Source organism: Bacillus sp. LK2, assembly GCF_001043575.1.
In the GTDB taxonomy this organism is placed as follows: domain Bacteria; phylum Bacillota; class Bacilli; order Bacillales; family Bacillaceae_G; genus Bacillus_A; species Bacillus_A paramycoides.
Genome location: NZ_LDUK01000003.1, coordinates 1 through 57,671 on the forward strand (window position 1 = coordinate 1; position 57,671 = coordinate 57,671).

Consider the following 57,671-nt stretch of genomic DNA (forward strand, 5'->3'; position numbering starts at 1 on the left):
ATATGCGTTTGTTGCGGTTGATTCGTATACATTTGCTGGGGCTGACTCATATGCGTTTGTTGCGGTTGATTCATAAACGACACTTCAAATGGCTGATAATAATTTTGATTTCCATAATAAGGTTCGAAAGGATACATATTATATCTTAAATATGTATCCTCATTATATTGGTACATATTTTGCTGCGCGTACGGGTTTGCTTGCTGATATACATTAGGTTGTTGAAACATGCATTCTCTCCTCCTTCACATAAGTTTCTACATATAGAATATGTACCTATAAAATAAAATGTGTGAAGGAGTATCTGTCTGTTTTTGTCGGAAGTTTAAATTTTTAAAAAAATTAGAAAGAAAGCCCTTCCATGCTATGATAATAAGGAAGAAGATTCTCATGGGGGAGGAATCAACATGGTATTAGGGGATTTAAAACAAGCGTTTTCTCAAAAAAAGGGGTATTGCACAGAAAATTCGAATGAACTGTTAGACTTTGCAAGACATTGTTATTTAGAAGGAAAAATATGTATATCAGATTATCGAACATTAATACGAGAATTAGAAATAAACGGTGCAACAAAACCTACAACAGTAACAGAGGCATAAAAAAACAAGAGGGTTTTTCCCTCTTGTTACTTACATTGCTCTATGATATTTTGCAAAGTATACGAAATAGCTTGATGAGTTTCAAAGAAACGTTTACCTTTTCCCTTATTTACAAAGCATTGTAGTACATTAGTTTGTAAATTATCGTACACTTGATCAATTTGTTGTACATGTATATACTTAGGTCTTTCTTTCTTGATCCACCTATAAGCTAAGTCTTTCCACAGCTCTAACTCTTCATCTACAGTATCAACAAATGGCTTCATATCCTTATAAAAATCATACTCATCAACTTCTCTTTTTTTCACATTCGCTTCATCATTATACTGCATTAACTTTTCCGAGGACTGGATTAATGCTTCATACTCCATTTTATTCCCACCTTACTATGCACTCACTACGACGTTTTGAAATGTCTTTACCCAACTCCCTTTTTCTTCGTGATGCACTAATTTATTTTCCATATGCTCGATATGCATTTCTGTTATTTCTATCTTATTGCATATTTTTTCACGCTTATCCTTCAACGCATGATTTATTCTAATCCCAATATTCATTTCCAGCAAATCGAGAGAACTTAACATTTGATCCATTTTTTTCATAACATCTTCCTTCTGAACCATCGCCATAAATAAAACGCCCCCTTCTTTGCCTTTCCTTTGTCATGTAATTTCGCCGATTTATCGATCACTCCTGCCCACATGACAAAACTAGTTGATATTCGTCAAAGAAATCATTTTGCATGCCATTTATAGAAATGGTAACAATACAAAAAGGAGGTGTATTACGATGGCAAAAAACAAAAACGAAAAAAAGAAAAATCAAAACAAACAACAAAACAAACCTGAGACTGGTAATCCAAAGCTTGATGGTCCAAATTTCCCTGCTACATAAAGTGACACTTTAATCTGAGTGACTCTTTCAAACAGCTATTTTCCGGCCTAGGCTCAACCTCTTTGCTTTCGCTAAGTTTTGAGGTTAAAGCCGTAATGCCCGCAAATAGCGGAATTAAAAGTAATTTGTTATAGAGCATATTACTTTTAATTAAGAAGTCCCACCTTCCTAAATGAAGGCGGGACTTCTTTTTAATTATATCATGAACTCATCTATTCTTTTGACAAAACTATTTAATATAGAAAGAGTATGTATTTGCTCTCGCTTCTTTCTATACCATTCTGTTATATTAATTTTCCCTTTAGGTTTTTCAAATAAAAATAATGAATTCGTTTCTAGCCCTTCACTAAACCAATCTTTTTCAATTATTTTTTCATGAGTAACAATCGTATACACATCTCTTAGAGCCGGCGTACCTGACTTTCTAGTCCCCTTTAGGTAGCATTCATAATCCATCCTCGATCCTGTATGCCTAGTTTGCAATGTAAATTTATAAAACAAATCCCTATACTTTGGATGATACAATAACCAAGCTAGTTTTTTCCCAAGTTCTATACGTTTTTGTAACGTTTCAAATTGATAAACTGAAAACCCATATATTCTCCCTTCCACCGTTGGAAAAACAACTGCACTAACATGAAATATTTCTTGAAATTTAAACACAGCGGTATCAAATACATGCTTTTGAAAATATGTATTCTCAATTACTGGTTTTTGAATTATATTTTGTTCATTTATAATAAGGGCCGTCATTAGCCTTATTACATCTCTTTTCTCCCAGAAATATATCCATTCTTTTTCCATAAAAATTGATGTGTTGAAAAATTGTAACAAATGGAAAAGAGGTACACATCTCCTTTTACTTTCCTCATATAGTAATAGTTGAGGGAAGGCATCTAAGAAAATAAGCCAATTAGCCTTTTCGTACGTGAGAAATAAATGTTTCTTTACTGTTGGAGATAGAACATTAGAATAGCACTTTCCTTCTAGATCTGTCATGTTCCAGCCTCCATTCCTTGAGACCATACTCGCTAAAAAAGACCATCGAATTTCTTTATTTCTCAAATAATATTCTTGGTAAGATTGTGTACGTAAAATATTATCTACATTAGCTATATCTGTTCTCTCCTTAATATTGTTAACTATAGCTTTTTCATCTTCTGTGCAAAAATAATCATTGCGATTTTGTTTAATTTTTTCGTAATCGTGCCAGCTAAACATGAATAAGTACCATACCTTTCTTGAAAAAGGTCACATCTTTTTTCATTTTTTGATATAATCACCTTTGTAAGTAATTCTTAACAAGTTGGGAGTGGACACAATATGACCATTCGTTATCCAAATGGAAAAAGGTACGATCAAGCTTCACACCCTCATAAAACACCAGTTAAAAAACATACTTATAGTAATAGAGGTATGTCCCTTGAAGAGGAATTGAATGACACAAATCAATATTACTTAACCCATAATATTGCATGCGTACATAAAAAACCTACACCTCTTCAAATTGTAAAAGTAGATTACCCCGCTCGAAGTGCTGCTGTGGTAAAAGAAGCGTATTTCAAACAACCTTCTACAACAGATTACAACGGTGTATACAAAGGGAAATACATCGATTTTGAAGCGAAAGAAACAAAAAATAAAACCAGTTTTCCCCTTCAAAACTTCCACCTTCATCAAATTGAACATATGAAGCAAGTAATCGCTCATAACGGAATTGCATTTGTTATTATTAAATTTACACTTTTTGATGAACTTTATTTATTAGATTCAAAACATATTATTGCATTTTGGAATCGTCAAAATACAGGTGGACGTAAATCGATTACAAAACAAGAAATAGAAGCGCATGGATCTTTATTATCATGCGGTTATCACCCTCGGATTGATTATATCCGTGTACTAGACACGGTTTATTTTTCGTGATAGAGTCATCACTAAGGCTCTTTTTTCGACTTTTGGGGGAGAGAATGAAAGGTAGGAGAAAGTATAATGTCAGATAATTATCGTTCTCGTACAGAACGAAATCATGTAAAAAATCAAACGAAAGAAACAAATAAAGAAGAAAAACCAAAGAAAAAAGGTTCCTTTTTCAAGAAATTCCTTATAGGTTGTCTACTTCTTGGTATCGTCGGTCTCGTAGCTGGCGTTTCGGCTTTCTTTGTTATGGTAAAGGACGCTCCAAAATTAGACAAATCAAAACTTGTCAATCCTTTATCAACAAAGTTTCTTGATAAGGACGGAAATTTCTTCTATGAATACGGTGCGGAAAAACGAACCCACGTTACATACGATCAAATTCCAAAAGTAGTGGAAAATGCATTCCTTGCAACTGAGGATTCACGTTTCTATGAACATAATGGAATTGATTTTAAACGAACTACAAAAGCAGTTATGGAGAATGTCACTGGTGGTTTCGGTTCCCAAGGTGGTAGTACGATTACACAGCAAGTAGTTAAAAACTATTTTCTAACGATGGAAAAAACCGCAAAACGAAAAGTGCAGGAATGGTACTTATCTTATAAATTAGAGCAACAATACTCTAAACATGAGATTTTAGAAATGTACTTAAATAAGATTAATCTAGGTAACCGCTCTTACGGTATTGCATCAGCAGCTCAAAAATATTATCGCAAAGATTTAAAACAATTACAGTTACATGAAGCTGCAATGCTCGCTGGTTTACCCCAAGGTCCTAACATTTATGATCCAACAAAACCGGAAAATGTTGAACGAGCAACAAATCGCCGTAATGTCGTATTATCATTAATGAATCGACATGGTTATATAACAAAAGAAGAAATGAACAACGCAATGAAAATCCCTGTAACTGAGGGTCTTCAAAAATCAGAACTAACTGAAATGAAGTATCAAGCATTTTTAGATGCTGTTGTAAAGGAAGTTGAAAAAGAATATCCTGATGTAAATATCGGTTCAGATGGTTTAACGATCCAAACAACACTTGATCGAAATGCTCAAGATTACGCTGACGAAATTATGGATGGCAATCTTATTAAGTATCCAAACGATCAATTCCAAGGGTCATTTGTATTTATGGATACACAGTCTGGAGAAGTTCGAGCAATTGGGGCTGGGCGAAAAGAAAGTAAGTCTACTTTCAAAGGTCATAATATGGCAGTTGATTTAAAACGCCAAGTTGGTTCAACCATGAAACCTATTTTTGACTATGGTCCAGCTATTGAAAATCTACAATGGTCTACGTACCATCAACTAAATGACTCAGAGTACACATACTCTGATGGTACAAAAATTAAAAATGCTACAAACAGTTATAAAGGAGATGTGTCCCTACGTGACGCACTAAAAAAATCTTTAAATATTCCTGCTTTAAAAACAGCTCAAACGGTCGGGCTTGATAAATCAAAAGAATTCGCCAAAGGTCTAGGCATGACATTTAAAGATGATACTGTTTTTGAATCAACTGCAATCGGTAGTAATGAAAGCTCTCCGTTAGATGTCGCTGGAGCTTATGCAGCATTTGGAAATGACGGTATGTACAATAAGCCTCATTTCGTTAAAGAAGTTATTTTCCCAGATGGGAAAAAGAAAAGCTTTAAACCGAAAGAAAAACGAGCAATGCACGATTATACAGCTTACATGGTTACCGATGTACTTCGTGATGTTGTAAAACCTGGTAGTGGCGGTACTGGGCCAACGGCTTATGTTCCCGGTTTTGACGTTGCTGGTAAAACAGGAACACAAAACTTTGATAAATCTGTTATTGAAAAATATGACATCCCAGCAGATGCAAACAGAGATAGTTGGTTTGCAGGGTATACACCTCAATATACAATGGCTGTATGGACTGGGTACGAAAAAGATAGTAAAGAAAATTACATTGGAGATCGTTCTACTAGAATTGCTCAGCAAATGTTCCAAGTGATGATGAGCAAATTTGCTACAGATAAATCTCGTTTCGAGCGCCCTTCTTCTGTACAAGAATTAAATGAAGAATTATATGTAAAAGGTGCAAAAAAAGATGCAGTTAAAGAAATTAAAGTAGATCCGCCTAGTGGCCTTAATGTCGCTTTCGATGGGTCTAGCACAGTTACACTAAACTGGTCTGGACCATCAGAGGTTGATGCGTATGCCGCAAACTATAAAGCTACTGACGGTACTAGTGGTAGCTTATCAGTAAGTGGTACAACAGCTACCCTCGGAGGCATTAAACCAGGTGTTACTTACAGCTTCTCTGTAGTAGCGAAAAAAGGTACTGGAACAAGCCCTGCAGTCGGTGCATCCTTTACCGCTCCTGGAGGAACTCCAGACGCGAAAAAAGCTGAGGAAGAGGCTAAGAAAAAGGCTGAAGAAGACGCTAAGAAAAAAGCTGAAGAAGACGCCCAGAAAAAGGCCAATGAAGATAAGGTAAAACAAGAAGAAGCTAAGAAAAAGGCTGAAGAAGAACAACGTAAACAACAAGAGCAACAGCAACAACAAGAGCAACAACGCAAACAACAAGAAGAAGCTCAGAAGAAAGCTGAAGAAGAGCAGCGTAAACAACAAGAGGCTCAGAAAAAAGCTGAGGAAGAAGCTAGAAAAAAAGCTGAAGAAGAGCGTAAACAACAGGAACAACAGAATCACCAACAAGAACAACCGCATAGCGGAGGAGATACTACTCCGCACGCAGACGGAAATGTTGTTACAACAGAATCATAATAAAAGAAGTCCATTTCTCCTAACGAGAAATGGACTTCTTTTTTGTTATGATTTTCTTTACATGTAGCTTCTCTATTTCGATATACAACTGTGCTAATTGAATATAAGAATGATAATTACTTGGTTTCTTGATAATAAATGAATATCGCTCCATAAAATTAACAGGTTGTACTTCTAATTTATTCATATTTACTTGCATTTCATTCAAACCATGAACAGGTTGCTCATTTAGCCAATATACAACCGATAGCAAGTGAGCTGCAAAAAGAATCATCGGTCCCTCAGCTTCTTGTTTTTTCCTGTTTCGAAATAGCGTAGCAATTTCGTCTTGTTTCGTTTTCCATGTATTTAACACCGCTGGAATACTTTTTTCAAGTTCATTCCATGGCTCATACTGTTTTTCTATATCAAATATAAAATAAATATTTTGTATTATTTCTTCAAAAGATTGATCAGTATGATACGTAATCGATTTTACATCCTCTTCAAAAAATGGTAAATATCGAAACGTTTTCGGTACTTCTACAACTCTCTCCATCCCTTATTTCCCCTTCATCCGCTTTTTCCCTTCACGGCATACATCTAATAGCGGGCACTTTTCACATTGTGGACGTTGCGCTTTACAATGATAACGTCCAAAGAATATCATACGATGATGCGTCACTCCCCATTCATCCATTGGAATTTTCTTCATCAACGTTTTTTCCACCTCTAAAACTGAATCTTTCCATCTGCAAATCGCTAAGCGCTTACTCACTCTCTCTACATGCGTATCAACAGCAATTGCTGGAATCCCAAACGCAACTGAAACAACTACATTCGCTGTCTTTCTCCCTACACCTGGTAAGTTCGTCAGCTCGTCACGGTCTTCTGGAACTTTTCCGTTATAATCATCAAGTAACATTTGACATAATTTTTGAATGTTTTTTGCCTTGTTTCTATACAATCCAATTGAACGTATATCTTGTTGTAATTCTTCTAAAGACACACTTAAATAATCTTCTGGTGTTTTATATTTTTGAAATAAGTTTTTCGTCACTTTATTTACAAGTACATCTGTGCATTGCGCAGATAATGCCACTGCGATTACAAGTTCAAATGGATTATCATGAATTAATTCACAATGCGCATCTGGATACATATCCGCCATTGTATCTAGACAATAACGAATTTGCGTTTTGTTCAACATATCTTTCCTCCTACATTACTGCTCCAACCAATTATAAAAAGGCACTTTCCCAGTAAATTTCGTCTCTTGTTTTGTCGTTTGTTGTGTGCGTTGTTGATTCGCTCTAAATTTCTGGCCTTGATTTTGCGCTTGATCCACCGTTTTAATTCCATTCTTTTTCCACTCAAATAAGATGCGATCAATATACCTGAAATTAAGTTTACCACTCATAACAGCTTCCCGAAGAGCCGCTTGAATTAAATTCGGATGATGTTGATCTTGATCTTCCCACATTCCCAATGTTTCACATTCAAACGGCGAAAGTGGTCTTCCAAATTCTTTTTCAAATACTGTATATAAATTTACTTGAATTTGTTTTTTTTCTTGTTGCTCTTCTTCTATAGATTCATTCATTAAAAAGTGCAATATTTTTTCCCATAGTGGTTGTAAAGAATAACTTTCACACATCATCGCTTCAGATCTTTGTCCACCTTCTAGTGCTAAAAAACCTTTTTGAATTAATGTCTGAATCACTTCCATACATTTCATTTCTGTTATCGTCATCCGTTCTGAAATCTCTGAAGGAGTCGGGAACGAATTACCTGATTCTAAAAATGTGTGTACATGAAGTACCACCATAAATTCCGTTTCATTTAAACCTAGCTTTTTATAATGCATCATAAGCAATTTAGGAATCGCTATGCTTCCCTGTTCAAACCATTGTAACATCATTTTCTTTTTCATCACCAAACACCTCGCTCTCTAGTATAACACACCTTTAGCTATTTCTTTTTGCCACAATTCGTCAAAAAACCTCCCTATATGTAGGGAGGTTTTTTTGTGTTTAATACAAGGAACAGCCGATTAAGCCTGCACTTTACTTTTCATAAATGTATGAATTCGTTCCAATGCTTTCTCTACTTGCTCAAGAGATGTCGCATACGATAGTCGAACGTTATTTGGTGCACCAAATCCTGTCCCTGGAACAAGAGCCACTTTTTCCTCTTCTAATAATGCCTTTGCCCAGTCATCAACTGTCTCATATCCAGTTAACGCTACAGCTTCTTTTACATTTGGGAATAAGTAAAATGCACCTTGTGGTTTGATGCAAGTGAAACCAGGAATTTGAATTAATTTATCATAAATAATGTTTAATCTTTCTTCAAATGCTTGACGCATCGTTTCTACAGGTTCTTGTGAGCCTGCATATGCAGCAATTGCACCGTATTGAGCAATTGAAGTAGGGTTTGACGTACTATGACTCGCTAAGTTCGTCATCGCTTTAATAAGCTGCTTATTTCCTGCTGCATATCCAATACGCCACCCTGTCATAGAATGAGATTTAGATACACCATTAATAATAAGTGTTTGTTCTTTTAATGCATTAGAAAGCTGGGCAATTGAAGTATATTCTGCATCACCATAAATTAATTTTTCATAAATTTCATCAGAAACGATTAAGATATCATGTTCTAAACATACTTTTCCAAGCTGTTGTAATTCTTCTTTGCTGTAAATCATTCCTGTTGGATTGCTCGGTGAATTAATAATAACTGCTTTCGTTTTCTCTGTAATTGCCTCACGCAGCTGCTTTGCTGTAATTTTGTACTCATTGTCTTCTAGACCTTCTACATAAACTGGCTTACCACCAGCAAGCTTTACTTGCTCAGGATAACTTACCCAATAAGGAGTTGGGATGATAACTTCATCTCCTTCATCAAGTAACACTTGGAATAATGTATATAATGCATGCTTGGCACCATTACATACAATAATTTCAGATGGATCATACGCTATCCCTTGATCGCGAGTAAATTTCTTAACGATTTCTTGTTTTAACGATTGTAATCCACCTGTTGGTGTATATTTCGTATGTCCTTCTAACATCGCTCTATGTGCGGCTTCCATAATATGTTCTGGCGTATTAAAGTCAGGTTCTCCTGCCCCTAATGCAATTACATCATGACCTTCCGCTTTTAATGCTTGTGCCTTTGCTGTAATTTCTAAAGTTGAAGACGGTGTTAAAGCAGCTACTCGCTTTGCTAATTTCATTTGCTGTTCCCCCTACATCTATTTTTCAATGCTATATCGTCGTAAAAACTTGCCATCTTTAAATTCAAGATAGTAGTAACTATAACGATTTTCATCATCAATATATGTAACTTCCCATAATGGTATATTGTTTTCAACGCCTAATTTTGCTTTTAAGATTTCTTTCGGTTTGCTTTTTGATTCTTTACTTCCATCGTCGACCTGTTCAGCCGTTCTTTGTATAGCTTCTTTTTCAGAAATACCTTCGCTCTTTTTTCTTACTATAGTATCTCCTTTTTTCTCAGGCACCCAAACAATGATTTGTTCTCCTTTTTCATCTGTACCTTGTACGACGGTATATGAAGATTTTCCATTAAAATAATCAACAGATTTTACCTTTGTAAGTTTTGCCTTTTCTTTTGCAATTTCTACAACCTTTGATTCTTTTGGAATTTTATTTTCCATCGCTTTATTATAAACATATGCCCCATATATTCCACTAGCAACGATAACGATAATGATTGCAAAGATCCACTTTTTCATTGTATCACTACGTTCTGTAAATCGTAAATACAGCTGTTTCTTTGTCTTTTTCGTCTAATGCTAATCCGAACATGAGGTCTTGCTCTTTTAACGTACGATTCAAGCTATCAACAATTTTATACAAATCAGACGAATATTTAATACGCGTCGTTGATAGTACTTCAATTTTCTTCTCCATGAAAAAACTCCTCCGTTACACAAAAATTTCTAATTATAGAAGAACGCAATGCGGTTACAATAAGAGTACATTCTTTACAACCCCTGCTTCATCACCCATCTATTATAGCAGGACATGTACAGCAAAAAAAGGTTTCAAACCGAAAAGCAATACATTTTGTATACAAGAAGTAAGAAAAATAAAATTCCTCCTACCCACATTTTTTACGCCTGAAGTTTAAATGTACTTCAGGCGTATTTTTCTTCCAATTTTTATTTATTTGGCCGTTCCTCTAATTGCTCTAACAATTCTTCTAACGGTCCTTCATAGAGCGGGACAGTCGGGATTGATTGTAAGAATCGTTTTCCATAGGAAGAGCTTGTCAAGCGACGATCTAACACAAATACCGTTCCTGTATCTGTATTTGTTCTAATAAGACGACCAAATCCTTGTTTGAAACGTAATATCGCTTGCGGGAGCGCTAACTTAGCGAATACGTCTTCTCCTTGATTTTTTAGCCACTCACCTTTTGCTTCCATCATTGGCTGATGAGGAGGTGTGAATGGGAGACGGACAATAACAAGACAACTCAAGGCATCTCCTGGAATATCTATCCCTTCCCAAAAACTGCTTGTTCCTAACAAAATCGATTTGTCAAACTCCTGAAATTTACGGATTAAGCGACTTCGACTTCTATTATTCACACTTTGTGTTAGCAATAAATATCCTTCTAATGCATCATCATTTTTCAAATGCGTATACGCTTCTTTTAACATTTCATACGAAGTGAATAAAACGAGCATTCTACCTTTTGTAGTCTTCGCTATTTTTGCAATATGTTCCGATACGGATTCAATATAGTCCTCATTACTAACTTGCTTAATAAAAGGTACATCCGTTGAAACCATTAATTTCATTTGTTCTTCAAAATGAAACGGCGACGGAACCTTTAATGTATTTGGAGCAAAGTCATGTAAGCCTAGCTCCTCTTTTATATAGTCGAATGTATCGTTAACTGTTAGCGTTGCTGATGTGAAAATAACACTCTTTTTTTGCGTTAAAAATTCATCAGCAAATCTTTCACCAATATGAACAGGCTGCGCATATAAAACTGTTGAATGAATCGTCCCCTTCGTTTCGGTCTCCATCCATGTCACGTATGAATTTTTTTCTAATATGAGTAATTGTAAAGCTTGTGCCATCTTTCTCAACAACTCAATTAGATGCATAAATTCACCTGTAACAACATGCATCTCCCACTCTAATTTACTTTGCAGTATATCAACTTGTTTCTCAAGTGTAGTCACTAATTTTCTTAACTCATATACAAAACGATTTGTTAATTCAGTAATACTATCCCATAACTTACCGTGCTCCACTTCCGTGTTATATCGATAAACGAGCGGCATATTACTCGCTCCTTGTTCTTGCTTTGTTTGTTTAAATATGAAAGCACGTAACATTTGGAATAGTTCATCAGCATCAAACTTCAGTTCCTTCAAACTATGACTCATCATACGAAAAATCGAACGAGAGGCTTGCTCTGATTTTTTCATCATTTTATATACTTTGGACAGCACATCATCTGTTTCTAGCGTACCAAGACGAGATAAAACTAATTGAAAATACATACATGAGAACTGTTCACCTAATGTTCTACTAGCCGCTTCTTCAATATGATGAGCTTCATCAAAAATAATATGTTCATATGAAGCAAACAGTGGTTCTTCACTTGAAAAATCTTGAAATAATAACGCATGATTTGTAATAACAATATCTGCAAATAATGCTTTATTCTTCGCTCGCTGATAAAAACAACGACTAAACCAGTTACTTTGCATTCCGCCTGGACTATATGCATCACTGCAAATACGATTCCACAGCAACTTTCCGCCCTCAGGAATATTTAATTCATCACGATCGCCAGTTTCAGTTTGCAGTAACCACACTAAAATTTTCGCCTTCGTAAGCGCCATATCATAATTTTTCTCTTCCTCTTGCAAAGCATATTCAAATTTATGTAAACAAAGATAGTGCTTTCTTCCTTTCAGAAGAGCCACCTCAAATGAAAATGGCATTATTTTTTGTAATAACGGAATTTCTTTTTCAAGTATTTGCTGTTGCAGTTGTACAGTTTGTGTACTTATAATGACAGGTTCTTCTTTTTTCCTTGCAAAATAAATACTTGGAAGTAAATATGCAAGAGTCTTCCCCGTACCTGTTCCTGCCTCAATAAGTGAAAACCTGGAGTCTCTTAAAGCTGTGTATATTTCCTTCATCATAAGCTGTTGGCTTTCTCTTTTTTCAAACTTTGGCATGTTCAATTCAAGTTTATCCATTGTCTTATGTAAGAAAGCATCAAATTTAGATGAGCATGTTTCACTTAGACTTAAGGAATAATTCCGCTTTCGAAGTGCAATATTTCGATACACTTCATACCCCTCTGCCTCTTCTTTACCATGCATCATTTTCTTTAAAATATTTTCAGAAAGCACATCAGCTATATCACTTTGGAAAACATCACTTAATTCATAAAGCGATTGTAATGTGACAAGTGGTAAATTTTCAATTTCATTTAAAAATTGTAAAAACAACTCCGCTGTTGCAAGAGCATCACTATCCGCACGATGCGGTTGATCGTGCTCTAATTCATGTTTCTTGGCTAAATCACGTAATTTATAACTATCGGCTGTCGGCAAAAGAATTTGCGCCAATTCAACTGTATCGATTTTAGGACAATGTACTTCTGTATATCCAGCCTGCCTTAATTCTTCATTTAAAAAATTCCAATCAAAGTGAACATTATGCGCAACGAAAGCCGCACCTTGTAATAGCTCAACAATCATCGGGGCTACATCTCGGAATAACGGGGCTTGTTTTACTAGATCTTCATCAATCCCTGTTAATTCTGTAATAAATAGGGGAATCTCTCTCTTCGGGTTAACAAAAGATGAGAAAATTTCTAATATCTCTCCATCTTCTACTACAACAGCTGCAATTTGGGTGATTTTATCCTTCCCATCTTTCCAGGAGTTCCCTGTCGTCTCTAAATCAACAACGACATAACGCTTACTCATATATGTAACACCTCAATTTCTTACCTTTCAAACAACAAAATTCATATATTGTTACTATACCACGTTTTATCTTATCTTAATGAAAAGACACAGAAAAAAGCTATCTCCTTAATAGAGATAGCTTTCCTACTTATAATATCGTGCCAGCTTTTTCAGCACCTAACATTTCAATAATTTGATTATGATCGTCTAGTACTGCAATTTTCGGTTCTTGTTTATGAACATTTTCTTCTGCCACTAAACCATAGCAAATAATAATAACTTTATCACCTGGTTGTACAAGCCTTGCAGCTGCACCGTTTAAACAAACAACGCCGCTACCGCGCTCTCCTTTAATAACATATGTCTCTAATCGAGCTCCATTGTTATTATTTACAATTTGTACTTTTTCATTTTCTATAATATTTACCGCATCCATTAAATCTTGATCAATTGTAATACTACCTACATAATTTAAATTTGCTTCCGTTACAGTCGCGCGATGTAACTTCGCTCTCATCATTGTGCGAAACATAGCTGCTCCCCCTATTTCCCCATTAATGTTATATTGTCAATTAATCGTACATTTTCAAACTTAACTGCAATTGCTAAAATAATTCGTCCTTCAATTTTATCTATTGCTGTCAATGAAGGATATGCATATAAGTCAGCATAATCTACAGTGCCCTTCGTATACTTCTCAATATGCTCTCTCACAAGATTCATAATGATTTCTGGATTGTGTTCGCCTGCCTCAATTCGTTCCTTCGCTATACATAGACTGCGGTATAAATGAGGAGCCTCCTCACGTTCTTCTTGTGATAAATACACATTACGAGAACTTTTCGCTAATCCATCCTCTTCCCTTACAATATCAACTGGTACGATCGTAACTGGAATATTAAAATCAGTTACAAACCCTTCAATTACAGCAACTTGCTGTGCATCTTTCATACCGAAATAAGCACGAGTTGGCGTTGTAATATTAAATAATTTCATTAGTACAGTAGCAACACCAGCAAAATGACCAGGTCTTTGTTTGCCGCATAATACGTCCGTACGCTTCACAACCTCTACTGTTGTTGTTTGTTCTGCTGGATACATCTCTTCTACACTCGGATAAAATAAATAGTCAACACCATTTTCTTTCGCTACACTTTCGTCTCTATCAATATCACGAGGGTATCGATCTAAATCTTCATTTGGTCCAAATTGCAATGGATTTACAAATACACTTAAAACTACAATTTCATTTTCTTCTCTTGCCTTACGTAATAAAGTAGCATGCCCTTCATGTAAATACCCCATCGTTGGAACAAAGCCAATACTTTTTCCACTTGCACGAAGTTCGCTCGTAATTTGCTGCATCTCTTGCACTGTAGTTATGATTTTCATTATTGTTTTCCCCCGTATAACGCTAAGCATTCTTCCTCTTTCATTGTGAACGAATGTTTTTCTTCAGGAAATTGCCCTGTTTTTACTTCAGCAACGTATTGCGAAATCCCTCGCACAATCTCCTCTTGAACAGATGTATATTGCTTCACAAATTTCGGAACACGTTTTACGCCATACGAGATAAGATCATGATAAACAAGTACTTGCCCATCTACTTTCCGTCCTGCTCCAATTCCGATTGTAGGAATTGTTAATTGCTCTGAAATAAGTTCTGCTAACTGCATTGGCACACATTCTAACACAAGCGCTATCGCACCAGCTTCCTCACATTTCTTCGCATCTTCTATTAATTTCTTTGCACTTTCAGCATCTTTTCCTTGTACTTTATACCCACCTAGAACTCCTACAGATTGAGGAGTTAAACCTAAATGTGCCACGACAGGGATTCCCGCATTCGTTAAGTAGTGAATAGTCGATATAACTTCTCCAGCACCTTCTACTTTTAATGCATGTGCCCCGCTCTCTTGAACGATGCGGCGTGCATTAATCATCGTATCTTGCAATGATACGTGATAAGACATAAATGGCATATCAGTTACAATAAACGTCTCTTTCGCTCCGCGGTGTACAGCTTTCGTATGATGGATCATATCCTCTACTGTTACTGGAACCGTTGAATCATATCCAAGTACAACCATCCCAAGAGAATCCCCAACTAAAATCATATCAACTCCAGCCTCTTCTGCTAATTTAGCAGATGGATAATCATACGCCGTTAGCATTGTAATCGGCTCACCCTGCTCTTTCATTTTCAAAAAATCTGTTTTTGTTTTCAAAAACTACTCCTCCTTTATGCAGGAGAGAGGAGATGGCCGAAATCATATAAAAAACCCCTCTGGCCATAAAAGGGCAGAAGGGTTGTGTGTTAGTCGGCATTATTCATCCCTCTGTCCCAGTCCGTTATTGGATCAAGGCAGAATCCAAATTATTATTTTTTCATACTGCTTTAAATAATGGTGCAGTTCGCTTTGATACTGCCCATATTCGAACTAATTATAGCAAACTAAGAAAAGGAATTGCTACACTTTTTCGAAAAAATAATTTTCTACTTTCATTACGGTATGTGAAATTTATAAATGTCCGATAAGTAAAAGAAGTTCCAATTTGGAACTTCTTTTACTTAATTTCTATATCAGCAGAATGAATGTGATGCACGTGTCCTTGATGATCCTCAAGTAGCAATACACCATCGTCCGTAATCCCTTTTGCTATCCCAGTAATCGTTTCCTTCATCGTTCGAGCTGTAATTTCTTTTCCGATACTCACTGCATAACTTTCCCAAAGAATTTTAATAACAGAGAAGCCATTTCTTAAATACTCTTCATACAATTTCTCTAGTTGTAAGAAAATTTGTTGCATAAGTTCCGCACGAACAATCGGCTTACCCGACTCAATTGCTAACGAAGTTGCAATTTGCTGAATTTCCTCATCAAAATGTTCTTGTTTCTGATTTGCATTAATACCAATCCCCATAATAACAGCATTAATTTTATCCGGATCAGCTTGCATTTCCGTTAATATACCGACAGCTTTTTTCCCTTGAATTAATATGTCATTTGGCCATTTAATACCTACATTTACACCGGTACATTTTTCAATTGCTTGCGCTACGCTAACAGCTGCTAATAAAGTAAGTTGAGGTGCATGATGAACTGGAATAGATGGACGCAAAATAATACTCATCCAAATCCCTGTGCCTTTTGGAGAATACCATTTTCTACTTAAACGTCCTCTACCTGCTGTTTGTTCTTCTGCAACGACAATTGTTCCCTCTTCTGTTCCTTCATAAGCAAGTCTTGCTGCAATATACTGAGTAGATTCAACTGATTCTTCAAAATAAACTATTCTACCGATACGCTCTGTTTGTAATCCTAATTGAATCTCGTTAGCAGTTACTTTATCTGGTTTACTAGCAATCCGATAACCTAAACGGCGCACAGCTTCCAGTTCATACCCTTCATTACGAAGATCCTCCATATGCTTCCATACAGCGGTTCTCGAACAACCAAGTTTATCACTAAGCGTTTGACCAGATACAAATTCACCATCTGCTTCAGAAAAAACTTGCAATAACTGCTTTCTTATAGTAGATTGCATCTTTGCAGCCACTCCCTTACATTCTCATTCTCGTTAGCTAAGTTTCCTTCTACGATAGCTTCTTCAATTTTCTGAAGCATTTCGGCAACCCAAGGGCCTGGCTTTTTATCTGCCCAAATTAATAAATCATTTCCTGTCACATTCATTTCTTGGCGACTCTTTATAGGTAATGACTCAAATAATGTTTCCACTTGTTTAACAGACGAGCTACCATAACTTTCTATTATCGCTTCATATACTCTCTCCGCCATTACTGCGATGTGAATCCCAGTTTTATAAAGAAAGACCGCATCCCATTCCGCCTTATTTCTAAAACGGATTGCTAATAGAACTGCTACAATATCTTTAATTTTTTTATTTGAAAACTTCCATTGTCGTAAAAAGACAGAAGGATGTTCTTCTCCAATACAATATAAGAAAAATGCCCATGCCTCAATGTCTGTTTCGAAAGAATCCCATTTAAATTGCGTAGCTTTTAAGAGTCGTTCTTCTGACATTTGTAAATATGGGAGATGAGAAAATAACTTCGTTTCTACTAACTCGTGAAGCCCCTTCGCACAATATGTACCAGTCAACAATTTTTCAAATTCTACTGTAATTCTTTCAATTGCAATATGTTCGAGCAAATGCCCATACGTTTCAATTGCTTGTTTCGTCTTTGTTTCCAAAGAGAAACCTAGCGTACTAACGAATCGTATACCACGCATCATTCGCAGTGCATCTTCTTGAAAACGGTCTGCAGCATTTCCAACTGTTGCAATTTCTTTCATACGAATTGCTTCTTGCCCAGCAAATAAATCAATCATTTTGCCTTCTTCTGTCATTGCAATTGCATTCATCGTGAAATCACGTCGTTTTAAATCCTCTTCTAAAGAACGGACAAATTGAACACTACTAGGTCTCCGAAAATCTTCATATTCGCTCTCTGTTCGAAAAGTTGTTACCTCATACGGTTCGCCATCTTCTACAACAATTACAGTTCCATGCTCAAGACCAACCGGAACATGTCTTGGAAAAATAGCCATTACTTCTTCTGGTAAAGCTGATGTTGCAATATCGATATCTCCAATCGGTCTATCGATAATAAGATCGCGTACACTTCCACCAACGAAGTAAGCCTCATGTCCTTGCTGTTTTAATGCCTCAATAATTGAACTAGCTTTTTTAAATCTTTCCATTCTTGTCATCCCTTAGTATGTCATAATAAATCGCCTCGTACTGTGAAACGATTTTTTCTGAACGAAACTGCTCATATACAGATTTCATTGCTCGCTCTCCCATATTATGGTGAAGCTCTTCATTTTCTAGTAGTTGAATTGCTTGCTTAGCTATGCCGTCTGTATCTCCAACTTCACATATGTATCCTGTTTCACCATGTTGAATGACCTCTGGAATACCTCCAACCCGCGTTCCAATACAGGGTACACCACACGCCATTGCTTCTAATAAAACAAGGCCAAAGCTTTCCTTTTCTGATAAAAGTAACATTAAATCGCTCATCGCAAGGAGCTCTGCAACATTATCTTGCTTTCCTAGGAATAAGACACGATCTTCAATCTGTAAATTTTTCACTAGCTGTAAAATCGTACAAAATTCTGGTCCATCCCCAACAAGAAGCAACTTCGCATCCACTTCCTTAACAATTTTAGCGAATGAATGAACAACATCCTGTACTCGCTTAACTTTTCGGAAGTTTGAAATGTGAATTAGTACTTTTTCAGTTTCCTGTATACCATATTCCTTTTTTAACTGATACATATCACGCTTAAAATATACACGTTCATCAATAAAATTGTATACTGTCTGAATCTCTTTATCTGGTTTTACAACCTCATGCGTTTCTTCGATTAGCGAATGCGATACCGCGGTAACAACATCAGATTGTTCAATACCAAATCGAATTAAATTATTTAACGAAGGGTCGGAACCTAACACAGTAATATCTGTTCCGTGTAAGGTTGTAACAATTTTAATACTCTCCCCAATCATTTGTTTTGCTAAATATGCACAAATAGCATGTGGGATTGCATAATGCACATGTAAAATATCAAGATTTTCTCTTTGAGCAACCTCGGCCATTTTACTTGCTAATGCTAAATCGTAAGGTGGATATTGAAATACCGAATATTGATTTACTGTTACTTCATGAAAATAAATGTTTGGATACACTTTATTCAACCGAAATGGTACACCCGATGTAATAAAGTGTATTTCATGCCCACGTTCCGCCAATTGTTTTCCTAATTCCGTTCCAACAACCCCAGAACCACCTACAGAAGGATAACATGTAATACCTATTTTCAATTTCATTTACATCCCCCTATTAAATCAGCATGTAATAAAAGCGGCTTCTTACTCATAAACCCTTCGGCATACTTCACTCCAACTTCTTTCCCAAACATCTTCTCGCGAGCGATTACAGTTTCAACGTATCCATCAGTTAATGGCGTCTTAACACCATCACTCCCTGTTGAAAACTGACTTTCATACGCTTCTAACGCTTCGACCTTATTAGAAAGGTACTCACTTATATCTATACAAAAATTCGGTTTATGAAAACCATTAATCATATAATTATAAAAAGACTCTACACGATGCGGCGGAAGTTCAGGCATATATTTACGAATTCCTGCTGAAAAGATAGCTTCTTCCACAAGTTTCGCGCAATTCGCATGGTCTGGATGACGATCTTCATAATATGGTGCAAAAATTAGCGTTGGCTTATATGTACGAATAACCTTTACAATTTCACGTATATATTCTTCTTTCATATACAGGCCACGGTCTGGCATCGCCAAATTAATTCTCGTGTTTACTCCCATAATACGAGCTGCAGCCTGCGCTTCTTCTTTCCTCAGTTCTACCGTTCCATTTGAAGAAAGGTCAGCTTCTGTTAAATCGCAAATGCCTACTTCATATCCTTGCTTCGTATATTTTGCAATAGTACCTGCCATGCCGATTTCAACATCATCGGCATGAGCACCAAACGCTAATATATGTAATCCACTCATAATTGTTCCCCTCATTTTCTTAACTTTCGGTAATCTAAATCTCCCCGCTCTAATGCATGCATTAGCATTTCAGCACTTGCCATATTCGTTGCTAGTGGAATGGCATATACATCGCATAAACGAAGTAACGCATTGACATCCGGTTCATGTGGCTGCGCTGTTAGTGGATCCCGGAAAAAAATCACCATATCCATATCATTTTTTGCAATCATTGCACCAATTTCTTGATCGCCACCAAGAGGACCAGATTGATATCTTGTTACAACTAAACCAGTTGCCTCCATAATACGAAGTCCTGTCGTTCCTGTTGCAAAAAGTTCATGCTGTTCGAAAATTGGTTTATATGCGTATGCAAACGAAACCATATCATTTTTCTTTTGGTCATGTGCGATTAAGGCAATTTTCATCCGTTGTCTCCCCTTTAGTCGATAATATTTTCTAAACCGTACACAAGATGATCAAGGTTCATTACTGTTTCAATTGATAGTTTTACCCCTGACATAAATGATGCACGATTGAATGAATCATGACGAACTGTTAACATTTGTCCATCTCCGCCAAATAACACTTCTTGATGCGCAATAAGTCCTGGTAAACGTACGCTATGAATATGAATACCATCCACATTTGCACCACGTGCACCTTCTAGTTGTTCGATTTCATTTGGATGACCTTGCTGCTTTGGCTCGCGGGTTTGACGAATTAATTCTACTGTTTTTACAGCAGTACCAGATGGTGCATCTAACTTTTGATCGTGATGCAACTCAATCACTTCCACATCTTGGAAGTACTTCGCTGCCATTTGAGAGAATTTCATCATAAGTACTGCACCAATCGCAAAGTTTGGAGCAATTATCGTTCCTACTTCTTTTTCTTTTGCAGTTTCCGTTAAATGTTTAAGCTCTTCTTCTGTAAATCCTGTCGTACCAATAACAGAACGTAGTCCACGCTCAACTGCAAGTGTAACGTGTTGTTTCCCAACTTCTGGCGTTGTTAAATCTAACAACACATCTGCTTCCACTTCATCTAAACAAGTATGTAAATCTGCGTAAATCGGTGCATCTAACGCAGGCATTCCAGGCAAATCAGAGATTTTCTCTCCGCCATGTTTATAGTCAATTGCTGCTACTAAATTGAAATGTTCTGTTCTTTCCATAAGAAGGACTGCTTCATGTCCCATACGTCCTCTTGGTCCGGCGATAATTACTTTAATTTCTTTCATGCTTCTTTCTCTCCCTCATCAATACGTGTCCAGCGATCTTTATCACGTGTATTAAATTTATCCATTACAATGTTATGCGCTGTTTCTAAATCAATATTTAAACTATTTGCCATACAAATCATAACAAATAATACATCTCCAAGCTCTTCTTCAATACTTCGTTCTTTCTCAGTCGTTTTCTTCGGTTTCTCACCATAATAATGATTAACCTCTCTTGCAAGCTCTCCCATTTCTTCAGTTAAACGGGCCACCATTGCAAGCGGACTAAAATAACCTTCTTTAAATTGACCAATATATGCATCTACTTCTTTCTGCATATCTTTCATTGTTTTTGCTTCCATACTATTCACCTCTAATCCTTCCTCTTTCATGTTAGCCAATTCATAGCGATTTGACAAATATTATTCTCTCATATCACTATTTGCGACCCTTTTTTGGTTAGACTATAATAAAGTGAAACTTTCTTTTGCATGCTTTTTCGCAAAAGATTAGCCTGAACCAATCAGTCTCTTACGACGTTTACTATTTTTACTAGCAGCTAGAAATAACTTATTATTATGTTTTACCGTTTAAGCGGAGCAATGCAAATCAATACATAATTAGGGGGATTTCTATATGACAGCAAACTTGAAGATTCGAAACATCATTTTCATTTTAATCGGTTCCGCTATTTTTTCTTTCGGTATTGTGAATATCAATATTGAAAACCACCTTGCAGAGGGTGGATTTACCGGCATTACGCTATTATTATATTTTCTATTTTCGCTTGACCCTTCTTATACAAACTTAATTTTAAATATTCCTATATTTTTCATCGGTTGGAAGTTACTTGGACGAACGACATTTTTATACACATTAATAGGTACATTTAGCGTATCTTTATTCCTATGGATTTTCCAGCGCTACGAAGTACTCAACTTACATTTAAACTTGCAAAATGATATGACACTTGCTGCTTTATTCGCCGGGGCATTTATCGGTATCGGCCTTGGAATTATATTTAAATACGGCGGGACTACTGGCGGTGTTGATATTATCGCAAGGCTAGCTCACAAATATGTTGGCTGGAGTATGGGAAAAACGATGTTTATGTTTGATGCAGTCGTTATTGTCGTCTCTATTCTTACATATTTATCATACCGTGAAGGTATGTATACGTTAGTTGCTGTTTTCATCGGGGCTAAGGTCATTGATTTTATGCAAGAAGGAGCCTATGCAGCAAAAGGAGCAACTATTATTTCTGATAAGAACGATGAAATTGCTGCAAAAATTTTATCAGAAATGGAGCGTGGGGCAACCTTTTTAAAAGCTGTTGGATCCTATACAAAAGTTGAACGAAATGTACTATATTGTGTTGTAGCTAAAAATGAAATCGTGAAATTAAAAAATATCATTACTTCTGTAGACCCTCACGCGTTTGTTGCTGTAAGCGATGTACACGATGTCGTCGGCGAAGGATTTACATTAGATGAAAATAAAAACCCGTTACATAATTAAACATAACTAGAAAAGCCACATGGCTTTTCTAGTTTTTTATTGCTATATATTGCTTCAGCTTCTCTAAATCCTCATAAATTAACTCCAATAAACTACGATTATAAAAAATTGAAGCCGGATGAAAGGTAGGAAAAATTTTATATTCTTTTTCAGTCCATATAAACTCTGCATGATCTATATCTTTTAGTTTTTGAATCGGCTGCTTTAATAGTTGCCCATGAATATCCGTAATCTTTTTATTCTTTCCGGCTAAACGTTTTAACGCAATATTACCAAGTGTAACGATAACTGGCGGATTCATATGTGCCAATTCAAAATCTAACAACGGAGCGTGTGCAAGTATTTCGCCTTGATTCGGTGTTCTATTATACTTTTTCTGTATTAATTCGCCATTTCGCTCTCTTTTCCCGCGCCACTTAAACGGTCTACTTCGAACCGCACTCGTAATGTACACTTCTTCCCTTTTGATGTGAATACGTTCTAAAAACTCCATTAAATGTTTTCCGGCTTTTCCGCTAAACGGTATGCCATTATAAATTTCTGTTTCACCAGGTGCTTCTCCAACAATCATTAATTTCGGGTTTTCAGGGCCTTGTCCACTTAAAAAACCTTCTAATTGATACGAAACGCTACGCTCCTTCACTTGTTTTACTAAATGATCTGGATATATTATTTCCGTCACCTTCTTTCACCACTACATACTTATATTTATTATTACTAGTTCTAGACATCTCATTATCTCTATTATTTCCATTTATAGCGTATTATAAGATTCAATCCACAAAACAAAAAAAGACTATCAAAATTGATAGTCTTTAATCGTCGCTACGCTGCATACCAGTATAAATTAATACGAGACGTAATAATTCAAATACTGCCACAGCAGCTGCCGCTACATATGTTAATGCTGCCGCATTTAATACTTTACGAGCTTGACCGTATTCATCTGTCGATACGATACCTAGTGCTTCAATTTGTTGCATTGCGCGTTTTGATGCATCAAACTCAACTGGTAATGTAACAAGTTGGAAAATCACACCTGCTGCCATTAAAATAATTCCTAGTAACAATAAACCAGACATTTGTGCAAATACACCGATTAGGACGAAAATCCAAGACATATTTGAACCAAAATTAGCAACTGGCACTAACGAATGGCGTACACGCATGAAATTATAATCTTTCGCATCTTGAATTGCGTGTCCTACTTCGTGTGCTGCTACTGCTGTACCAGCAACTGAATGTCCATAATAGTTATCTGTTGATAATCGAACTGTCTTTGCAGTTGGATCGTAATGATCTGATAAATGACCTGGCGTTTCTTCTACAGCTACATTATACAATCCATTTTCATCTAAAATTTTTCGAGCCACTTCCGCTCCTGTCATACCTGATGTTGAATAAACTTGTGAATACTTGCTATAGGCACTACGTACTTTTGACTGTGCATACAACGGTATGATCAAAATGATCGCGAAGTAAATTAAATAAAACATCATAAACCTCCATTGAAGTTTTAATTATAGTACTTCTCATTCTATTTTTTTCTTCCATCATTGTCAATAAATAAACCTTACAATCCGCATCTTTATTTATACGCATTATCTATTTTTAGAATGCAAGTTACTTTTCCGCTTCTCTCTTTCCCCTTTATATTTTCTCCATCCAACATACGTTAAAGTAAATAGAATAAGTCCCCCAGTAATTGTCATAAACCAAATGAGAGAGGGAGCAATCTCATCTTTTTTTACTGTATGAAATATTTTTTGCAAATCACCTTTAATAATTCCTAGTTGCATTTGTCCACCTTTCGTTTTTAACATAACGTTACGAAATTCATCCAAATAAGATAAATGCGCGTTTACCCGCTGCGCTTCGTTTTCTGGCAGGGCAATCATTAAACTCGGATAAATAATATTAAATTCATTTAAAAATGTATTTAGCGTCTGTTGGAACTGTCCATCATCCTCTTTTTTCATCGCTTTTTCCACTTGAGAAAAAGCATCCATTATCTTTCTTTCTCTTTCCATCCAAAGCGGCTGATATTTCGATACATGTGCATCAACAGCGAGTTGTAGTGCTAACATATTATCAACTTTGATCTGCTTTCCTACAACATTTTCCTCCGAGAGGGATTGAATCGCCTTGTCATACGCTAAAGAGATCACTCTAAATTGATCTGGGTTTATTGGTTTGCTTTTTTCATTTCCCTTTAATACAAACTGTTCCGAAAAACGTTTCAATACTTGTATTGCTTTTTCATCTTCATTCCGCTTAACTAACTGCAAAGAATCATCTAACAATCCAGTTAGTTCACTCCACTCCTCAGCATATATACGTACTGGAAACATTAAAATTAGAAATGCTATCAGTCCAATTAATGTTCTCTTCATCCCGGTCCCCCCTATAACTACTAGTACAAAATATGTAGAGTTGGACAAGAATAGAACAGAACCGAAAAATATATTATCTCTATGGAAACAAAAAAATTCTCTTTAAACAGAGAATTTTTTCTTTGAAATCCTTTTCTTTTTCACTAAATATTTATACACACCGTAGCAAAGTATGCTACCAGTTAAAATCAATAATAAAATAACACATGCAGCATGCATAAAGAATTCTTCTGGTAGCATTAAAATAATCGGATCTGTTTCAATATCAAACATCCAATAATCATTGCTAAATAAAAGCTTATGAAATAATACGAAACTCTTTTCAAAATTAATGGCAATTGGTAACGTAAGAGCTATCGGAAAAATAATTGTAAGAATCGATCCGTGAAGTAAAAACTTTTCTTTTTTCTTTTTTAATAAATACGCTCCTCCTAATACAGCAATTACAATCGTTCCATACATTATATATTGAATCTTCACTAAAATGTTTTTAACATCTACAAAATGAATTCGGCCATTTGTAGACATATCTAATGTCGGCAATTGTAATGCCCCTTCATAAAACGGAGATAAATATGTAATAAGCACATCATAGTTTCTCTTAATTTCATCCTTTGTCATATCCGCTAAATCTGGAATGTTTAAAAAATCAATTTCAAAATAATATAGCCACTTTCCATATACCACTGCCATTGTCGCGAGAGCGAAAATAGAAAATGCTATGCTATATGAAACAACTAAAGTGATCATCCGATCCAATATTTTTATACCAATCTTATTTTCCTTCATTTTCTCCCCCTAGATTTTAACATCATAAAGAAAACTGTTTTCGATGCTCACGTAAGCAATAATAATATGTAATACATAGTACAGCAATACTTAACCAAAACGTAAAATAGCCTATCTCCTCTACAAACAAATGCATAATTCCATATCTCGGCATTTGCCAAAATAAATAATCGATTGCATCATTATGTAACGTCCATATCCCAGCTACAACGAAATGCCATTTTTTTATCCGATAAAACGGAGCGTATAGCACTCCCTGCACAGCCATTGCAAAATGAGAAAGCATTAACATGTAGCCCATAATACCAATAGGACCTTTTACATAAATCATAATTCCATTTACAACAACAGCCCATATGCCATATTTTATTAAAGAAACAATCGCCAACGCCTCTATTAATCCCCAGTTTTTCTTTTTCAAAAAGGCAATTAAAACAAATACAAAAAAGAGACTTGCCATCGGGCTATCTGGTACAAACGGCCAAAATATTAGAGACGTTTCTTTTAATTGATTTCCATACCATATAAACCCGTAAATTGTGCCTAATATGTTAACAATCAATAAAAATAATAACACAGAGCGCTGTCTTAACATTGCATACACGTAAACCAATCTGTATGTCCAACACCTTTCAAGCAAAGTAATTCATTCACTAAATCCTACTCTATTATAACAAACTTCCTCTAACTAAATAGAAAAGCTGACTACAAAATTTGCAGTCAGCTTTTCTATTATTTTTTATTATACTTTGCAACGAATTCCGAAAGCTTTTTCACCTCTTCATCCGTTCCTTTAAATACACCTTTAGGCATTGCGCCTTTACCATCTTTCGCAATTTTAGCGATTTCTTCTGGTTTTAAAGTTAAGTTTTGTAGAGCTGGTGCTGCTGCACCACCTTGTAAATTGTCACCATGACATGTTAAACAAGTATTTTTTTGCATTAATTTGTAGCCGTCATCATTTTTATCAACTTGTGTTGTTTTTACAATTGCACCTTGTTTTTTAGCAGCTTCCCAGTCGTGGTGTGCTACAGATTCCCAAGTTAAAAAGATAATCGACGCAATCGCTAAAAGCATAAATCCAGTTGCTACAGGACGCTTCAATGGGCGTCTTTCTGGACCTCGATCAAGAAATGGAGCTAACAGTAATGCTCCAAACGCAATCCCTGGCATAATAAATGCTCCAATTACAGTAAATGAACCTGAAGCATAAGAATACTTTAATAACTGATACAAGAATAAGAAATACCAATCTGGAAGTGGTATATATCCTGCATCTGTTGGATCTGCCATTCTCTCAAGCGGTGACGGATGTGCCACTGTTAAACATAAATAACCGATTAAAAAAACTGCACCAACCATCCATTCTTTTAACAAGAAATTCGGCCAAAATGCTTCTGTTTTTCCTGGGTATTCAGAATAGTCTTTTGGAATATTTGGTTTCCGAGCTACTGGTACCCGAGAATCTCCTACAAACTTCATCCCTTTGCCGCGATGCATAATCTCCCTCCTTTAGTTCTTTCCCCTTTAATTTAGCAATCTCTTATAGCGGACCGGAAATACCTTGTTTGCGAATCATGATGAAGTGGAAGGCCATTAAACCTAGAAGTGCTGCTGGTAAGAAGAAGACGTGAATAGCAAAGAAGCGAGTTAATGTTTGAGCGCCAACAATTTCGGAATGACCAGCGAGTAATGTTTTAATATAAGGACCAATGAGCGGCGTTTGCTCTGCAATTTGAATCCCTACTTTCGTAGCAAATAACGCTTTCATATCCCACGGTAATAAATATCCGGTAAAGCCAAGACCTAACATAACAAAGAAAATAAGAACACCAACAATCCAGTTTAACTCACGAGGCTTTTTATACGCACCTTGGAAGAAAACTCTGAGTGTATGTAAAAACATCATTACAATTACGAGACTAGCACCCCAGTGATGCATACCACGAACAATTTGCCCGTAAGCAACTTCATTTTGTAAATAGTAAACCGATTCCCAAGCATTTTTAATATCCGGCACATAATACATCGTCAAAAACATTCCAGATAAAATTTGAATTACAGTAACGAAAAAGGTAAGTCCTCCAAAGCAATAGACGAATGCAGAAAAGTGATGTGCCGGGTTTACATGTTCAGGTACTTCATGATCAGCGATATCGCGCCATATTGGTGTAATATCTAATCGTTCATCTACCCAATCATAAATTTTATTTAGCATCTACTTTCCACCCCCTCTTGGCTTCGCTTTTCCTAAATACAGCGTTCCATCTTTCACTTTAGACTCGTACACATCAAGCGGAGCAAGGGGCGGTGTGCCTTTAATGTTAATCCCATCTTTTGTATAACGGCCCCCGTGACACGGGCAAAAGAATTGATTCGGATGTGCTTTGTCCGAATTCCAGTTAACTGTACATCCTAAATGTTTACATACTGGAGAGAACGCAACAATGTCTCCGCTTTCATCTTTATGAACCCAAGCTGATTTTGGCTCTTCAGACTTGTACCAACCATCAACCTGCTTCACCTTAAAGTCGAAACGCTTCGGCTCTGTTGTAATATCCTTTACTTGTGCAACAGCAACCATATCCGTCCCTGCTTCTTTTCTTAACACCGGATCAAGCGCAAATCGCGTCATCGGCATTAAAATACCCGCTGCCATAAAGCCTCCTACCCCTGTAAGTGTGTAATTTAAAAACTGTCTTCTTGACACACGATGTTCTTTCTCGCTCACGAAAATTTCCCCCCTCTATCAGAAATTGTCCCCTCGTGAAAAATAATATAAAAAATAAAAACTAGGACACTATCATGATATAATACCCTCATGCACAGGTCAATATCATACTACTCATAATAATAAGAACTTTCTGTTTATTATCACTTTCCCCATTTTTCTTCTAACATTACCATTATATTTTTTATATGAGCGTGAATGACTTCTCTCTTCGCTTGATCACTAAACTGTTCTAACGCCAATGAGGGAAACCAAAACAAATCCCCTTGTAACTCTTGCATATCTTCTTTCCATGAAAAATCACTTGTCACATAGGCAATATGCTTAAAACCTTGCCTTTGCAAATGGTCTGTCCATTCTTGCAAACGGTCTTTTTCATTCTTTTGGCTTTCTACTAAATACGTAAATGCGGGTAGTAAAAGCACTCTTCCTTTATATTCCCTTTCCAACTCCATACTCAAAGCCTCAATAAACTCACCTTGTTCTACAACCATTTTCATTTCTTTTGCTGCCGAAATTGACACAAGTGGTATAATCCCTGTATCTACATACTCCCTTGCTTGCTCAAACTGTTCCACATCTTTTACAATCCATTTCACTTTTCTCCCCTCCTCCACTTAAAATGACAGAACTTTCACTTTATATATATTAAACCATACTAAAAGAGGTAAAAAAAGAAAAACTACCTAATAATAGGTAGTTTTTCTTAAAAGAATCTAAAATTTGTAAAAATTGTATAATCCAAATAAATTCTATAAAGTTTTTAACTCCGCTGTTAACTTGTGAAATGCTTCCTTATCTTGCTTATCCAGTGCTTCATCAATTTGTTTCAAAAGACGCTCTCTTCTAAATGAGAATACACTTTCTTCTAAAAATCGCTCTGCAAGTAAACGATCTTTTTCATTCACTTCAATATGCTTTGGCAAATATGGATTTTCTTCTAACACAGCTACATAATTTGCATTTTGGAACGACGATTTAAAATTAAGTTGAATATAAATATCCTCATCTCGATTCAAACGAATATCATGAAACGACTTTTCTGCATCTGTTGTCATTACATTTTGTTTAAAAAAGTGAAACGGTGTATCTTTCACACAATTTGCTGACATTACTAAGCCACGTGGACAAAATTTTGCATGTTCTACGAAGTGGACTTTATGCATTAATTGATCGTGACTCATTAAATAATTCAAAATCCATACACATTCACGCTGTTTCAGTTGGTAATTATTCAAAAACCATTTGACAAAATCCTTCTTCTCGTTTACAGAAACAGGGGTATTCATAGCGCTTAAGTCCCTCCTCTGTCTTTCTCTTTTCTTTTTAGATTCAAGAAGCGGCATTCAGTTTCCTTCCAACTTATGAAAAATCCTCTAAATTATATAACAATTCTTCAATATGAATTTGTGTCGGGTCTAGTTGTATTAACTGAGTAAATACTTCTTTCGCCTCTTTTCGCATTCCTTCTTCTAACAAGAAATAACCGTACTCTTCCAAGAAATCTGGATGATTCTTAAAAGAAGTATATGCACTTTCATAGTGTTTTAATGCATCAGAATACATTTCTAATTGTTTTTTTGCAAATGCAAGATCCCAAAGTAGCTGTGTATCTGGCTCTCCGCTATCAATAGTTCGCTCTACAACTGCAATTAGCTCTTCATATTTCTCTTGTTCTTTTAAAATATACGCATATTTTAATGTCGCACCTAAATGTCCCGGATCTAGCTCAAGCGCTTTTTGAAGCACTTCTTCTGCCTCCGCTATTTTCCCTAATTTCGCTGCAATATTTGCTAATTCTACATAGAAAGGAACAGAAAGCTCATCTACTTTAATTCCTTCGTGAAGTGTTTCATAGCTTTCTTGAAGCATACCTTCTTTTTCATAGCTTTTCGCTAAATACATGTATAACGATGCGTACTCAGGGTCTACTTCTTTTAATTCTTGCCAAGCACCAATTGCTCTTTGATATTCTTCCCCTTGATATAATGTGAAGGCATATCCAAATAATGAGTGAATATCTTTTTGCTCCTCTAACCCTGCTTCATAATATGAGATTGCCTCTTCCCAGTTCCCAATAGCACTTAAAGTTTCAGCTAGACGAAGTGCAATAACAACACCACCCATTACTTTATGTTCTGCTAGTAACGACTCATAATAAGTGATTGCCTTTTGCTCTTCTCCTTTACTACTATACAATTCTGCTAACCCAAACGTAATAACAGGCTCGTCTGGCATTATTTCTTTCGCTTTTAATAGCTTATGTTCTGCTACATCATCAAAACCTTGCATTTGGAATAAATCCGCAACAAGTAATAGCGATTGAACATATAGATCATCATTTTCTGGAATATCATGAAGCACTTCAATAGCTTCATCTTCTTTATCTAAATCAATATATAACTCTGCTAAAAATAACGTAAATTCACTTTCTTCTGGATATAACAAGCGTAAATCTTCAATAATTGCTAACGCCTCATCCATAAACCCAAGTGTATGATAGTAACGAGCGATATCATACCTCTCTTCATCATTAGCAACTTGTAGTTGTTCTTTTAATAATTGTAATCCTTTTTCTGCTTCACCATTTTCAATATACGAAACAGCTTGTTCAAACTTTTGCATAAACGTCTCCTTTAACTCTAAAAAATATTCTCTTCTGTTCATTTATCATAAGCAACTAGGTGTAAGAACGCAACCTTTAGAATGAGTATGCTTCTTCATGCATTTTCTCTTATAGCGCAGCCAATTGTTCAAAAAAGTTCGGATAAGATACAGCGACCGCATCACTATTTTCTATTTTAACTTCTCCATTTACAATACAGGACGCGATTGCAAGCATCATCCCTATACGATGATCGCCGTGACTATTAACAGTATTTCCTTTTAAATCTTGCTTACCATATATAATCATACCATCTGGCGTAGCTTCAATTTTCGCACCTAATTTCCCTAGTTCATCTACAACTGTATCGATACGATTTGTTTCTTTCACTTTTAACTCTTCAGCATCTTTAATAACAGTAATTCCTTCAGCCTGCGTCGCTAATAAAGCGATTACGGGAATTTCATCAATTAATCTCGGAATAAGAGATCCGCCAATTTCTATTCCTTTTAGCTTCGATGTTTCAATCGTAATATCCCCACATGGTTCAAACTCTTCATTTCTAATATTATCGATAGAAATACGTACACCCATCTTTGTTAAAACATCTAAAATCCCTGTTCTCGTTGGATTTAATCCGACATTTTTCAATACAAGCTTACTATTTTGGACAATTGCACCAGCTACTAAGAAAAATGCTGCGGAAGAAATATCTCCTGGAACTTTTATTTCTGTCCCTTTAAGTTGTTGTCCACCTTGTAATGATACGGTCCGTTCATTAACCTCTACTGTACAACCGAATGCACGTAACATTCTTTCAGTATGATCACGAGACTGCATAGGCTCTGTTACTGTAGTTACACCTTCTCCTTGCAAACCTGCAAGTAAAACTGCTGATTTCACTTGTGCACTTGCTACCGGTGCATGATAGTGTATACCTTTCACTCTTCCGCCACGAATAGATAAAGGGGTATACTGTCCATTTTCTCTACCATCAATTTGAGCATGCATCTTGCTAAGCGGGTCTGTAACACGTTTCATAGGACGTTTTCCAATTGATTCATCACCAATTATAGTACTATGGAACGGCGTATTAGATAAAATACCAAGCATAAGACGAATAGTCGTACCTGAATTCCCTACATCTAATACTTCTTTTGGTTCTTGTAAATTTTCTAACCCTTTACCATAAATCGTGACATCGTTACCACTCTGTTCAATCTTAACACCTAGTTTTTGAAAACATGCAATTGTACTTAAACAATCTTCTCCTAATAAAAAATTAGATACTCTTGTCGTTCCTTCCGCTATTGCCCCAAACATAACAGCACGGTGTGAAATAGATTTATCTCCTGGAACAACAATTTCTCCATTCAAACTATTTTTTCGTCCTACTAGTTTCAAACTGTATCCTCCTCACATTTTAAATAACTTATATGTATAGCAGTTCTTCTTATACGTCTACCTCTATTGTAACGTTTTCTTTCTGGAACGTGCAAACAACTCCCCTTATTACAGTTCAAATAAAAAAGACTCCTGTAATAGGAGCCTTCACTATTTATTAAGAATACGTTTCCTCTTTCTTCACTTGTTCTTTTACAAGTTCCGTGAGCAATTCAATAATTTCATCATTTTCTTCTTTAAGCCCAACAGTAATACGAATACCATCATGTATACCAAATGCTTCACCAGAACGAACGATATATCCTTTTTTCATTAATCGTTCAAAAGCTTCATTACCAGGTATACCGAGTTTCAAGAAAATAAAATTCGTTTGAGATGGATAATAAAATACGTTATATTCCTTACAAAATGCATAATATTGATTTAACCCTTCGGTATTTTTCTTTACGCACTCTTGTAAAAATTGTTGATCCTCTATTGCAGCTACCGCTACCGCTTGTGCGATAGTTGATGTGTTAAACGGTAGCCTCGCTACCTCTAACTGTCCTATAAGCTTTGCATCACCAATCGCATATCCGATACGAAAAGCAGCTAAACCATACGCTTTTGAGAATGTGCGCAGCACCATAAGATTTTCATACTTTTCAAGAAGAGGCAATGTTTGCGGATAATCTTCTGCCCCCGCATATTCATAATATGCTTCATCCATAATAACGAGCACTGACTTTGGAACTGATTCTAAAAATGAAAGTAATTTTTGTTTTTCTACATATGTACCTGTCGGGTTATTCGGATTACAAATCCATACAATCTTTGTTTTCTCATCTACTTGCTGTAACATTGCATCTAAATCGTGAATGCCATCTGCAAGTGGTACTTCACGAACTTCCGCTCCTTCAATAACAGCATGGTGATGATATTGTGAGAACGTAGGATTCGCCATTACAACATTCGTTCCATTATGTAGCAAAGCACGACTAATCATTTGAATGACTTCATCTAGCCCACTACCAAATAAAAGTTGTTCCGCTTTTACACCTAAATGCTCTGCTACTTTTTCACGAAGCTCAAAAGCTGCTCCGTCTGGATAGAGAGCATATTGATTCGCTAACGAAGTTAACGCTTCTGTCACACGTGCTGAACAGCCAAATGGATTTTCATTCGATGCTAACTTCACAATTTTTGATAATCCATATTCTCTTTTTACTTCTTCAATATTTTTCCCAGGTACATATGCTCTCAAAGTTAACAATTGCTCTTTTACTCTCATTTCTATTCCCCCAGTCATTTTATTCAATCGGATTACAATGTGGTTTATAGTTCCTTACTGTAATCTTTTATCATAACCGTCATCATTACGAGAATACCTTTAAATAAGCATTTCATACCTATGCAATAATCTTTTAGGCCATATCTTTTTGAAATGCCTCTAACGCAATATGAACAGTCTCATCTGAAATAGATACGACATTCACTACCCCGTATTCCTGCATAAGCACCATATGAATTGTTCCAGCATTTGCTTTTTTATCTTGTTTCATCAATTGAACGAGACGCTCTACATTTAAATCGCTTTGCATTTTTGGATAGCCGTATTTCAAGAACCATTTCTTCATTTCTTCATAAGTAAGATCAACTTTATACACTTGCTCACTTAAAAATAAAGCAAATAACATTCCAATCGCTACTCCGTCACCGTGAGTAATATTTCCATATCCCAACTCTTTTTCAAGAGCATGTCCTAACGTATGCCCAAAATTCAAATGAGCACGTACACCTTTTTCTGTTTCGTCTTGCGCCACAATATTCGCTTTCACAGGAATCGCCTTCGTTAATATGTGAATTAACTTTTCATCACGAAGATCAGCTAGTGTCTGCACTTCTTCTTTTAACCAATGATACAACTCTACATCACCAATAAGAGCATGCTTTATCACTTCTGCATAACCTGAGCGCCACTCTTTTTCAGGAAGTGAATGTAAAAATGGTGTATGATATACAACCGCTTCTGGCTGATGAAACGCTCCTATCATATTTTTTCCTAGCGGATGATTAATTGCCACTTTCCCGCCTACTGCACTATCGTGAGCTAATAAAGTCGTCGGAACTTGTACAAAGCGAATGCCACGCATGAATGATGCAGCAACAAAGCCAGCTAAATCTCCTATCATTCCGCCTCCAAGTGCAATGATTAAAGAGTTTCGATCTAATTTGTTTTCAAGAGCAGACGTATGTGCTGCATAAAAGTTCTCAAAAGACTTCTCTTTTTCACCACTCGGAACAACGAACGAAAACACTTTTTGCTCTACTTGCAAGGCATCAACAACTGTCTCTAAATGTAATGATGCAACAGCTTCATCGGAAATAATCATTATATTAGATACAGCCGGTTTCATATTTTGAATAAGCGTTGTTATATGTGACAACGCCTCTTTTCCAACATGTACATCATATTCTTTTGACTTTGTTTGAATATGTATGTTCTCCATTAAAATCCCCTCGCATATTCATTATGTTTCTCAATATTTTCACGTATAAGATCCATACGATCTGATCCAAATTGTTCAATTAAGGCTGTCGCTAACTCCCAGGCCACAACCGCCTCTGCAACAACGCTAGCTGCTGGAACAGCACAACTATCTGAGCGCTCAATACTCGCTGTGAAAGATTCTTTCGTGTCAATATCGACACTTTGAAGAGGTTTATATAATGTCGGTATCGGTTTCATCACACCGCGCACAACAACCGGCATACCAGTTGTCATACCACCTTCTAATCCACCCGCATTGTTCGTTCTTCTTCTGTATCCTTGCACTTCATCCCAAAGAATTTCATCATGCACTTCACTTCCAGGTCTATGCGCTGCTTCAAAACCAATTCCAACTTCAACACCTTTAAAAGCATTAATACTCATAATTGCCGCTGCTAATTTCGCATCTAATTTTCTATCATAATGTACATAGCTACCTACCCCAATTGGCATTCCTTCTACAACTACTTCAACAATGCCACCGATAGAATCACCATTTGCCTTTGCATCATCAATTGCTTGCATCATCTTTTTACCTGCTTCTTCATCTAAACAACGTACAGGAGATGCCTCTGTAATACTTTGTAATTCCGCAATAGAGTTATATGTAATATTTTCTGCCTGCACACCACCAATTTCGACAACATGTCCTGCAACTTGTATTCCTAACTCTGCTAATATTTTTTTCGCCACTGCACCAGCTGCAACACGAACTGTCGTTTCACGTGCAGAGGAACGTTCCAATACATTTCTCATGTCTCTATGACCATATTTAATCGCACCATTTAAATCAGCATGTCCAGGTCTCGGCTTCGTAACTTGTCTTTTCATTTCTTTCTCTTCTTGTTCAGTTAACGGTTCTGCACCCATAACCTTTGTCCAATGGGTGAAATCACGATTTTCAACAACGAGCGCAATCGGAGAGCCCATCGACTTCCCATGCCTAACACCGCTTACGATTTGCACTTGGTCTTTTTCAATTTGCATGCGTCTACCGCGTCCGTATCCTTTTTGCCTTCTAGCTAATTCTTCATTTATATCATTCGCTACTAAAGATAACCCTGCCGGAACACCTTCTACAATTGTCGTAAGTTGTGGACCGTGGGATTCACCAGCTGTAATATATCGCATACGTTATTCCTCTTTTCGTATATGTATTTATCCCGCTACATAAAGTAGCAATTGTACCTTTCATCATTCTATAAGAAAACATTGAAATTATATAGAAAATCAACTACTTGCTTTATCCTACTTGTAATCATTCTATCATTTTCATAACGGTAAACCTTTTACTTTACATACCAATATATCATAACAGCTCTAGCTTCGTAACAAATCAAAATAAAAAAAGTGCAAGAAGAATACCCCTATTCTTCTTGCACTTTTTACTATTATCACAGTTATTAAAGCGTTTACAAATTATTTTAAAATAATTAGTAAATCCATTGATTCATTAATTTTGAGTAGTCTACTAATTCTTCTTCCTTAAAGAAAATAGCAATCTCGCGCTCTGCACTTTCTAAAGAATCAGAACCGTGGATAATGTTTTTCGCAACAGTTACACCGAAATCTCCACGAATTGTTCCAGGAGCAGCTTCATGTGGTCTTGTTTTACCCATCATATTGCGAGCTGTATCTACTACACCTTCACCTTGCCATACCATTGCGAATACAGGTCCAGATGTAATAAAGTCTACTAATTCACCAAAGAAAGGTTTTTCTTTATGCTCACCGTAGTGTTGTCCAGCAATTTCCGGAGTGACTTGCATTAATTTTGCACCAACCAATTGAAAGCCCTTTTTCTCAAAACGAGCTACAATTTCCCCAATGAAGGCACGTTGTACACCGTCTGGTTTTACCATTAGAAATGTTTTTTCCATAAAAAATCTCTCCACTTCTGAATTATGTATGTAATTGTATATCCCCACACACATATTAACACCCTTATCACAATTGTGCAATAGTTTTGAAATAGAGAGATTATTTTATTTTTTAGAAAAAACACTAAAATTTTCGTTTTCCAATATACTTTGCAACATTTTGTAATGCATACTTTGCCTGCCCACGCGGGAGTGGTTTTATTATTTCTAATGCTTTATGTAAATAACGTTCACTAAACGAAAATGCTTTATCAATAGCTTCGCTCGCTTTAATATCATCAATAATTTCTTTCATCTCAATTGATGTTGTATTTTCGTGCACAGATGTAATTTTCGCACGAAGCACCGGATCTTCCATGGCATATAAAGCAGGTAATGTAATATTCCCTTGCAATAAATCGCCACCAGCAGGCTTTCCAAGCTTCTCTTCTGTCGATACGAAATCTAAAATATCATCAATAATTTGATAAGACATACCAACAAAATATCCATACCAAAATAGACGATTTACTGTATCACGATTGGCACCAGCAGCAATCGCTCCCAACTGACAACTTGCGGCAATTAACAATGCTGTTTTTCGTTTTATCCTTCTTAAATATGTTCTTAAATTTTGATCATAGTTATATTTATCTTTAATTTGTTCAATTTCGCCTTTACAAACTTCTAAAATTGTATGAGACAGCGCCTGATGTGCCTCTGGAATTTCTATGTTCGTTATACATTCAAGAGACTTCGCAAACAAGTAGTCTCCTGTATACATTGCAATACGATCTCCCCATTTCGCATTCACTGTTGCACTACCGCGTCGTAAAAACGCGGCATCAATAACATCATCGTGAACAAGAGAAGCCATATGAATAAGTTCTAATGCAACTGCCACATGCTTAATTGCATCTAGCTTATAATCACCAAATTTTCCAGCCAGCAAAACAAAAACAGGGCGAATTCGCTTCCCACCAGCTTCGATAAGCTGTAATGCAGCTTCTTCTACTAACGGTTGCTCGGATGCAACCGTCTTCTTCAATTCTTTTTCTATTACATTAATATCCGATCGTAAAAAAGAGTACATAAGTTGTAACTTCATATTGTTCACCTTAACCTAAAACGTCTTTTTTCTATTTTGATTCTGGTTTAAAACCTAAATGCATAGCTGCTACACCAAAAGTAAATGGTTTCACTTGCACATGTTCCAGCCCAGCTTTTTCAAACATATTCGCTAGCTCTTTCATTCCTGGGAAAGTACTAGCAGATTCCTGAAGCCATGAATATTCTTTATAACTTTTTGCAAACATCTTTCCAAATAACGGCATGATATATTTAAAGTATAAGATATACCCTTGACGAAAACCTATCATTGTTGGTTGAGATGTTTCTAAACAAATTACTTTTCCACCAGGCTTTACTACACGCGTCATTTCTTTCAATACTTGCATGTAATCCGGAACATTACGTAAACCAAAGCCAATCGTTACATAATCAAACGTATTATCTTCAAAAGGAAGCTCCATTGCATTTCCATGCATAAGTTCTACTTGCTTTAACTCTAAAGCTTCTACTTTTTGTTTACCGACAGCTAGCATATTTTCGCTAAAGTCTAAACCGTAAACCTTTCCATTTTCTCCTACAGCTCCCGCTAGCGCAATTGTCCAATCTGCCGTCCCGCAGCACACATCGAGTGCTTTACTCCCAGGTTTTACATCCATAATTCGCATTGTCTCTTTGCGCCATGCCTTATGCCTTTGAAAACTAATTACAGAATTCATAACATCGTATTTATCAGAAATTTTTTCAAATACGTCATGTACTCTTTCTTCTTTTGATTGTTGCATGCTCGTACCTTCTTCCAATGTAAAATTGCTTATGTTCTTGATTTATCTCTTAACGTAGAAATTATCTCACTAATTTCTGTATGATTTTCTAAAAAATTATTTTCCTGCTTTCTCATTTCCATAAGCCATTCATTAATAACTGTTTTTACATTTTTATCATCATCCAATGAGATTTCTTGAACTGCTTGAAAAACAGGTGAATTTTGTTCATCAGCATACAATTGACACTCTTTTTGAAGACGATTTTTTCCTAACGCATAAGTTATATATGGTTTCCAATTGGATAAATGAAAATGATCACATGTTTTTTGCAAAAGTGCAGATTCAATCATTACTACACTTTCCATTATTTCTTCAATCGTCACATGTGCTTTTTGATATAACATAATTTTATGTTCATTAATCTCCTTAATTCCTTCAGCAAGTGCACGAATTAAGACAATATCACAATTCATTGACAATAAGTAATAGTATAGACCACTATAATAATCACCCGCAAGAACTGTCAATTGACGACGCTTATGGAAACCACTCGTCTCTTCATTTGCTTTATTTGATACTTTTTCATGTGTATCAAGAGCAATTTGTACAAGCATAATCGTTACTACATAATGATCAATTTGTTCTTTATGTAAATTTGCGCTCTTTAATGCGCCATATAACAGCGCTATTTTTTCTTCATCAATAAATGGTTCTTCAATATAGTTTATAAAATAAGGATGGCGTAATTTCTCCATCAAATTCTCTTTAATATCCGCATACCCTCCGTAGATGTCACACACAAAAAATCACCCTTGTTTTCTAATTCATAAAACTTATTATAACACATACATTCTATTTTCTATAATCAAAACTTGGCTACTTCTGCCAAACTGCCACCGAATTAAGTAACAGCTTTCATTCATACGAGTTATCTTCTTCTCTAACAACTACAAACATTCATTTTCAGAAAAGGTGGATGTAACACGTAACCTTTATATTCTTTCTCTTTCATACTAAAACTATATCATTTATTTACATAAAAAAAAAAGAAAAGCAGTTTCCCGCTTTTCTTTACTTCGTCTTAATAAACGATAAAATCTCATTGCGTGCTGCTGCATCTTTTTCTAACACGCCACGTACTGCTGTTGTCACTGTTTTCGCACCAGGTTTTTTCACACCACGCATTGTCATGCACATATGCTCTGCTTCTACGATTACCATTACACCATGCGGCTCTAATACTTCCATAATAGAATTCGCTACTGTTGATGTAATACGTTCCTGTAATTGTGGACGACGTGCAATTGTGTCTACAGTACGAGCTAATTTACTTAGCCCCGTTACTTTTCCACCTTGCGGAATATATGCAACGTGAGCAACTCCATAGAACGGAACAAGATGATGCTCACACATCGAATAAAATGGTATATCTTTTACTAGTACAAGCTCTTCGTGATCTTCTCCGAACACTTTATGTAAATGCTCTTTTGGATCCTCATGCATGCCCGAGAATACTTCTGCGTACATTTTCGCAACACGTTTCGGTGTATCAAGTACTCCTTCACGATTTGGGTCATCTCCGATTGCCTCTAAAATAAGACGTACTGCATGTTCAATTTGCTCTAAATTAACTTTTGCCATCCGCTAGCCCTCCCGAAAAACCTAAAAGTGATACGAACACATTCTAGCATATTTATGTTTTTAAAAGCAAAAAGAAGAGTTTCCAAAAAGGAAACTCTTCTTCCCTGTTAATATGTAAGGATTATTTAACCGCATCTTTTAACGCTTTACCAGGTTTGAATGCAGGTACTTTACTTGCAGCGATTTCAATCTCCTCACCTGTTTGTGGGTTACGACCTTTACGAGCCGCACGCTCACGAACTTCGAAGTTACCGAATCCGATTAGTTGTACTTTATCACCTTGTTTTAAAGCTTCTAAGATAGAATCAAAAACAGCGTCCACTGCTTTTGTTGCGTCCTTTTTAGAAAGGGAACTTGCTTCTGCAACAGCATTGATTAAATCTGTCTTGTTCATGCCATTCACCTCCTCCCAAAGATAAGACTGTATAATGATCATAAAATGAGTCTTACTTTCATTTGTAGGCAATTTTTGCAAATTCTATACTACAAAGATGTAGATAAATCATTATCAACGCCTATATTATACGATTCTCCTTTATAATTCAATATTTTTAAGGAAATTGTTACTCTTAAAATGTGAAAATCTGATGAAACTTGACAAATTACAACAAAGTATTAGATAATGACTGTTTATTTTTCTATTACATAATCAAAAAGAAAGAAAATCCCTCTACAATTAGAGGGATTTTTTTCTTATAATATAATCGCAATTAATCCACCAGATCCTTCATTAATAATTCTTTCTAGCGTTTCTTTCAACTTATATCGAGCGTTTTCTGGCATTAGAGATAACTTCGCTTGAATTCCTTCTCTAACAATGGAGCTGAGAGAGCGCCCAAATATATCAGAATTCCAGATTGATAGCGGATCATCTTCAAAGTCCTGCATCAAATAACGAACTAGTTCTTCACTTTGTTTTTCAGTGCCAATAATCGGTTCAAATGTTGATTCTACATCCACTTTAATCATATGAATAGACGGGGCAACAGCCTTTAATTTAACACCGAATCTTGAACCGTGACGAATAATTTCCGGTTCATCTAAACTCATATCAGCTAACGCAGGCGCCGCTACTCCATATCCTGTTTGTTTTACCATACGTAAAGCATCTGCCACTTGATCATATTCTGTTTTCGCATGAGATAAATCGAGCATAAGTTTCAATAAATGATCTTTCCCTCGAATCTCCACTCCTACTACTTCTTTTAAAATTTGATCATATAATTCATCTGGTGCATATAAATCAATCTCCGCTACCCCTTGCCCCATATCAATGCCAGCTAAACTTGCTCGATCAATAAATTCATATTGACTAAACTGCCAAACGACACGATCCACATCACGAAGACGTTTTATATCCTTCACAGTCTCTTGAACTGCTTCTTGATAACTTTGGCGTAACCAATGTCCTTCATTTAGCACCATTACCCAGCTTGGAAGGTTTACATTCACTTCTAAAACCGGGAACTCAAATAGTGCTTCTCGAAGTACATTATACACATCTGTTTCTCTTAAACTCTCAACACTCATTGCAATTACTGGGATATCATATTCTTCAGATAAACTTTGACGTAACTGCTCTGTATCTGGATGGTATGGCTGCACAGTGTTGATAATCATAATGAAAGGCTTTCCTACTTCTTTTAACTCATTTACAACGCGTTCTTCTGCCTCTATATAATCTCTCCTTGGAATTTCACCAATCGTTCCATCTGTTGTAATAACTACACCAATTGTTGAGTGCTCTTGAATTACTTTACGCGTTCCAATTTCTGCAGCTTCATGGAATGGAATAGGCTCTTCATACCAAGGAGTATTAATCATGCGCGGGCCGTTCTCATCCTCATAGCCTTTTGCTCCTGGAACTGTATATCCAACACAATCTACTAATCGAATATTCACTTCAAGACCTTCATCTACTTCGATAGAAACCGCTTGGTTTGGAACAAACTTCGGTTCCGTCGTCATAATTGTACGACCAGCAGCACTTTGAGGCAGTTCATCCTGCGCTCTTTGACGGTCTGACTCATTTTCAATATTTGGAATAACAACAAGTTCCATAAATTTTTTAATAAACGTTGATTTCCCTGTTCGAACAGCTCCTACAACTCCAAAATAAATATCACCGCCTGTGCGTTCCGCAATATCTTTAAAAATGTCTACCTTTTCCAAGTGATTCCCTCCCTCGAAATTTTTGGGAATAATTCCACATTTATAGTCAACTAATACCTTCTCTAACGTTGCCTATAATATCTGATATAATATAATGGTATTCTAGAAATCCGGACAATATATCATATAATTTTGTCCAATTTCATATGACTATTTAAAAAATACCTTTTGTTTGCATCGCAAGTTGTATAACATAAAAAACCTTTCTTCTAGAACTTATTCGCTAAAAGAAAGGTTCATGACTTATGATTTAAAAAAAATTGGTTCTCCGTCCTTTACTGTATACGGTAAAGAATATGCAGGAACAAATGGGGAATCTTTCGATAGTATATTCCGAATATCTTCCCCTTCCTTAAATTGCCCTTCATTTTTTTTCAACGCTTCATATAAGTCAATTCTATAATCAACGAACACTTCACCTTTTTCATTGATTACAAGAGGAAGTCCCTTTCCAGAATATGGACTTGTCACTTGTGGTACATCTTTATATCCTAGTTTTTTGAAATCCAATTCATAAACACCATCTGTAATTACTTTTTTAAAAGGTGGATATTGATGTTCATCACGATACATCTTAAGCTTTAATGTCACTTCTTGAATTTGTTCCGCCATCCTAACATCAATTAACTTTACTGTTGGATTTGTTTCAACATCTATTAATACATATTGATATACGCCACCACTTTCATATGCATTCCCTGGTGCCTCTTGTATGTATCGAGGAGCAATTTTTTGAAAGTCAATTGGATACTTCTGATAAATCGGTGTACTCATATCACGTGTCTTAATTGGTAATAAACCATCAGTTTGTTCCCTATATGTAGTAATGGCTTTTTGTACAACTTGTAACTGATCTTCATAAGGAATAGCATTTTGTTTCATATTTTCTTTTGGATACATACACCCTGTTAAAATGCTTATGCAACAAAATATTAAAATAATATAGATTTTTTTCACTGACAATCACCTTTTCATGCTAGTATGGACTGTTCCTTTTGTAACATTTATCAACTACACATCCTCTATTGCTCAATAGGACCACTAAATACAACAAGAAAAATAACAATTCCAGATACAATCATGAGGGTGTACGCTACTAACGCTGTAATCCCTTTCAAAAATTTATTCTTCATTTTATGCCTACTTAATAAAATAAAACTTACCGCAAGAAACATAAATCCAATTGAACCTAAAGCAAACCACATTTTTATAAGCCCTTCCGACATATATACACCCCTTTACTTTTTAACTATTTTTATACTATTTTAACAAATTAAAATCTTTAAACAAATAGAAATCCGCATTTTACCGTGAATTAACAAAATTTAAATAAAATAATAAAACCGAAGCACGTTATTTCGCGCTTCGGTTGACCAAATATGCCCTTAACAGCTCTATTCCCATTCTTTCATGACTATCATATGCATTCTCTAAACTCTTTGTTTCTCATATTTTACTTTTTAAACATTTTACTTAACGAGCTAAAATCCGCTGGCATATTATTGTTAATGATTGCTTTTACAATTTGATCCTCTTGCTCTTTTGGCACTTCACGTCCTGCCATTAGAGCAACTTGATGAATCAATTGGCGAAGCACTTTCTCATCACGTAAGTTCGCATTTTGAACAGACGACGCTAATTTAAAAATATCTTCTTTGTTCACTTTCGCTTCTTTTTCAATGTTACTAAAAATGTTGTTATCCATTCTTTTCACCCTCTCCTCAAGTTACTCTTCATCCTATGCAAAAATGAAAAATTGGTGAAAAGACCCATAAAAAATAAAAAAAACGGTAGAAGTACGAAATGTACTTCTACCGCTTTTTTTATAACAAATCAGGTATCGCTTCAACTTCATGTTTTCGAACACGTCCCATCAATGAGCCTACTGCATATTTTACATTATTCTCATTGAACAACACGTCATATAAAGCCGCTGTAATCGGCATTTCAACTTCCATTTTCTCTGCCAGCTCATGGGCAGCTTTCGTTGTTCGTACACCTTCAACAACCATACCCATGCTTTCTAACACTTCTTCTAAAGAGTGTCCTTTTCCAAGCATATTTCCTGCACGCCAATTTCGGCTATGCACACTTGTACAAGTTACAATTAAGTCACCCATACCAGTTAAGCCAGCAAATGTAAGTGGATTTCCGCCCATCTTTCTTCCTAAACGAGCAATTTCCGTTAAACCACGTGTCATTAATGCCGCTTTCGCATTATCACCTAATCCAAGTCCGTCAGTTATTCCGGCAGCTAGTGCAATAATATTTTTTAAAGCACCACCAAGTTCAACTCCAACGATATCTGGATTTGTATATACACGGAAATAGCTATTCATAAACAAATCCTGTACTCCCTCAGCCGCTTCCATACGTTTAGCTGCGGACGTGACAGTTGTCGCTTGACGTAAACCTACCTCTTCAGCATGGCTCGGTCCAGACAGTACAACAACATCTTTGATCAAGTTCTCTGGAATTTCTTCCTCAATCATTTCCGAAATACGTTTTGACGTGCCTGGTTCGATTCCTTTACTTGCATGAATCCAAGTAATTGGTTCTGTAACAATTTCTTTCATCTCTTGCAATACGTCTCTGTACGCTTTCGTCGGTACTACTAGCAGTACTGTGTTTACATCTACTAATGCTTCTTCTAAAGAAGAGTAGGCTACGATTGTGCTTGGCAATGTAATCCCTGGAAGATATCTACTGTTCTCATGCTTTGTATTAATTTCATCCATGAGTTCAGAACGGTTTCCCCAAATACGTACATCATGCCCATTGTCAGCTAATACCATCGCTAACGCTGTTCCCCAGCTACCTGCTCCAATTACTGTGATTTTTGTCATAAAATCACATCCTCTCCATTAGTCTCTTGCTCTAGCGATAATGTGAATCGGCGTTCCTACAAAACCGAACGCTTCACGTAAACGATTCTTTAAGAAGCGCTCATATGAAAAGTGCATTAATTCTGTATCGTTTACAAACACAACAAATGTTGGTGGTTTTACCGCAACCTGTGTCGCATAGAAGATTTTCAGACGGCTACCATTATGAGTCGGCGTTGGATTCATCGCTACCGCATCCATAATTACATCATTTAATACATTCGTTTGTACACGGATACTATGGCTTTCATTTACTTCATTAATAACCGGTAATAATGTTTGTGTACGTTTTTTCGTTTTCGCAGATAAGAATACAATCGGCGCATAATCTAAAAATTGGAAATGAGCACGAATGTTTTCTTCAAATGCTTTCATTGTTTTCTCATCTTTCTTAACTGCATCCCATTTGTTTACGACGATAATAACAGCTCGTCCTGAATCATGAGCATATCCAGCGATTTTTTTATCTTGCTCAATAATTCCTTCTTCTCCGTCTAAAACGACTAAGACAACGTCAGAACGTTCTATCGCTCTAAGTGCACGAAGTACACTATACTTTTCTGTACTTTCGTATACTTTTCCTTTTTTACGCATACCAGCTGTATCGATGATTACATAATCTTGACCATCTTTACTATATGGTGTATCGACAGCATCACGTGTCGTTCCCGCTACATTACTTACAATTACACGTTCTTGACCAAGAAGTGCATTTACAAGTGATGATTTCCCTACGTTTGGACGTCCAATTAAAGAGAAACGGATTGTTTCATCGTCATACGCTTCTTCTTCAATCTTTGGAAAATGATTCGCAGCCTCATCTAACAAATCACCTAGTCCTAAACCGTGCGTACCTGAAATTGGGAATGGCTCGCCAAATCCTAATGCATAAAAATCATAAATATCACTACGCATTTCTGGATTATCAACCTTATTTACCGCAAGTACAACAGGTTTGTTCGAACGATATAAAATTTTAGCAACTTCTTCATCAGCTGCAGTTACACCATCGCGACCATTTGTCATAAAAATGATAACATCTGCTTCATCAATCGCTACTTCCGCTTGTTGACGAATTTGTGTCAAGAACGGCTCGTCTCCAATATCAATTCCACCTGTATCAATAATGTTAAATTCATGATTTAACCATTCTCCCGCACTATAAATACGGTCTCGTGTTACACCTGGAATATCTTCTACGATTGAAACTCTTTCTCCAACAATTCTATTAAAAATAGTAGATTTCCCTACGTTCGGGCGGCCTACTATCGCTATTACTGGTTTCGGCATATACTTTCATCCTTTCAACTTGCTTCTGTTTATTATGTAAAAAACCCTTCTTTGTGCAAGAAGGGATTTGCATTCCAGAATATTTCTCAACGTATCAAAACACCTCACATTATACCACACGTTGCTAATGTTTCACAATAATATATACATTCTCTTGTAAGCGATGCGCAATACCATCTAAAATGGCTTCTAAATTATTTGCAACAAATTCTAGTTCCTCTGTCGACTCACAAACAAATAAAGGGGCACCACCCGCAAATTTTCCCGGCGTTGTTGTAATAACTGCGAGAATAACACTTTCTAACATCATCTCTTATCTCCCCTTCCCTTCGGAGCTTCCGATGACATATGAACAGCACTCTCTAATGTTGGAACATTTCCAATTACCCCTATCGCTTTCTCTGCATCTTGATCTTGCGGAAGAACAAAAATCCCGACTCTCCCATCCTCTAAATCACGCTTCGCTAACGGCACAAGTGCCGGTGTACCAGAATCTTTATATACCCCTAAAGCAACAGAAACATCATGTAAAATAGCTTGACGTTGTCCTAAATTCGCGATTGTAACCATCGCATCGATCGATTTCGGCTTTAAAATAAAGCCCATTCCATATTTCATAATTTCTTCTTGCCTTGCTGGCAATCCAATATTCATAATATAAATATTATCAATATAAAGTCCCGCCCCTTCAAAATGGAGTGGAACATGCTCAATCTCTACAAGATCATGGAGCCTTTTACCAGACATTAGTATTTTCGAGATAAAAAATGCTATTATACCAGTTATTATCCCGGCAATCCACGAATGGAATCCTATATACGCAAACGTTGTCACAAACGACGTTAACATCGCCAAATAGTTACGACTTTCAAATACTAATGCAATTCCTTCAATGTATGTATTGCCACGCGGTACGAGCTCATATCCATCTAATTGTTGAAGTGTATTTCTTTCCATGTTGCGCACATCACGAAATTGCGTCGCTGCTAATGTAAGAAATGTAATTGCAGAAAAATCTTTTTTCAAAATAGACGGGATAGCAATCGCTCCTAAAGCCGCTGCAATTAAACCCATCGCAATATGAATAATTTTTCCATGAAGCCTCGTCGGATATTGCCTCGTATCTGTGCGAAGCATTAACACCCTAGTTACTGTCCCTGCAATTACGCCACATAAAATGGCTGGTGTATATTCAGTCATGTATTACCCTCGTCTTTCTTTTACGTGTTTTCCGCTTAAACTGTTCCATGTATACTGATGCTTTTGCAATCCAAAATAAAATTGCCATAAATAATGTAGAAACGGCGACGATATCAAAAAATGCTAAACTACCGTAATCATAGGGAAAATTTAGTTTCCGAAAAATAAGTGTCACTAGCAATTCGCCTTGTAACATCCCTATATATAAGGAGCATAATCGTAATATGCGATCCCCATGTAATAAAACCGATGCATACACAAGAGCACTACTTAACAAAAACAACCTATCAACCACGATCCAAATCGGATCATATACTTCTAACAAATGAAAACTTGTATATAACATTGCAATAATAAGTGCCGAAAGTAAGGTATATAATTTTTTCCAAATAGAATATTGCGCGATTCCTACAAAAGAAATAAAACAAAGTAAAAGAGCATTTACTGATACCGTGAAAGAAGCGATCGTTACATTTAATGGAGAACAAATAATAAACAGCAATATAGCAGCACTTAACTTCCAGCGAATAGATTCCTTTTTCATAAAAAACGTCACGACAATCCAGCCTATCCAAGCCACAAAATAAAAAGAACTCCCATCCATCGTTACACCTCCTATGTTTTCCATTATGGGAACTTTTTATAAAACTTAATCCTTCTTTTCTTTGTGCATAGTTTTTCTCATAACAGCAACACTTTTAAGTAAGGAGGTGCTATTCATTATGGGTAAAGATCGCCAAGAACGAAAACTAAGAGAGTCACGCCGTGTTGAATCGGATCGCGACCAATCACTTCAATATCCAGGTGCAACAAGTCTTGATACACCGGAGCAAGCTCGAAAGCAAAATCAGCACTAAAAATACAAAAAGACGGTTTCAGCGTTGTATGAAACCGTCTTTTTGCGTAATTATTTTAATAAATTCTATTCATAATATAATTCTTTTGTTTTCGCATTATAAACTCGATTACTTGACGTGGCATCAATCGTAACTATGCCTGTTGTTTTTTTAGGATATGTAATAACATAATACGTATGAAGAGATGAATCTTTACTCTTCACTTCTACACGTACATAATCCGTCTCCCCTATTTCTTTTAACTTTCGTTCAACACCTTTTTTACGCCTGTAATATCTTCTTTTTCTTCTTTAATTTTCCTACTCGCAACGGTATTTCCTTGATCAGAAAGTAATACTACTTCAGCATCACTTAAACTCACTTCATTTGGTATATTAAAATAATAACTTACATACGAATCTTCAGATGGATTTTTTTGTCTTCTCCCAATTCCCTCGGCAAAATTAGCGCTTCCATTCCACTTCCTGCATTCACCATTGGATTCCTATACAATTTATTCCCGACTGCGATTGCAATATTCGCCGTTTTAATTGTCGATTGTACTGTTGTTGAACTAGAACCCCCTTCTCTTACATTTGAAGTTAGTGAAATTTCAACTTTTTGATTATATCCAAAAATCGCTGTATCTTCTCTTATATTCCGTGCATGGATATTAACATCTTCACTATTATACGTAATACGTCCTATTGTATTTTTACTATTTGAAGATATATTTTCTCCTTTTTTATTAACATCCTCCTCTCCTAAATTATCGTAAGTTTTTTCTGTTTTTTTTGACCATTAAATAGCACTCTCTTATCTTGTTTTATCGCTAACCAGTTATATTGAAAAGTTAGCACTCGTTCTGCTTTCCCATTCGTATAATTCGTTTTATACGTCATTGAATACGTTAATTCATACTGTTTATCTTCGATCTCTTTAATATCATCTATCTTAACGTCTAATGTTACCGATTTAAAATCCTTTCTCTCGTTACACAATTCTATATAAGCAGTTAAACCTTTATATGCTTCATCTTGATTCGCATCTACAAAATACGCTCTTAATTCCTCGGCAACACTTTTCCTTTCATTTGCACCACTTTCAATAAATCCAGCATACGCGATTAAATCTTTCTTTACCTCATTCTCAGAAATAATAATACTTTTATTTTTGACCTCTTCATTTTATAAAAAGAAAAAAAACAACCAAACGGTTGATTTTTTATCTCCTACTATAACGCCCAGTATCAATACCACGCTGCATTAACCAATGATATGTTTCACCTTTTACAACAAGAGGTACAGATTGTAACTCTTCTATCGTCTTCGCACCAAGTGCCGTCATGATAAATTTCAAATCCGTATGGAATAGATCGATTTCATCAATTAACTTCTCGACACCGTCCTGCATTAAAATACGTAAAAAGTATCCAGCAAACGCCGTTGTATTCGCCCCTAATGCGATTGCTTTTGCGACATCAAGCGCTGTTTGTATGCCTCCAGATGCAATAAGAGAGAGGTTATTATTTGTAGAGGATGCTTCAATGATCGAGGTAGCTGTTTGTATGCCCCAGTTATTAAAATAAGAAAGCATTCGCTGTCTTCTTTCGTTTTCAACAGCAGCAAAGTTCGTACCACCTTGTCCGCCGATATCAACCGCTGTAACCCCTATATTTACTAACTGTTGCACCGTTTCCTTACTCATCCCAAAACCTACTTCTTTTACAATGACAGGAACTTTGCTCTTTAAAATAATTTGCTCAATTCGCTGAAGTACCCCCGTAAAATCACGGTCTCCTTCAGGCATCGTTAACTCTTGTATAACATTTAAATGAATTTGCAGTGCGTTTGCTTCAATCATATCAACGGCACGCTCTGCCTGTTCAACAGTTGCCTCACTACCCAAATTAGCAAAGAAAATACCATTTGGGTTTACCTTTCTGATGATCTTATAAGAGGCCGCCTCACTTTCATCTTTTAACGCTGCCATTTGCGAACCTACAGCCATTGCAAGTTTGTGATGTTTCGCTACATATGCTAATTGCTCATTAATATGTAACGTTTGCTCTCCACCACCACCAGTCATCGCATTGATAAAAATCGGCGAACTTAGTGAAAGTTCGCCGATTTTTGTTTCACATGTTACACTATCAACACTTGAGTTTGGCAAGCTTTGATGCACAAACTCAATGTCATGAAAGCCATGTGTACGAGACTGTCCAGTAGAAAGAGCGTATTCAATATGATCTAATTTACGTTTTGCCCTTACCACTTGTACCCCTCTTTATTTCTTTAATTTTTTCAGTTGTTCACCGATAATATCACTTAATTGGAACGTTGCAGAATCAGAATTCGGCTCGTATTGGCTATAATCTTCTACTACATTATTTTCTTCAAGCGCTTCTTTTATGCTTAAAGAAATACGTTTTTCTGCCACGTGTACTTCAAGTACTTTAACCGTTACTTCCTGTCCCATTTCTAGTACTTCATTTGGATTTTTCACATGACGATTTGCAATTTGAGATACATGCACAAGACCTTCAACGCCAGGTAAAATTTCAACAAATGCACCGAATGTAACAAGACGCTTTACTACTCCCTCGCGAATATCTCCAGCTTTTATTTCACTAGCAACATTTTCCCAAGGTCCTGGCTGAGCCGCCTTAATCGATAAAGAAATACGCTGTGTATCTGCATCAACAGACAACACTTTCACCTTTACCTTTTGACCTTGCTCTAATACTTCAGAAGGTTGTTCCACACGTTCGTGTGAAATTTGTGAAATGTGAACTAAACCGTCCACACCGCCTACATTTACGAATGCACCAAAATCAGTTAATCGTTGTACTGTTCCCTCTACGATATCTCCTTCTTTCAACGAAGAAATCGCTTCTTTTTTCTTAGAATCTAGTTCTTGTTCTACTACCGCTTTATGCGAAAGGATAACACGATTTTTTTCACGGTCTAATTCAACAATTTTCACCGCTAACGCTTTCCCTTTATATTCAGTAAAATCTTCTACATAATGCACTTCTACAAGTGAAGCTGGAATAAAGCCACGAACACCAAGATCCACAACTAAACCACCATTCACGATATCCTTTACAGTAACATCAAATACATGACCTGAAGTAAATTTCTCTTGTAATTCTACCCAAGCTTTTTCTGCATCAATAGCTCTCTTAGATAATACAAGATCATCATCTTCTAATTTAATAATTTTCAATTCAAGAGTTTGATCTAATTCTACAACATCGCTTGCTTTTTCAATATGAACGTTAGCTAATTCACTAATTGGAATCACACCATCTGTTTTGTATCCAATATTTACAAGAACTTGTTTCTCTTCAACTTTCGTTACAGAACCTGTAACAACGTCACCAACTTGTAATTCTTTTGAATTCATAACTTCTTCATTCATTTTTTCTACCATGGAAATACCTCCCTACAGAATTGACAAAGCATTTTTATGTATATACGAAATGAAAACTAATGTTTTCATTTGCATGTTATAAGAATTTATCATCACATACTCATTTTCAATACATTTTACAAGAAAATCTATTAAACCTATATAAATAGTATACAGCAAAATCGTCTTGAATAAAGTATGTTTTGAAATATAATAGCGAATATATTCTGACAGTTTTATTCCTCTCTAACTAACTTCTTATAAATCGACTCATTTGTCAAGACAAGCGACTCATAATTCACTTATCCTTTACAATTCTAAACAAACAAAAAAGAAAGAGGATTATCCTCTTTCTTTATTTTGCAAACACCCCTGAAACAATCCCCATAATTTTTTGGACAACTTCTTCAATTGATAAAGAAGTTGTATCTAATTCCAATGCATCATCGGCTTTTTTTAGAGGAGACACTTCACGCTCTGAATCTAATTTATCACGCTGAGCAATTTCTTCTTTTAACTGCTCTAAATTAGAATCGAAACCTTTATTCATATTTTCTAAATGTCTTCTTTCCGCTCTTTCTTCTACAGAAGCAAGCATAAAGATTTTCACTTCAGCATCTGGTAGTACATGTGTACCAATGTCACGGCCATCCATTACTACACCGCCTTTTTTAGCTAATTCTTGTTGACGACGTACCATTTCTTCACGAACAAGACGATGTTTTGCCACTATAGATACTCGATTCGTCACATCAGGCGTACGAATAACCTCAGAAACATCTTGTCCATTTAAAAATACAAGTTGCGTATTTTCTCCTTGCTGAAATTCAATATTCACATTTTTTACAACTTCCATTAACTTTTCTTCATTTTCAATATCCACTTTTTGTTCAAGGGCTGCATATGTAATAGTACGGTACATTGCACCTGTATCAATGTAAACATATGAAAGTTTTTTTGCAACAACTTTTGCAACTGTACTCTTTCCAGCAGCCGCTGGACCATCTATAGCAATCGAAATTCGTTTATCCATTGTAACACCTCATTTTTTACTTATAATACAAAACGAAAAGCAGGTATTCGCCCCCTGCTTCTTCTCGTTTGCTTCACGTCATTAAATCCTCAATTATTGTAGCATAATCCATCATAGAAGAAAATGAAAACTACTTATTCACCTTCAAAATTTCCGTCTTATTTTTCGTGACGACACCTTCGTAATAAACAATTTTTGATAAATATTTCACTGAAGATTTATGTATAAAGAGTAGCTGTACAACAGAAAGACAAATAAATTGAATTAGCAATATACGAATAAATATTTTCTCCACTTTTTTCAAAACACTCGCTCCTTTTCCCTCTATACTCACGCATCTAATTTCATAAATTTATATAAATAAAACTCCACCTAATAGCTACTTCGCGCAACGCACATGAAGTAATTAAGTTTATTGTCATTTTCTAAGCGTACTTTTATACATTTTCATTGTCGAATTTACTCAAAACATGTTATGTTCTAAATGTATTTTTTAACTCGAAAGGGGTATAAGCATTGAAAAGAATCCTAGTTTTACACACAGGTGGAACAATTGCAATGGAGGAAGATAAAGAAACTGGGGTCGTACAACCAGGCGAAAAAAATCCTCTTTTGAAATTTATTCCTGATTTAGAAGGCGATGTTGATTTAATTGTTGAAGATGTGTTCCATCTTCCATCTCCTCATATGACTCCTAGCGAAATGCTACAATTACAAGTCATCATTGACGAAAGAGCAAAACAAGACGATATTCATGGCGTAGTCATTACGCATGGTACGGATACATTAGAAGAGACAGCTTATTTTCTTGATTTAACAGTGCAAGCAACTATTCCAATCGTTGTGACAGGGGCAATGCGTTCTAGTAACGAATTAGGTGCTGATGGTCTATACAACTTCTTATCCGCTGTAAAAGTTGCTAGTAGTAATGAAGCTGCTGAAAAGGGCGTTCTAGTTGTATTAAATGATGAAATACATTGCGCAACAAATGTAACAAAAACACATACAAGTAATGTTGCGACATTCCAAAGCCCGCAATACGGACCAATCGGTATGGTAACGAAACGTGGTGTTGTTTTCCATCATGCTTTAGTGCATCACGAAACATATACAATACGACAAATCTCTAAAAACGTTGTCGTTCTAAAAGCATACGCAGGTATGGATGATACATTATTATCAGCAATCGAATCACTACCAGTAGACGGAATTGTTATTGAAGCGCTCGGACAAGGTAATTTACCTCCAAGAACACTCCCTAGTCTAGGACGATTAATAGACAAAGGAATTCCGGTTGTATTAGTTTCTCGTTGCTTCAACGGTATCGTTCAAGACGTATACTCTTATGAAGGTGGCGGAAAACAATTAAAAGATATGGGCATTGTTTTCACATATGGCTTAAACGCTCAAAAAGCACGAATTAAATTACTAGTCGCACTAGAGAATACAAATTCTCACGAAACAATCCAAAACATGTTTATGCACGAATAAAAAGAAGCTGTCGAGGTTTTCGACAGCTTCTTTTTATTGTCTTGATGCAATGGTTTGCGCAATCGCATCTCCATGGAATCTTCCGTTTTCGATAAATATTTCATTTGCATTATTTCCCGCAGCAATTACACCTGCAATAAAAATATTTTCAGCGTTTGTTTCCATACTGTCTTCTGTATAAATCGGGCGCCCTGTTTCTTCATCAATCCGAACTCCCATTTTTGTTAAGAAGCTGTGATCCGGATGGTAACCAGTCATAGCAAATACAAAATCGTTTTGAATTGTATGCGCCTTACCCTCTACTGTATATGTTAACGTATGTTCCGTAATTTCTTTTACATGCGCATGAAAATGCATTTGAATTGTTCCATTTCGTACTAATGCCTCAAATTCCGGCAAAATCCATGGCTTAATACTCGGTGAGTATTCCCCACCACGGTATAACACCGTTACACGTGCACCCGATTTAACAAGTTCTAACGCCGCATCTACACTTGAATTTTTACCACCTATTACAACGACATCTCGATCAAAATAAGGATGCCCTTCTTTGAAATAATGCGCTACTTTTTCTAGCTGCTCACCAGGTACATTCATATAATTCGGATTATCATAATATCCAGTCGCTACAACAATGTACTTCGCCACATATATTTTTTTACTTCCGTCACGCTTCGTCGTTTCAACTTTAAAAACATCACCATCTTTTTGGACTTGTTCCACGCGTTCAAATGCATTTACACGCACCGACTTACGTTTTACTACTTCACGATAATATGCAAGTGCTTGATTACGAACTGGTTTACGGTTCTCTGTAATGAAAGCAACTTCACCAATTTCTAATTTTTCACTAGAAGAGAAAAACGTTTGATGGGTTGGATAATTATAAATTGCATTTACAATGTTTCCTTTTTCAATTACTAACGGATTTATCCCTACCTTTTGTAGCGAAATTGCCGCTGCTAATCCACATGGGCCGCCTCCAATAATAATAGCTGTTTCTTTTTGCATACTCGATTCACTCCTAGTCTTCTGCCTCTACTCTATTTATATAAACAAGAAAAAACCTACTTCCAGCAGTAGGCACCTATCTTTATTGTATTCATTTTTCTTATATTTGTCATCTAAACGAAACGTACATCCGATAGACATCTGCTAAAAACTGCTGAAATTTTATTCCTTGTTGCCCTAATACATTTTCAGGATCAATTTTCCGAGTAGGATCAAGTGTTTTATGTGACACAATATCTTTTTTCGGATTCAGACCGAAATTTTGACATAAATAAGCGTGATACCATGTAAAACGGTTATACGCTTCCCAAAAGTTAATCTCTCCCCCATAACAAAGTTCAACTCCAATAGCAACCTTATTCGCATCATAACCATACAAATCATTATCAGTCGGTGCATTATACCTAACATGATATGCCACTTCATTTATCGGAATAATTTCTAATATTGTTTTGTCATCTATAAATGTATGCGCTGAAGCTTTCGGTTGTATTTCATTAAAGTAATCCCGATTTCCTATCGCATTGCTACCAGGATTCCCGGTATCATGACTAACAATAAATCTTACCTTTGAAAGAGGAATTCCTGGTCGTGAACTTCCGTATCCAATATAGTTGCGCTCTATAGGGAACATCGCCATCGCTATCAACTCCGCTCTAAAAAATTACCTTTCTTCCTTATATATGTATTCGGTGGCAATGTCCATATAGCATATTTCTTACGCGAAGAGAATATCGAAAATATTTGATGTGAACACCATAAATAATAAAATACTTACAGCTACTCCATAAAAACCGTAAAACCAAATACAATCTTCTTTCGTATCTAAACCGAAAAACTTATTTACTGATTGTAATAATGTACCACGCTTACTATGTTTATTTCGTAAAACTTCCACTCGTTCTACAACATCTGCTGGCATCATAAATCTTTGGTCTACTGTCATTTTCATCATTTATCTCTCCTTAAAATCATTTCCGTTTTGTTTATCTAAGGAAAGTATAGCACGTTTGTTCGTACGGAACAAGCGTTCTTTTTTATTTTTATTCTATTTTTCACCAATCTACGTAATAATTCCAAATACTACAGCGATAATCGGCCCTACAACAAACACTCCAAAAACAAAATGTAATAGCCCCTCTCCAATAATCCGAATGACACTAGTTCTCTGAGCATTTTTAGTTCTTCCTAGCTCCCTTTCTAATTGTTTTACTCTTTCTTCTAATTAACCTACTTGATCCATTATTTCATTGTTCCTATTCAACACCTCTAACTAGTAACTTCAACAAAAAACGCGATTCCCTCGAAAGGAAATCACGTTTTCTCAAAATATTATATATTATACCCAGCCTCTGAAGCGACTAGCCTCAGCCATTTTACGAACACCAACCATGTACGCAGCTAAGCGCATGTTAACTTTACGAACTTGTGATGTTTCATAAATTGAATCGAATGATCTTACCATTACTTTTTCTAAACGTTGTTCTACTTCTTCCTCAGTCCAGTAGTAACCTTGGTTATTTTGTACCCACTCAAAGTAAGATACTGTAACGCCACCAGCACTTGCTAATACGTCTGGAACAAGTAAAATACCACGATCTGTTAAGATTTTTGTTGCTTCTAATGTAGTTGGACCATTTGCAGCTTCAACTACAATTTTCGCTTTAATCTTATCAGCATTTTCTTCTGTAATTTGGTTCTCAATTGCAGCTGGCACTAAAATGTCGCAATCAAGTTCTAACAGTTCTTTGTTTGAAATTGTATTATTAAATAGTTTTGTTACGGTACCGAAGCTATCGCGACGATCTAACAAGTAGTCAATATCTAATCCGTTCGGATCATGTAGTGCACCGTAAGCATCTGAAATTGCAATTACTTTCGCGCCTGCATCATGCATAAATTTAGCTAAGAAACTACCCGCATTACCGAATCCTTGAACAACAACGCGTGCACCTTTAATATCAATGTCACGTTTTTTCGCAGCTTCACGAATACAAATTGTTACACCTTTCGCTGTCGCTGTTTCACGTCCGTGTGATCCACCTAATACAAGTGGTTTACCTGTAATAAATCCTGGTGAATTAAATTCATCAATTCGGCTATACTCATCCATCATCCATGCCATAATTTGTGAGTTTGTAAATA

At 36.1% G+C, this 57,671-nt stretch carries 65 protein-coding genes and 3 pseudogenes (1 of these 68 running past the window's edge); 7 read left to right on the forward strand and 61 right to left on the reverse strand.

The window, feature by feature from the left end:
• A pseudogene (locus VK90_RS03045) lies at nucleotides 1-230 on the reverse strand (YppG family protein); the annotation flags it as partial.
• Nucleotides 231-407: 177 nt separating this feature from the next.
• Between VK90_RS03045 and VK90_RS03050 the strand changes: the two are divergent.
• Nucleotides 408-599, forward strand: a complete 192-nt coding sequence (locus tag VK90_RS03050) for a YppF family protein (RefSeq protein ID WP_002171200.1) — start codon at nucleotides 408-410, stop codon at nucleotides 597-599.
• A gap of 26 nt (nucleotides 600-625) precedes the next feature.
• Here the strand turns inward: VK90_RS03050 and VK90_RS03055 are convergent, their stop codons facing one another.
• Together VK90_RS03055 and VK90_RS03060 are read right to left on the reverse strand one after the other, a co-directional pair.
• A complete protein-coding gene (locus VK90_RS03055) occupies nucleotides 626-970 on the reverse strand; it encodes a YppE family protein (RefSeq protein ID WP_002171199.1) in 345 nt (114 codons plus the stop codon).
• 15 nt (nucleotides 971-985) lie between these two features.
• Entirely contained in the window at nucleotides 986-1,228 is a 243-nt protein-coding gene (locus tag VK90_RS03060) for a hypothetical protein (RefSeq protein ID WP_002171198.1), read from the reverse strand.
• An 85-nt stretch (nucleotides 1,229-1,313) separates the two neighbouring features.
• Between VK90_RS03060 and VK90_RS31180 the strand changes: the two genes are divergently transcribed.
• On the forward strand, nucleotides 1,314-1,493 hold the full coding sequence (locus VK90_RS31180) for a phage portal protein (protein WP_081806572.1): 180 nt from the start codon (nucleotides 1,314-1,316) through the stop codon (nucleotides 1,491-1,493).
• A gap of 195 nt (nucleotides 1,494-1,688) precedes the next feature.
• Here the strand turns inward: VK90_RS31180 and VK90_RS03065 are convergent, their stop codons facing one another.
• Nucleotides 1,689-2,714 carry a DUF2515 domain-containing protein gene (locus tag VK90_RS03065; RefSeq protein WP_048370387.1) on the reverse strand — a complete coding sequence of 342 codons (1,026 nt, stop codon included), beginning with the start codon at nucleotides 2,712-2,714 and terminating at the stop codon, nucleotides 1,689-1,691.
• Nucleotides 2,715-2,816: 102 nt separating this feature from the next.
• Here VK90_RS03065 and recU point away from each other — a divergent pair, with 102 nt between their 5' ends.
• On the forward strand, nucleotides 2,817-3,419 hold the full coding sequence (gene recU, locus VK90_RS03070) for a Holliday junction resolvase RecU (protein ID WP_002171195.1): 603 nt from the start codon (nucleotides 2,817-2,819) through the stop codon (nucleotides 3,417-3,419).
• A gap of 66 nt (nucleotides 3,420-3,485) precedes the next feature.
• A complete protein-coding gene (locus VK90_RS03075; RefSeq protein ID WP_048370389.1) occupies nucleotides 3,486-6,170 on the forward strand; it encodes a PBP1A family penicillin-binding protein in 2,685 nt (894 codons plus the stop codon).
• Between the two features lie 19 nt (nucleotides 6,171-6,189).
• Here VK90_RS03075 and VK90_RS03080 read toward each other — a convergent pair whose 3' ends face one another.
• The 17 genes from VK90_RS03080 to VK90_RS03155 all read right to left on the reverse strand — a co-directional run bounded on the left by VK90_RS03080 (nucleotide 6,190) and on the right by VK90_RS03155 (nucleotide 21,251).
• Nucleotides 6,190-6,708 (reverse strand): YpoC family protein, encoded by a 519-nt coding sequence (locus VK90_RS03080; RefSeq protein ID WP_048370391.1) that lies wholly within the window; start codon nucleotides 6,706-6,708, stop codon nucleotides 6,190-6,192.
• 3 nt (nucleotides 6,709-6,711) lie between these two features.
• Nucleotides 6,712-7,359 (reverse strand): endonuclease III, encoded by a 648-nt coding sequence (gene nth / locus VK90_RS03085; protein ID WP_002171192.1) that lies wholly within the window; start codon nucleotides 7,357-7,359, stop codon nucleotides 6,712-6,714.
• A 15-nt stretch (nucleotides 7,360-7,374) separates the two neighbouring features.
• Nucleotides 7,375-8,082, reverse strand: a complete 708-nt coding sequence (gene dnaD, locus VK90_RS03090; protein ID WP_002171191.1) for a DNA replication protein DnaD — start codon at nucleotides 8,080-8,082, stop codon at nucleotides 7,375-7,377.
• Nucleotides 8,083-8,202: 120 nt separating this feature from the next.
• Nucleotides 8,203-9,390, reverse strand: coding sequence for an aspartate transaminase AspB (gene aspB, locus VK90_RS03095; RefSeq protein WP_048370393.1), 1,188 nt, complete (start codon nucleotides 9,388-9,390; stop codon nucleotides 8,203-8,205).
• Between the two features lie 18 nt (nucleotides 9,391-9,408).
• Entirely contained in the window at nucleotides 9,409-9,912 is a 504-nt protein-coding gene (locus tag VK90_RS03100) for a cell wall elongation regulator TseB-like domain-containing protein (RefSeq protein WP_002171189.1), read from the reverse strand.
• Between the two features lie 7 nt (nucleotides 9,913-9,919).
• Entirely contained in the window at nucleotides 9,920-10,090 is a 171-nt protein-coding gene (locus VK90_RS27505; RefSeq protein ID WP_000412179.1) for a YpmA family protein, read from the reverse strand.
• A gap of 251 nt (nucleotides 10,091-10,341) precedes the next feature.
• A complete protein-coding gene (gene dinG / locus VK90_RS03105; RefSeq protein WP_048370395.1) occupies nucleotides 10,342-13,146 on the reverse strand; it encodes an ATP-dependent DNA helicase DinG in 2,805 nt (934 codons plus the stop codon).
• A 130-nt stretch (nucleotides 13,147-13,276) separates the two neighbouring features.
• Complete coding sequence (gene panD / locus VK90_RS03110) at nucleotides 13,277-13,660, reverse strand: aspartate 1-decarboxylase (protein WP_048370397.1); 384 nt, start codon at nucleotides 13,658-13,660, stop codon at nucleotides 13,277-13,279.
• Between the two features lie 11 nt (nucleotides 13,661-13,671).
• The gene (gene panC, locus VK90_RS03115) at nucleotides 13,672-14,520 is read right to left on the reverse strand and encodes a pantoate--beta-alanine ligase (protein ID WP_048370399.1); all 849 of its coding nucleotides are present in this window, start codon (nucleotides 14,518-14,520) and stop codon (nucleotides 13,672-13,674) included.
• Entirely contained in the window at nucleotides 14,520-15,356 is an 837-nt protein-coding gene (gene panB / locus VK90_RS03120; protein ID WP_002171185.1) for a 3-methyl-2-oxobutanoate hydroxymethyltransferase, read from the reverse strand. The genes panC and panB overlap by 1 nt, the downstream gene beginning before the upstream one ends.
• Nucleotides 15,357-15,696: 340 nt before the next feature.
• The gene (locus tag VK90_RS03125; RefSeq protein ID WP_048370401.1) at nucleotides 15,697-16,677 is read right to left on the reverse strand and encodes a biotin--[acetyl-CoA-carboxylase] ligase; all 981 of its coding nucleotides are present in this window, start codon (nucleotides 16,675-16,677) and stop codon (nucleotides 15,697-15,699) included.
• Nucleotides 16,662-17,855 (reverse strand): CCA tRNA nucleotidyltransferase, encoded by a 1,194-nt coding sequence (locus VK90_RS03130; RefSeq protein ID WP_048370403.1) that lies wholly within the window; start codon nucleotides 17,853-17,855, stop codon nucleotides 16,662-16,664. The genes VK90_RS03125 and VK90_RS03130 overlap by 16 nt, the downstream gene beginning before the upstream one ends.
• Entirely contained in the window at nucleotides 17,842-18,987 is a 1,146-nt protein-coding gene (gene bshA / locus VK90_RS03135; protein ID WP_048370405.1) for an N-acetyl-alpha-D-glucosaminyl L-malate synthase BshA, read from the reverse strand. The genes VK90_RS03130 and bshA overlap by 14 nt, the downstream gene beginning before the upstream one ends.
• On the reverse strand, nucleotides 18,984-19,688 hold the full coding sequence (bshB1, locus tag VK90_RS03140; RefSeq protein ID WP_048370407.1) for a bacillithiol biosynthesis deacetylase BshB1: 705 nt from the start codon (nucleotides 19,686-19,688) through the stop codon (nucleotides 18,984-18,986). The genes bshA and bshB1 overlap by 4 nt, the downstream gene beginning before the upstream one ends.
• 11 nt (nucleotides 19,689-19,699) lie before the next feature.
• Nucleotides 19,700-20,095 carry a methylglyoxal synthase gene (locus VK90_RS03145; RefSeq protein ID WP_002171179.1) on the reverse strand — a complete coding sequence of 132 codons (396 nt, stop codon included), beginning with the start codon at nucleotides 20,093-20,095 and terminating at the stop codon, nucleotides 19,700-19,702.
• Between the two features lie 14 nt (nucleotides 20,096-20,109).
• Entirely contained in the window at nucleotides 20,110-20,910 is an 801-nt protein-coding gene (gene dapB / locus VK90_RS03150; protein ID WP_048370410.1) for a dihydrodipicolinate reductase, read from the reverse strand.
• Nucleotides 20,907-21,251, reverse strand: a complete 345-nt coding sequence (locus VK90_RS03155) for a nucleotide pyrophosphohydrolase (protein WP_048370600.1) — start codon at nucleotides 21,249-21,251, stop codon at nucleotides 20,907-20,909. Before VK90_RS03155 ends, dapB begins: the two co-directional genes overlap by 4 nt.
• A gap of 274 nt (nucleotides 21,252-21,525) precedes the next feature.
• Between VK90_RS03155 and VK90_RS03160 the strand changes: the two genes are divergently transcribed.
• Entirely contained in the window at nucleotides 21,526-22,407 is an 882-nt protein-coding gene (locus VK90_RS03160; protein WP_048370412.1) for a YitT family protein, read from the forward strand.
• 28 nt (nucleotides 22,408-22,435) lie between these two features.
• On the opposite strand, the gene VK90_RS03165 is transcribed toward VK90_RS03160, so the two are convergent.
• The 30 genes from VK90_RS03165 to VK90_RS03310 form a co-directional block, all read right to left on the reverse strand.
• On the reverse strand, nucleotides 22,436-23,089 hold the full coding sequence (locus VK90_RS03165; RefSeq protein WP_048370413.1) for a uracil-DNA glycosylase: 654 nt from the start codon (nucleotides 23,087-23,089) through the stop codon (nucleotides 22,436-22,438).
• A gap of 133 nt (nucleotides 23,090-23,222) precedes the next feature.
• Nucleotides 23,223-23,903 (reverse strand): zinc metallopeptidase, encoded by a 681-nt coding sequence (locus tag VK90_RS03170; protein ID WP_002171174.1) that lies wholly within the window; start codon nucleotides 23,901-23,903, stop codon nucleotides 23,223-23,225.
• A 105-nt stretch (nucleotides 23,904-24,008) separates the two neighbouring features.
• Nucleotides 24,009-24,800, reverse strand: a complete 792-nt coding sequence (gene ypjB, locus VK90_RS03175) for a sporulation protein YpjB (RefSeq protein WP_048370415.1) — start codon at nucleotides 24,798-24,800, stop codon at nucleotides 24,009-24,011.
• 102 nt (nucleotides 24,801-24,902) lie between these two features.
• A complete protein-coding gene (gene lit, locus VK90_RS03180) occupies nucleotides 24,903-25,589 on the reverse strand; it encodes a lipoprotein intramolecular transacylase Lit (RefSeq protein WP_048370418.1) in 687 nt (228 codons plus the stop codon).
• Between the two features lie 22 nt (nucleotides 25,590-25,611).
• Complete coding sequence (locus VK90_RS03185; protein WP_025147223.1) at nucleotides 25,612-26,202, reverse strand: DUF1405 domain-containing protein; 591 nt, start codon at nucleotides 26,200-26,202, stop codon at nucleotides 25,612-25,614.
• A gap of 119 nt (nucleotides 26,203-26,321) precedes the next feature.
• Nucleotides 26,322-27,089 carry a menaquinol-cytochrome c reductase cytochrome b/c subunit gene (qcrC, locus tag VK90_RS03190; protein ID WP_002171170.1) on the reverse strand — a complete coding sequence of 256 codons (768 nt, stop codon included), beginning with the start codon at nucleotides 27,087-27,089 and terminating at the stop codon, nucleotides 26,322-26,324.
• Between the two features lie 43 nt (nucleotides 27,090-27,132).
• The gene (gene qcrB / locus VK90_RS03195; RefSeq protein WP_000932700.1) at nucleotides 27,133-27,807 is read right to left on the reverse strand and encodes a menaquinol-cytochrome c reductase cytochrome b subunit; all 675 of its coding nucleotides are present in this window, start codon (nucleotides 27,805-27,807) and stop codon (nucleotides 27,133-27,135) included.
• Nucleotides 27,808-28,320 carry a menaquinol-cytochrome c reductase iron-sulfur subunit gene (gene qcrA / locus VK90_RS03200; protein ID WP_002171169.1) on the reverse strand — a complete coding sequence of 171 codons (513 nt, stop codon included), beginning with the start codon at nucleotides 28,318-28,320 and terminating at the stop codon, nucleotides 27,808-27,810.
• 143 nt (nucleotides 28,321-28,463) lie between these two features.
• Nucleotides 28,464-28,919, reverse strand: a complete 456-nt coding sequence (locus tag VK90_RS03205) for a YpiF family protein (RefSeq protein WP_002171168.1) — start codon at nucleotides 28,917-28,919, stop codon at nucleotides 28,464-28,466.
• 153 nt (nucleotides 28,920-29,072) lie between these two features.
• Nucleotides 29,073-29,609 (reverse strand): ReoY family proteolytic degradation factor, encoded by a 537-nt coding sequence (locus VK90_RS03210; protein WP_025147225.1) that lies wholly within the window; start codon nucleotides 29,607-29,609, stop codon nucleotides 29,073-29,075.
• 73 nt (nucleotides 29,610-29,682) lie between these two features.
• Nucleotides 29,683-30,945: a tetratricopeptide repeat protein gene (locus VK90_RS03215; RefSeq protein WP_048370421.1), complete on the reverse strand. Its 1,263-nt coding sequence runs from the start codon at nucleotides 30,943-30,945 to the stop codon at nucleotides 29,683-29,685.
• Between the two features lie 109 nt (nucleotides 30,946-31,054).
• Complete coding sequence (gene aroA / locus VK90_RS03220; RefSeq protein ID WP_048370422.1) at nucleotides 31,055-32,329, reverse strand: 3-phosphoshikimate 1-carboxyvinyltransferase; 1,275 nt, start codon at nucleotides 32,327-32,329, stop codon at nucleotides 31,055-31,057.
• 157 nt (nucleotides 32,330-32,486) lie between these two features.
• A complete protein-coding gene (gene hisC / locus VK90_RS03225) occupies nucleotides 32,487-33,599 on the reverse strand; it encodes a histidinol-phosphate transaminase (RefSeq protein WP_048370425.1) in 1,113 nt (370 codons plus the stop codon).
• 133 nt (nucleotides 33,600-33,732) lie between these two features.
• The gene (gene aroB, locus VK90_RS03230) at nucleotides 33,733-34,818 is read right to left on the reverse strand and encodes a 3-dehydroquinate synthase (protein ID WP_048370427.1); all 1,086 of its coding nucleotides are present in this window, start codon (nucleotides 34,816-34,818) and stop codon (nucleotides 33,733-33,735) included.
• On the reverse strand, nucleotides 34,818-35,990 hold the full coding sequence (gene aroC, locus VK90_RS03235) for a chorismate synthase (protein ID WP_002171162.1): 1,173 nt from the start codon (nucleotides 35,988-35,990) through the stop codon (nucleotides 34,818-34,820). The genes aroB and aroC overlap by 1 nt, the downstream gene beginning before the upstream one ends.
• A 302-nt stretch (nucleotides 35,991-36,292) precedes the next feature.
• Complete coding sequence (gene ndk, locus VK90_RS03240; protein ID WP_025147231.1) at nucleotides 36,293-36,739, reverse strand: nucleoside-diphosphate kinase; 447 nt, start codon at nucleotides 36,737-36,739, stop codon at nucleotides 36,293-36,295.
• A gap of 124 nt (nucleotides 36,740-36,863) precedes the next feature.
• A complete protein-coding gene (gene hepT, locus VK90_RS03245) occupies nucleotides 36,864-37,826 on the reverse strand; it encodes a heptaprenyl diphosphate synthase component II (RefSeq protein ID WP_025147232.1) in 963 nt (320 codons plus the stop codon).
• 31 nt (nucleotides 37,827-37,857) lie between these two features.
• The gene (menG, locus tag VK90_RS03250; protein WP_025147233.1) at nucleotides 37,858-38,571 is read right to left on the reverse strand and encodes a 2-heptaprenyl-1,4-naphthoquinone methyltransferase; all 714 of its coding nucleotides are present in this window, start codon (nucleotides 38,569-38,571) and stop codon (nucleotides 37,858-37,860) included.
• A gap of 29 nt (nucleotides 38,572-38,600) precedes the next feature.
• Nucleotides 38,601-39,353: a heptaprenyl diphosphate synthase component 1 gene (locus VK90_RS03255; protein WP_048370430.1), complete on the reverse strand. Its 753-nt coding sequence runs from the start codon at nucleotides 39,351-39,353 to the stop codon at nucleotides 38,601-38,603.
• Between the two features lie 271 nt (nucleotides 39,354-39,624).
• Nucleotides 39,625-40,194, reverse strand: a complete 570-nt coding sequence (gene folE / locus VK90_RS03260; protein ID WP_002171157.1) for a GTP cyclohydrolase I FolE — start codon at nucleotides 40,192-40,194, stop codon at nucleotides 39,625-39,627.
• Between the two features lie 121 nt (nucleotides 40,195-40,315).
• Complete coding sequence (locus VK90_RS03265; protein WP_001043860.1) at nucleotides 40,316-40,588, reverse strand: HU family DNA-binding protein; 273 nt, start codon at nucleotides 40,586-40,588, stop codon at nucleotides 40,316-40,318.
• 299 nt (nucleotides 40,589-40,887) lie between these two features.
• The gene (spoIVA, locus tag VK90_RS03270) at nucleotides 40,888-42,366 is read right to left on the reverse strand and encodes a stage IV sporulation protein A (RefSeq protein WP_000416521.1); all 1,479 of its coding nucleotides are present in this window, start codon (nucleotides 42,364-42,366) and stop codon (nucleotides 40,888-40,890) included.
• Nucleotides 42,367-42,609: 243 nt separating this feature from the next.
• Nucleotides 42,610-43,323 (reverse strand): hypothetical protein, encoded by a 714-nt coding sequence (locus VK90_RS03275; RefSeq protein ID WP_048370432.1) that lies wholly within the window; start codon nucleotides 43,321-43,323, stop codon nucleotides 42,610-42,612.
• A 65-nt stretch (nucleotides 43,324-43,388) separates the two neighbouring features.
• A complete protein-coding gene (locus VK90_RS03280; RefSeq protein WP_002171155.1) occupies nucleotides 43,389-43,592 on the reverse strand; it encodes a DUF2768 domain-containing protein in 204 nt (67 codons plus the stop codon).
• A 227-nt stretch (nucleotides 43,593-43,819) separates the two neighbouring features.
• On the reverse strand, nucleotides 43,820-44,071 hold the full coding sequence (locus VK90_RS03285; RefSeq protein WP_002171154.1) for a stage VI sporulation protein F: 252 nt from the start codon (nucleotides 44,069-44,071) through the stop codon (nucleotides 43,820-43,822).
• A gap of 118 nt (nucleotides 44,072-44,189) precedes the next feature.
• Nucleotides 44,190-45,212 carry an NAD(P)H-dependent glycerol-3-phosphate dehydrogenase gene (locus tag VK90_RS03290; protein WP_025147237.1) on the reverse strand — a complete coding sequence of 341 codons (1,023 nt, stop codon included), beginning with the start codon at nucleotides 45,210-45,212 and terminating at the stop codon, nucleotides 44,190-44,192.
• 18 nt (nucleotides 45,213-45,230) lie between these two features.
• Entirely contained in the window at nucleotides 45,231-46,541 is a 1,311-nt protein-coding gene (gene der, locus VK90_RS03295; protein ID WP_025147238.1) for a ribosome biogenesis GTPase Der, read from the reverse strand.
• Between the two features lie 124 nt (nucleotides 46,542-46,665).
• A complete protein-coding gene (locus VK90_RS03300) occupies nucleotides 46,666-46,851 on the reverse strand; it encodes a capping complex subunit for YIEGIA (RefSeq protein ID WP_048370434.1) in 186 nt (61 codons plus the stop codon).
• The gene (locus VK90_RS03305) at nucleotides 46,848-47,741 is read right to left on the reverse strand and encodes a YIEGIA family protein (protein WP_025147239.1); all 894 of its coding nucleotides are present in this window, start codon (nucleotides 47,739-47,741) and stop codon (nucleotides 46,848-46,850) included. The genes VK90_RS03300 and VK90_RS03305 overlap by 4 nt, the downstream gene beginning before the upstream one ends.
• Nucleotides 47,734-48,345, reverse strand: a complete 612-nt coding sequence (locus tag VK90_RS03310; protein WP_048370436.1) for a YphA family membrane protein — start codon at nucleotides 48,343-48,345, stop codon at nucleotides 47,734-47,736. The genes VK90_RS03305 and VK90_RS03310 overlap by 8 nt, the downstream gene beginning before the upstream one ends.
• A 118-nt stretch (nucleotides 48,346-48,463) precedes the next feature.
• On the opposite strand from VK90_RS03310, the gene VK90_RS27510 reads away from it, so the two are divergent.
• Entirely contained in the window at nucleotides 48,464-48,598 is a 135-nt protein-coding gene (locus tag VK90_RS27510; protein WP_000513901.1) for a YpzI family protein, read from the forward strand.
• A 65-nt stretch (nucleotides 48,599-48,663) separates the two neighbouring features.
• Here VK90_RS27510 and VK90_RS30485 read toward each other — a convergent pair.
• From VK90_RS30485 to VK90_RS30095, 5 genes and pseudogenes are all read right to left on the reverse strand, one after another.
• Nucleotides 48,664-49,479: pseudogene (locus tag VK90_RS30485) on the reverse strand (hypothetical protein).
• Between the two features lie 322 nt (nucleotides 49,480-49,801).
• Nucleotides 49,802-50,851 (reverse strand): type 2 isopentenyl-diphosphate Delta-isomerase, encoded by a 1,050-nt coding sequence (gene fni, locus VK90_RS03325; protein WP_048370441.1) that lies wholly within the window; start codon nucleotides 50,849-50,851, stop codon nucleotides 49,802-49,804.
• Nucleotides 50,852-50,863: 12 nt separating this feature from the next.
• A complete protein-coding gene (rpsA, locus tag VK90_RS03330) occupies nucleotides 50,864-52,012 on the reverse strand; it encodes a 30S ribosomal protein S1 (RefSeq protein ID WP_048370443.1) in 1,149 nt (382 codons plus the stop codon).
• A gap of 334 nt (nucleotides 52,013-52,346) precedes the next feature.
• Nucleotides 52,347-53,024 carry a (d)CMP kinase gene (gene cmk, locus VK90_RS03335; protein WP_002171142.1) on the reverse strand — a complete coding sequence of 226 codons (678 nt, stop codon included), beginning with the start codon at nucleotides 53,022-53,024 and terminating at the stop codon, nucleotides 52,347-52,349.
• A 130-nt stretch (nucleotides 53,025-53,154) separates the two neighbouring features.
• Complete coding sequence (locus tag VK90_RS30095) at nucleotides 53,155-53,328, reverse strand: DUF5359 family protein (protein WP_082147772.1); 174 nt, start codon at nucleotides 53,326-53,328, stop codon at nucleotides 53,155-53,157.
• A gap of 212 nt (nucleotides 53,329-53,540) precedes the next feature.
• On the opposite strand from VK90_RS30095, the gene ansA reads away from it, so the two are divergent.
• Nucleotides 53,541-54,515 carry an asparaginase gene (ansA, locus tag VK90_RS03345; RefSeq protein ID WP_071721169.1) on the forward strand — a complete coding sequence of 325 codons (975 nt, stop codon included), beginning with the start codon at nucleotides 53,541-53,543 and terminating at the stop codon, nucleotides 54,513-54,515.
• Between the two features lie 33 nt (nucleotides 54,516-54,548).
• Here ansA and VK90_RS03350 read toward each other — a convergent pair whose 3' ends face one another.
• The 5 genes and pseudogenes from VK90_RS03350 to gudB form a co-directional block, all read right to left on the reverse strand.
• On the reverse strand, nucleotides 54,549-55,526 hold the full coding sequence (locus VK90_RS03350; RefSeq protein WP_048370447.1) for a YpdA family putative bacillithiol disulfide reductase: 978 nt from the start codon (nucleotides 55,524-55,526) through the stop codon (nucleotides 54,549-54,551).
• Between the two features lie 109 nt (nucleotides 55,527-55,635).
• Nucleotides 55,636-56,166 (reverse strand): peptidoglycan recognition protein family protein, encoded by a 531-nt coding sequence (locus tag VK90_RS03355; RefSeq protein WP_048370448.1) that lies wholly within the window; start codon nucleotides 56,164-56,166, stop codon nucleotides 55,636-55,638.
• 78 nt (nucleotides 56,167-56,244) lie between these two features.
• Nucleotides 56,245-56,481 carry a DUF3961 domain-containing protein gene (locus VK90_RS03360; protein WP_048370450.1) on the reverse strand — a complete coding sequence of 79 codons (237 nt, stop codon included), beginning with the start codon at nucleotides 56,479-56,481 and terminating at the stop codon, nucleotides 56,245-56,247.
• 108 nt (nucleotides 56,482-56,589) lie between these two features.
• Nucleotides 56,590-56,769 (reverse strand): annotated as a pseudogene (locus tag VK90_RS30490) (hypothetical protein).
• 96 nt (nucleotides 56,770-56,865) lie between these two features.
• On the reverse strand, nucleotides 56,866-57,671 hold the 3' portion of the coding sequence (gene gudB / locus VK90_RS03365) for an NAD-specific glutamate dehydrogenase (RefSeq protein WP_002171137.1). The gene runs 481 nt beyond the window's last position; 806 of the gene's 1,287 nt are visible here — the last part of the coding sequence; its start codon lies beyond the right edge, outside the window; it ends in the stop codon at nucleotides 56,866-56,868.

Coding starts and splice junctions, on each gene's coding strand:
- VK90_RS03050 (WP_002171200.1), top strand. CDS start 408: ATGGTATTAGGGGATTTAAAACAAGCGTTTTCTCAAAAAAAGGGGTAT.
- VK90_RS03055 (WP_002171199.1), bottom strand. CDS start 970: ATGGAGTATGAAGCATTAATCCAGTCCTCGGAAAAGTTAATGCAGTAT.
- VK90_RS03060 (WP_002171198.1), bottom strand. CDS start 1,228: ATGGCGATGGTTCAGAAGGAAGATGTTATGAAAAAAATGGATCAAATG.
- VK90_RS03065 (WP_048370387.1), bottom strand. CDS start 2,714: ATGTTTAGCTGGCACGATTACGAAAAAATTAAACAAAATCGCAATGAT.
- recU (WP_002171195.1), top strand. CDS start 2,817: ATGACCATTCGTTATCCAAATGGAAAAAGGTACGATCAAGCTTCACAC.
- VK90_RS03075 (WP_048370389.1), top strand. CDS start 3,486: ATGTCAGATAATTATCGTTCTCGTACAGAACGAAATCATGTAAAAAAT.
- VK90_RS03080 (WP_048370391.1), bottom strand. CDS start 6,708: ATGGAGAGAGTTGTAGAAGTACCGAAAACGTTTCGATATTTACCATTT.
- nth (WP_002171192.1), bottom strand. CDS start 7,359: ATGTTGAACAAAACGCAAATTCGTTATTGTCTAGATACAATGGCGGAT.
- dnaD (WP_002171191.1), bottom strand. CDS start 8,082: ATGAAAAAGAAAATGATGTTACAATGGTTTGAACAGGGAAGCATAGCG.
- aspB (WP_048370393.1), bottom strand. CDS start 9,390: ATGAAATTAGCAAAGCGAGTAGCTGCTTTAACACCGTCTTCAACTTTA.
- VK90_RS03100 (WP_002171189.1), bottom strand. CDS start 9,912: ATGAAAAAGTGGATCTTTGCAATCATTATCGTTATCGTTGCTAGTGGA.
- VK90_RS27505 (WP_000412179.1), bottom strand. CDS start 10,090: ATGGAGAAGAAAATTGAAGTACTATCAACGACGCGTATTAAATATTCG.
- dinG (WP_048370395.1), bottom strand. CDS start 13,146: ATGAGTAAGCGTTATGTCGTTGTTGATTTAGAGACGACAGGGAACTCC.
- panD (WP_048370397.1), bottom strand. CDS start 13,660: ATGTTTCGCACAATGATGAGAGCGAAGTTACATCGCGCGACTGTAACG.
- panC (WP_048370399.1), bottom strand. CDS start 14,520: ATGAAAATCATAACTACAGTGCAAGAGATGCAGCAAATTACGAGCGAA.
- VK90_RS03125 (WP_048370401.1), bottom strand. CDS start 16,677: ATGCAATCTACTATAAGAAAGCAGTTATTGCAAGTTTTTTCTGAAGCA.
- VK90_RS03130 (WP_048370403.1), bottom strand. CDS start 17,855: ATGGAAAGATTTAAAAAAGCTAGTTCAATTATTGAGGCATTAAAACAG.
- bshA (WP_048370405.1), bottom strand. CDS start 18,987: ATGAAATTGAAAATAGGTATTACATGTTATCCTTCTGTAGGTGGTTCT.
- bshB1 (WP_048370407.1), bottom strand. CDS start 19,688: ATGAGTGGATTACATATATTAGCGTTTGGTGCTCATGCCGATGATGTT.
- VK90_RS03145 (WP_002171179.1), bottom strand. CDS start 20,095: ATGAAAATTGCCTTAATCGCACATGACCAAAAGAAAAATGATATGGTT.
- dapB (WP_048370410.1), bottom strand. CDS start 20,910: ATGAAAGAAATTAAAGTAATTATCGCCGGACCAAGAGGACGTATGGGA.
- VK90_RS03155 (WP_048370600.1), bottom strand. CDS start 21,251: ATGGAAGCAAAAACAATGAAAGATATGCAGAAAGAAGTAGATGCATAT.
- VK90_RS03160 (WP_048370412.1), top strand. CDS start 21,526: ATGACAGCAAACTTGAAGATTCGAAACATCATTTTCATTTTAATCGGT.
- VK90_RS03170 (WP_002171174.1), bottom strand. CDS start 23,903: ATGTTTTATTTAATTTACTTCGCGATCATTTTGATCATACCGTTGTAT.
- ypjB (WP_048370415.1), bottom strand. CDS start 24,800: ATGAAGAGAACATTAATTGGACTGATAGCATTTCTAATTTTAATGTTT.
- lit (WP_048370418.1), bottom strand. CDS start 25,589: ATGAAGGAAAATAAGATTGGTATAAAAATATTGGATCGGATGATCACT.
- qcrC (WP_002171170.1), bottom strand. CDS start 27,089: ATGCATCGCGGCAAAGGGATGAAGTTTGTAGGAGATTCTCGGGTACCA.
- qcrB (WP_000932700.1), bottom strand. CDS start 27,807: ATGCTAAATAAAATTTATGATTGGGTAGATGAACGATTAGATATTACA.
- VK90_RS03210 (WP_025147225.1), bottom strand. CDS start 29,609: ATGAATACCCCTGTTTCTGTAAACGAGAAGAAGGATTTTGTCAAATGG.
- VK90_RS03215 (WP_048370421.1), bottom strand. CDS start 30,945: ATGCAAAAGTTTGAACAAGCTGTTTCGTATATTGAAAATGGTGAAGCA.
- hisC (WP_048370425.1), bottom strand. CDS start 33,599: ATGAGAGTAAAAGAGCAATTGTTAACTTTGAGAGCATATGTACCTGGG.
- aroB (WP_048370427.1), bottom strand. CDS start 34,818: ATGGAGAACATACATATTCAAACAAAGTCAAAAGAATATGATGTACAT.
- aroC (WP_002171162.1), bottom strand. CDS start 35,990: ATGCGATATATTACAGCTGGTGAATCCCACGGTCCACAACTTACGACA.
- ndk (WP_025147231.1), bottom strand. CDS start 36,739: ATGGAAAAAACATTTCTAATGGTAAAACCAGACGGTGTACAACGTGCC.
- hepT (WP_025147232.1), bottom strand. CDS start 37,826: ATGAAGTTACAACTTATGTACTCTTTTTTACGATCGGATATTAATGTA.
- menG (WP_025147233.1), bottom strand. CDS start 38,571: ATGCAACAATCAAAAGAAGAAAGAGTACATGACGTATTTGAAAAAATT.
- folE (WP_002171157.1), bottom strand. CDS start 40,194: ATGGCAAAAGTTAATTTAGAGCAAATTGAACATGCAGTACGTCTTATT.
- VK90_RS03265 (WP_001043860.1), bottom strand. CDS start 40,588: ATGAACAAGACAGATTTAATCAATGCTGTTGCAGAAGCAAGTTCCCTT.
- VK90_RS03280 (WP_002171155.1), bottom strand. CDS start 43,592: ATGTCGGAAGGGCTTATAAAAATGTGGTTTGCTTTAGGTTCAATTGGA.
- VK90_RS03285 (WP_002171154.1), bottom strand. CDS start 44,071: ATGGATAACAACATTTTTAGTAACATTGAAAAAGAAGCGAAAGTGAAC.
- VK90_RS03290 (WP_025147237.1), bottom strand. CDS start 45,212: ATGACAAAAATCACAGTAATTGGAGCAGGTAGCTGGGGAACAGCGTTA.
- der (WP_025147238.1), bottom strand. CDS start 46,541: ATGCCGAAACCAGTAATAGCGATAGTAGGCCGCCCGAACGTAGGGAAA.
- VK90_RS03300 (WP_048370434.1), bottom strand. CDS start 46,851: ATGATGTTAGAAAGTGTTATTCTCGCAGTTATTACAACAACGCCGGGA.
- VK90_RS03305 (WP_025147239.1), bottom strand. CDS start 47,741: ATGACTGAATATACACCAGCCATTTTATGTGGCGTAATTGCAGGGACA.
- VK90_RS03310 (WP_048370436.1), bottom strand. CDS start 48,345: ATGGATGGGAGTTCTTTTTATTTTGTGGCTTGGATAGGCTGGATTGTC.
- VK90_RS27510 (WP_000513901.1), top strand. CDS start 48,464: ATGGGTAAAGATCGCCAAGAACGAAAACTAAGAGAGTCACGCCGTGTT.
- rpsA (WP_048370443.1), bottom strand. CDS start 52,012: ATGGTAGAAAAAATGAATGAAGAAGTTATGAATTCAAAAGAATTACAA.
- cmk (WP_002171142.1), bottom strand. CDS start 53,024: ATGGATAAACGAATTTCGATTGCTATAGATGGTCCAGCGGCTGCTGGA.
- VK90_RS03350 (WP_048370447.1), bottom strand. CDS start 55,526: ATGCAAAAAGAAACAGCTATTATTATTGGAGGCGGCCCATGTGGATTA.
- VK90_RS03355 (WP_048370448.1), bottom strand. CDS start 56,166: ATGGCGATGTTCCCTATAGAGCGCAACTATATTGGATACGGAAGTTCA.
- VK90_RS03360 (WP_048370450.1), bottom strand. CDS start 56,481: ATGATGAAAATGACAGTAGACCAAAGATTTATGATGCCAGCAGATGTT.